The 57,671-nt window shown below is 32.4% G+C and carries 50 protein-coding genes and 1 other RNA gene (1 of these 51 running past the window's edge); 9 read left to right on the forward strand and 42 right to left on the reverse strand.

Translation table 11 applies throughout. From position 1 onward, the window contains the following. Window positions 1-111 precede the first annotated feature (111 nt). Window positions 112-741: an outer membrane beta-barrel protein gene (locus F6P99_RS09070; protein ID WP_152287164.1), complete on the forward strand. Its 630-nt coding sequence runs from the start codon at window positions 112-114 to the stop codon at window positions 739-741. A gap of 59 nt (window positions 742-800) precedes the next feature. On the opposite strand, the gene F6P99_RS09075 is transcribed toward F6P99_RS09070, so the two are convergent. From F6P99_RS09075 to ppgK, 10 genes are all read right to left on the reverse strand, one after another. Then, window positions 801-1,682, reverse strand: a complete 882-nt coding sequence (locus tag F6P99_RS09075; protein WP_152287165.1) for a hypothetical protein — start codon at window positions 1,680-1,682, stop codon at window positions 801-803. A gap of 60 nt (window positions 1,683-1,742) precedes the next feature. Next, window positions 1,743-2,423, reverse strand: coding sequence for a Crp/Fnr family transcriptional regulator (locus tag F6P99_RS09080; protein ID WP_152287166.1), 681 nt, complete (start codon window positions 2,421-2,423; stop codon window positions 1,743-1,745). A gap of 88 nt (window positions 2,424-2,511) precedes the next feature. Further along, window positions 2,512-4,782: an aconitate hydratase gene (locus tag F6P99_RS09085; RefSeq protein WP_152287167.1), complete on the reverse strand. Its 2,271-nt coding sequence runs from the start codon at window positions 4,780-4,782 to the stop codon at window positions 2,512-2,514. Between the two features lie 140 nt (window positions 4,783-4,922). Beyond that, entirely contained in the window at window positions 4,923-7,700 is a 2,778-nt protein-coding gene (locus tag F6P99_RS09090) for a bifunctional aconitate hydratase 2/2-methylisocitrate dehydratase (RefSeq protein ID WP_152287168.1), read from the reverse strand. A 295-nt stretch (window positions 7,701-7,995) separates the two neighbouring features. Then, window positions 7,996-8,302, reverse strand: an RNA gene (rnpB, locus tag F6P99_RS09095) — RNase P RNA component class A. Between the two features lie 133 nt (window positions 8,303-8,435). Beyond that, on the reverse strand, window positions 8,436-9,563 hold the full coding sequence (dnaJ, locus tag F6P99_RS09100) for a molecular chaperone DnaJ (protein WP_152287169.1): 1,128 nt from the start codon (window positions 9,561-9,563) through the stop codon (window positions 8,436-8,438). A 54-nt stretch (window positions 9,564-9,617) separates the two neighbouring features. Continuing rightward, complete coding sequence (locus F6P99_RS09105) at window positions 9,618-10,178, reverse strand: nucleotide exchange factor GrpE (RefSeq protein ID WP_152287170.1); 561 nt, start codon at window positions 10,176-10,178, stop codon at window positions 9,618-9,620. 146 nt (window positions 10,179-10,324) lie between these two features. Beyond that, window positions 10,325-11,635, reverse strand: coding sequence for a UDP-N-acetylglucosamine 1-carboxyvinyltransferase (gene murA / locus F6P99_RS09110; protein ID WP_152287171.1), 1,311 nt, complete (start codon window positions 11,633-11,635; stop codon window positions 10,325-10,327). Between the two features lie 38 nt (window positions 11,636-11,673). Then, entirely contained in the window at window positions 11,674-12,342 is a 669-nt protein-coding gene (locus tag F6P99_RS09115; RefSeq protein WP_152287172.1) for a DUF4290 domain-containing protein, read from the reverse strand. 168 nt (window positions 12,343-12,510) lie between these two features. Continuing rightward, window positions 12,511-13,245, reverse strand: a complete 735-nt coding sequence (gene ppgK, locus F6P99_RS09120) for a polyphosphate--glucose phosphotransferase (protein WP_152287173.1) — start codon at window positions 13,243-13,245, stop codon at window positions 12,511-12,513. 230 nt (window positions 13,246-13,475) lie between these two features. On the opposite strand from ppgK, the gene F6P99_RS09125 reads away from it, so the two are divergent. Both F6P99_RS09125 and yidC read left to right on the forward strand, forming a co-directional pair. Then, window positions 13,476-15,104 (forward strand): CTP synthase, encoded by a 1,629-nt coding sequence (locus tag F6P99_RS09125; RefSeq protein ID WP_152287174.1) that lies wholly within the window; start codon window positions 13,476-13,478, stop codon window positions 15,102-15,104. A 29-nt stretch (window positions 15,105-15,133) separates the two neighbouring features. Beyond that, entirely contained in the window at window positions 15,134-17,023 is a 1,890-nt protein-coding gene (gene yidC, locus F6P99_RS09130) for a membrane protein insertase YidC (RefSeq protein WP_152287175.1), read from the forward strand. Window positions 17,024-17,610: 587 nt separating this feature from the next. Here the strand turns inward: yidC and F6P99_RS09135 are convergent. From F6P99_RS09135 to F6P99_RS09145, 3 genes are all read right to left on the reverse strand, one after another. Continuing rightward, the gene (locus F6P99_RS09135) at window positions 17,611-18,618 is read right to left on the reverse strand and encodes a metal-dependent hydrolase (protein ID WP_152287176.1); all 1,008 of its coding nucleotides are present in this window, start codon (window positions 18,616-18,618) and stop codon (window positions 17,611-17,613) included. 1 nt (window position 18,619) lies between these two features. Beyond that, window positions 18,620-19,804, reverse strand: coding sequence for a hypothetical protein (locus F6P99_RS09140; RefSeq protein ID WP_152287177.1), 1,185 nt, complete (start codon window positions 19,802-19,804; stop codon window positions 18,620-18,622). Between the two features lie 93 nt (window positions 19,805-19,897). Continuing rightward, on the reverse strand, window positions 19,898-20,614 hold the full coding sequence (locus F6P99_RS09145) for a metallophosphoesterase family protein (protein WP_152287178.1): 717 nt from the start codon (window positions 20,612-20,614) through the stop codon (window positions 19,898-19,900). Window positions 20,615-20,926: 312 nt separating this feature from the next. Here F6P99_RS09145 and F6P99_RS09150 point away from each other — a divergent pair, with 312 nt between their 5' ends. The 4 genes from F6P99_RS09150 (at window position 20,927) to nudK (ending at window position 24,258) form a co-directional block, all read left to right on the forward strand. After that, entirely contained in the window at window positions 20,927-22,129 is a 1,203-nt protein-coding gene (locus tag F6P99_RS09150; RefSeq protein WP_152287179.1) for a hypothetical protein, read from the forward strand. 65 nt (window positions 22,130-22,194) lie between these two features. Beyond that, the gene (locus F6P99_RS09155; protein ID WP_152287180.1) at window positions 22,195-23,367 is read left to right on the forward strand and encodes a hypothetical protein; all 1,173 of its coding nucleotides are present in this window, start codon (window positions 22,195-22,197) and stop codon (window positions 23,365-23,367) included. A 152-nt stretch (window positions 23,368-23,519) separates the two neighbouring features. Then, window positions 23,520-23,681: a hypothetical protein gene (locus F6P99_RS13410; protein WP_193316044.1), complete on the forward strand. Its 162-nt coding sequence runs from the start codon at window positions 23,520-23,522 to the stop codon at window positions 23,679-23,681. Then, on the forward strand, window positions 23,674-24,258 hold the full coding sequence (gene nudK, locus F6P99_RS09160; RefSeq protein WP_152287181.1) for a GDP-mannose pyrophosphatase NudK: 585 nt from the start codon (window positions 23,674-23,676) through the stop codon (window positions 24,256-24,258). Before F6P99_RS13410 ends, nudK begins: the two co-directional genes overlap by 8 nt. Before the next feature lie 41 nt (window positions 24,259-24,299). Here the strand turns inward: nudK and F6P99_RS09165 are convergent, their stop codons facing one another. From F6P99_RS09165 to F6P99_RS09175, 3 genes are all read right to left on the reverse strand, one after another. Beyond that, on the reverse strand, window positions 24,300-24,929 hold the full coding sequence (locus F6P99_RS09165) for a thioredoxin family protein (protein ID WP_152287182.1): 630 nt from the start codon (window positions 24,927-24,929) through the stop codon (window positions 24,300-24,302). 63 nt (window positions 24,930-24,992) lie between these two features. Continuing rightward, window positions 24,993-25,955: a D-2-hydroxyacid dehydrogenase gene (locus tag F6P99_RS09170; RefSeq protein WP_152287183.1), complete on the reverse strand. Its 963-nt coding sequence runs from the start codon at window positions 25,953-25,955 to the stop codon at window positions 24,993-24,995. A 45-nt stretch (window positions 25,956-26,000) separates the two neighbouring features. After that, window positions 26,001-26,642: a protein-L-isoaspartate(D-aspartate) O-methyltransferase gene (locus F6P99_RS09175; protein ID WP_152287184.1), complete on the reverse strand. Its 642-nt coding sequence runs from the start codon at window positions 26,640-26,642 to the stop codon at window positions 26,001-26,003. 171 nt (window positions 26,643-26,813) lie between these two features. Here F6P99_RS09175 and F6P99_RS09180 point away from each other — a divergent pair, with 171 nt between their 5' ends. Both F6P99_RS09180 and F6P99_RS09185 read left to right on the forward strand, forming a co-directional pair. Continuing rightward, on the forward strand, window positions 26,814-27,773 hold the full coding sequence (locus F6P99_RS09180) for a Gfo/Idh/MocA family protein (RefSeq protein ID WP_152287185.1): 960 nt from the start codon (window positions 26,814-26,816) through the stop codon (window positions 27,771-27,773). A gap of 4 nt (window positions 27,774-27,777) precedes the next feature. Further along, window positions 27,778-28,209, forward strand: a complete 432-nt coding sequence (locus F6P99_RS09185; RefSeq protein ID WP_226913053.1) for a thiol-disulfide oxidoreductase DCC family protein — start codon at window positions 27,778-27,780, stop codon at window positions 28,207-28,209. Here the strand turns inward: F6P99_RS09185 and F6P99_RS09190 are convergent. The 26 genes from F6P99_RS09190 to F6P99_RS09315 form a co-directional block, all read right to left on the reverse strand. Further along, window positions 28,199-29,536 carry a dicarboxylate/amino acid:cation symporter gene (locus F6P99_RS09190; protein ID WP_152287186.1) on the reverse strand — a complete coding sequence of 446 codons (1,338 nt, stop codon included), beginning with the start codon at window positions 29,534-29,536 and terminating at the stop codon, window positions 28,199-28,201. The two genes, F6P99_RS09185 and F6P99_RS09190, sit on opposite strands and share 11 nt — an antisense overlap. 94 nt (window positions 29,537-29,630) lie before the next feature. Then, window positions 29,631-30,170 (reverse strand): 1-acyl-sn-glycerol-3-phosphate acyltransferase, encoded by a 540-nt coding sequence (locus F6P99_RS09195; RefSeq protein ID WP_152287187.1) that lies wholly within the window; start codon window positions 30,168-30,170, stop codon window positions 29,631-29,633. Window positions 30,171-30,248: 78 nt separating this feature from the next. Continuing rightward, entirely contained in the window at window positions 30,249-31,640 is a 1,392-nt protein-coding gene (locus F6P99_RS09200; RefSeq protein ID WP_152287188.1) for an exopolysaccharide biosynthesis polyprenyl glycosylphosphotransferase, read from the reverse strand. An 88-nt stretch (window positions 31,641-31,728) separates the two neighbouring features. Continuing rightward, window positions 31,729-32,946, reverse strand: a complete 1,218-nt coding sequence (locus F6P99_RS09205; RefSeq protein ID WP_152287189.1) for a glycosyltransferase family 4 protein — start codon at window positions 32,944-32,946, stop codon at window positions 31,729-31,731. Then, the gene (locus F6P99_RS09210) at window positions 32,933-34,252 is read right to left on the reverse strand and encodes a phenylacetate--CoA ligase family protein (RefSeq protein WP_152287190.1); all 1,320 of its coding nucleotides are present in this window, start codon (window positions 34,250-34,252) and stop codon (window positions 32,933-32,935) included. Before F6P99_RS09210 ends, F6P99_RS09205 begins: the two co-directional genes overlap by 14 nt. 1 nt (window position 34,253) lies before the next feature. Then, entirely contained in the window at window positions 34,254-35,267 is a 1,014-nt protein-coding gene (locus F6P99_RS09215; protein WP_152287191.1) for a glycosyltransferase family 4 protein, read from the reverse strand. Continuing rightward, window positions 35,257-36,585 carry an O-antigen ligase family protein gene (locus F6P99_RS09220; protein WP_152287192.1) on the reverse strand — a complete coding sequence of 443 codons (1,329 nt, stop codon included), beginning with the start codon at window positions 36,583-36,585 and terminating at the stop codon, window positions 35,257-35,259. Before F6P99_RS09220 ends, F6P99_RS09215 begins: the two co-directional genes overlap by 11 nt. 1 nt (window position 36,586) lies before the next feature. Next, a complete protein-coding gene (locus F6P99_RS09225) occupies window positions 36,587-37,720 on the reverse strand; it encodes a glycosyltransferase (RefSeq protein WP_152287193.1) in 1,134 nt (377 codons plus the stop codon). Next, window positions 37,717-38,817: a glycosyltransferase family 4 protein gene (locus tag F6P99_RS09230; RefSeq protein ID WP_152287194.1), complete on the reverse strand. Its 1,101-nt coding sequence runs from the start codon at window positions 38,815-38,817 to the stop codon at window positions 37,717-37,719. The genes F6P99_RS09225 and F6P99_RS09230 overlap by 4 nt, the downstream gene beginning before the upstream one ends. A gap of 10 nt (window positions 38,818-38,827) precedes the next feature. Beyond that, on the reverse strand, window positions 38,828-39,622 hold the full coding sequence (locus F6P99_RS09235; protein ID WP_152287195.1) for a hypothetical protein: 795 nt from the start codon (window positions 39,620-39,622) through the stop codon (window positions 38,828-38,830). A gap of 5 nt (window positions 39,623-39,627) precedes the next feature. Next, window positions 39,628-40,383 carry a 3-deoxy-manno-octulosonate cytidylyltransferase gene (locus tag F6P99_RS09240; RefSeq protein WP_152287196.1) on the reverse strand — a complete coding sequence of 252 codons (756 nt, stop codon included), beginning with the start codon at window positions 40,381-40,383 and terminating at the stop codon, window positions 39,628-39,630. Next, window positions 40,380-41,963: a glycosyltransferase family 2 protein gene (locus F6P99_RS09245; protein ID WP_152287197.1), complete on the reverse strand. Its 1,584-nt coding sequence runs from the start codon at window positions 41,961-41,963 to the stop codon at window positions 40,380-40,382. The genes F6P99_RS09240 and F6P99_RS09245 overlap by 4 nt, the downstream gene beginning before the upstream one ends. Before the next feature lie 11 nt (window positions 41,964-41,974). Continuing rightward, on the reverse strand, window positions 41,975-42,877 hold the full coding sequence (locus F6P99_RS09250; RefSeq protein ID WP_152287198.1) for a hypothetical protein: 903 nt from the start codon (window positions 42,875-42,877) through the stop codon (window positions 41,975-41,977). Next, window positions 42,878-44,296: an MBOAT family O-acyltransferase gene (locus tag F6P99_RS09255; protein WP_152287199.1), complete on the reverse strand. Its 1,419-nt coding sequence runs from the start codon at window positions 44,294-44,296 to the stop codon at window positions 42,878-42,880. Then, entirely contained in the window at window positions 44,286-45,704 is a 1,419-nt protein-coding gene (locus F6P99_RS09260) for a hypothetical protein (RefSeq protein ID WP_152287200.1), read from the reverse strand. The genes F6P99_RS09255 and F6P99_RS09260 overlap by 11 nt, the downstream gene beginning before the upstream one ends. Then, window positions 45,697-47,400, reverse strand: coding sequence for an asparagine synthase (glutamine-hydrolyzing) (asnB, locus tag F6P99_RS09265; protein ID WP_152287201.1), 1,704 nt, complete (start codon window positions 47,398-47,400; stop codon window positions 45,697-45,699). The genes F6P99_RS09260 and asnB overlap by 8 nt, the downstream gene beginning before the upstream one ends. A gap of 2 nt (window positions 47,401-47,402) precedes the next feature. Then, window positions 47,403-48,341, reverse strand: coding sequence for an NAD(P)-dependent oxidoreductase (locus tag F6P99_RS09270; RefSeq protein WP_152287202.1), 939 nt, complete (start codon window positions 48,339-48,341; stop codon window positions 47,403-47,405). Continuing rightward, window positions 48,338-49,030, reverse strand: a complete 693-nt coding sequence (locus F6P99_RS09275; protein ID WP_152287203.1) for an acylneuraminate cytidylyltransferase family protein — start codon at window positions 49,028-49,030, stop codon at window positions 48,338-48,340. Before F6P99_RS09275 ends, F6P99_RS09270 begins: the two co-directional genes overlap by 4 nt. Continuing rightward, on the reverse strand, window positions 49,030-50,187 hold the full coding sequence (gene neuC, locus F6P99_RS09280) for a UDP-N-acetylglucosamine 2-epimerase (protein ID WP_152287204.1): 1,158 nt from the start codon (window positions 50,185-50,187) through the stop codon (window positions 49,030-49,032). The genes F6P99_RS09275 and neuC overlap by 1 nt, the downstream gene beginning before the upstream one ends. After that, on the reverse strand, window positions 50,184-51,182 hold the full coding sequence (locus tag F6P99_RS09285) for an N-acetylneuraminate synthase family protein (protein ID WP_152287205.1): 999 nt from the start codon (window positions 51,180-51,182) through the stop codon (window positions 50,184-50,186). Before F6P99_RS09285 ends, neuC begins: the two co-directional genes overlap by 4 nt. Further along, entirely contained in the window at window positions 51,179-52,375 is a 1,197-nt protein-coding gene (locus tag F6P99_RS09290) for a glycosyltransferase (protein ID WP_152287206.1), read from the reverse strand. Before F6P99_RS09290 ends, F6P99_RS09285 begins: the two co-directional genes overlap by 4 nt. Further along, window positions 52,372-53,526 (reverse strand): glycosyltransferase, encoded by a 1,155-nt coding sequence (locus F6P99_RS09295; RefSeq protein ID WP_152287207.1) that lies wholly within the window; start codon window positions 53,524-53,526, stop codon window positions 52,372-52,374. Before F6P99_RS09295 ends, F6P99_RS09290 begins: the two co-directional genes overlap by 4 nt. 15 nt (window positions 53,527-53,541) lie before the next feature. After that, window positions 53,542-54,270: a glycosyltransferase gene (locus F6P99_RS09300; RefSeq protein WP_152287208.1), complete on the reverse strand. Its 729-nt coding sequence runs from the start codon at window positions 54,268-54,270 to the stop codon at window positions 53,542-53,544. Further along, window positions 54,271-55,815 (reverse strand): glycosyltransferase family 39 protein, encoded by a 1,545-nt coding sequence (locus F6P99_RS09305; protein WP_152287209.1) that lies wholly within the window; start codon window positions 55,813-55,815, stop codon window positions 54,271-54,273. 10 nt (window positions 55,816-55,825) lie between these two features. Then, window positions 55,826-56,845: a hypothetical protein gene (locus F6P99_RS09310; protein ID WP_152287210.1), complete on the reverse strand. Its 1,020-nt coding sequence runs from the start codon at window positions 56,843-56,845 to the stop codon at window positions 55,826-55,828. Further along, a protein-coding gene (locus F6P99_RS09315) for a glycosyltransferase family 4 protein (protein WP_152287211.1) crosses the window boundary here: on the reverse strand, window positions 56,842-57,671 show its 3' portion. 337 nt of this gene lie beyond the right edge of the window; only the last 830 of its 1,167 coding nucleotides appear in the window; the start codon falls outside the window, past its right edge; the stop codon is at window positions 56,842-56,844. The genes F6P99_RS09310 and F6P99_RS09315 overlap by 4 nt, the downstream gene beginning before the upstream one ends.

The following is a 57,671-nucleotide window of genomic DNA, read 5'->3' on the forward strand; positions in this document are numbered from 1 at the left end:
CACAATTGATGGAGAAATACGGATTGAACGACAAAGCAATCGTTGAAGCTGTTCAAAAGGTTATCAAAAGAAAATAACTATATTTACATTGTAACCTAAAAAAAACCTAATATGAAAAGAGTACTTTTAGCAATTGCTTTCGTTATAGGAGCAATACAATTTTCTAACGCACAAATTAGTTATGGTCTGAAAGCAGGATTAAATTTTGCTTCTCCAAGTGATGCTGTAACTATTGATGGTTCTGGAGACCCACAACCAAACACAAGTTTAGATGCAAATACAAGCTGGCATGCCGGTGGGTGGCTTCGAGTAAAAGTCCCTGTACTAGGATTGTATGTTAGACCTGAAGTTATTTATACGTCAATATCTGCAACATTACCTGAGTCAGTAAATATGATTGGTGGTGATTATAAATTAGATAGAATTGATGTACCTGTTCTGGTTGGATTAAAAATGTTTGGAGTTGGAAATGTTTTCGCTGGACCGGTTTTCGAGTACGTACTTACATCTGATTTTAATGTATCTAACGAAACTATTACTTCTGTTAAGACAGATGATTTTTTTGTAGGAGCTCAAATTGGTGTAGGATTAGAGTTTTGGAAACTAGGACTGGATGTTCGATATGAAACCGCTTTCTCTTCGAACACAACTACTTTTGGTGATCCAAACTTCCCACAAGCTTCAATTGAAATGGACAACAGTCCGGATCAATTTATTGTTGGATTGTCTTATAAATTCTAAGAATATAAAACGTAAAAAAAGGGAACCAATTGGTTCCCTTTTTTTTGCTAAACTACTCACTATCGCCATACACTACCTGTTGGTGTCGATGCATTGACGTTATCATTCATGGTGTTTAAAACAGGTGCTGTTTCTTGACCAACCATACCTACTAGTGGTTTTAATTTAAAAGGTGCAGGACTATTATCTGGATAAGGCTCGATCGATATCACCGCAGTTTTTCCACGAACATCTAAAGGAAAAGTAACTCCACTAGGTGCATTTGTTAAAAAATCTTCTCCGGGATATCCAGGTGTACCTTCCATTCCACTATATGGTGCTGAATCATCCGCAGCATTTACATTTGAAAAAGTTCCTGTAGTAATTGGAGTACCATCAACTACAACCCAACCTTCATATTTCCATCCAGTTGGTAAATCTGGTAAAGTCAAACCTGCCGTTGCCGGATCTCCTGGTTTCAACCACCAAATTCCATTTTCATTATTCATTGCATTTGTTGCATTATCAGAAGGAGTTGCTAATACAAACTGACCAGCTACAGAAGAGAAATCTGCGATGATACCCGTTCCTAAAGTTGCAGAACTCCCAGAAAAATCACCAACTAAATACTTAGTATCTGATGGTTTTGGATCAGGATCGTTTGTTGGTTCGATACTCAAAACAAATTTTGAAGCATTTTCCAATTGAACTTTATCAACATCAAATTTTGTCTCTGAAAGATCACCATTTGCATCCACACTGAAAACTCCTGTTGTCACAGGTTCTCCATCAACAATAATCCAACCTTCGTATTTGTAGTCATTTCCTAAATCTTCTAACCCTTCAATATCTAATGTTAATTGAGAGGTTGTCATTTCTTGTGTTTCTTCTTCGTTATCCTTACACGAAACGAAGGCTGTACTGAATGCTATCAAAGCAATAGCAATGTTTTTTTGAATCATTTTCTTAAGTTTTTAAATTATATTTCAAATTTAGAAACCAAAAACATTATAAAATGTTAGCTAGCTAACACTACTCATTTTTTCTAAAAAAATAATTTGATTTCTATCCGTTGAAATATAACCCAACTCCTTTAATTGGTTGACTATGATGTTTAATGTTGGTCTTGAAGTACCTATCAAACTCGCAATGTCTTTTTGTGTATATGGATGTTTTACAACTGTATTTCCAGTATCAGGACAACAATACCCATACTCTGCTTTCAAGTCCTCCAGAAAAGCAATAACTCGTTCTTTACAGTCTTTATACAACAATAACTCTAATCTACGTTCCAATTTTTTAAATCTAAAGTTCAAAAATTTATAGATACTTGTTGTTAAATTTTGATTATCACGCATTAAATCATGCAATACTGGAATTCCTATCGGACAAATTGAGGTAGCATTATCAATAGATTGTGCAAATTCATTTCTTTTTTCTTGTCCTAAAATTGCTTTTTCACCAAACATCTCTCCTTTCGTTAAAATGGCTTTCACCACTTCATCACCTTCTTCAGTATAATAGCCTATTTTTACTTTTCCTTTTTCTATCAAATAAACTTTATTTGCAGAATCTTCAGAAAAATACACATAATCGCTTTTTCTATACGAATCAAATTCATGACAATTTTTATATTCTTTAAACTTATGCGGACACAGCTTTTTGAATAAATTAACGTTCTCAAGAAACCAAATATTCGACATATTTTTATTTTTTAAGACGTAAAACGAAGCAAACCTTACAAAAAAACTCCTTCAAATATGAAGGAGTTTTGCTATGCTATTTGCCAATCTAGAAGGCATTTTGTTTTTTAATCAAATTCAAAGCTGATCCCTCTTTAAACCATTCAATCTGACTAGAATTATAAGTATGATTCAATTGAATTGTATCGACAGAACCATCTGCATGTTTGATTTCTAAAGTCAACGATTTCTTTGGGGAAAACTCATTTAAATCAATAAAATCAAAAGTATCGTCTTCTTGAATCAAATCATAATCTAATTCATTAGCAAACGTTAAACCTAGCATTCCTTGCTTCTTTAGATTCGTTTCATGAATACGCGCAAATGATTTTACAATTACTGCTGCAACACCAAGATGTCTTGGTTCCATGGCTGCATGTTCTCTCGATGAACCTTCTCCATAATTATGATCACCAATTACAACAGAAGGAATTCCTGCTGCTTTATACGCCCTTGCTGTAGCAGGAACGGGTCCATATTCTCCTGTTAATTGATTTTTTACATGATCTGTTTTCTTATTGAAAGCATTTACCGCTCCAATCAGACAATTGTTTGAAATATTATCTAAATGCCCTCTATACCTTAGCCAAGGGCCTGCCATTGAAATATGATCTGTAGTACATTTTCCAAAAGCTTTGATCAATAGTTTTGCTCCTTTTACATTTGTTCCGAGAGGTTCGAAAGGAGTTAATAACTGTAATCTCTCTGATGTAGGAGAAACTACAACTTGCACATGCGAGCCGTCTTTCATTGCAGCTATAAAACCGGCATCCTCTACGGCAAAACCTTTGCTTGGTAATTCTTCGCCAGTTGGCTCGTCAAACATCACATCTTCTCCATTATTATTTTTTAAACTATCATTTGCTGGATCAAAATCCAAACGACCAGAAATTGCGATTGCTGCCACTAATTCTGGTGAAGTTACAAATGCATGTGTATTCGGATTCCCATCAGCTCTCTTAGCGAAATTTCTGTTAAATGAATGAACGATAGAGTTTTTTGGAGCATTCTTTGGGTCCGAATATCGAGCCCATTGACCGATACAAGGACCGCAAGCATTGGTGAAAATTCTAGCACCTAAAGCCTCAAAAGTTTGTAACAATCCATCACGTTCTGCTGTATAGCGTACCTGTTCTGAACCCGGGTTGATTCCGAACTCTGCCTTTACTTCAATTCCTTTATCAACTGCTTGTTTGGCAATAGATGCAGCTCTAGATAAATCTTCATATGAAGAGTTGGTACACGAACCTATCAATCCCCACTCAACATCTAGCGGCCAATCATTCGCTTCAGCTTTTTCTTTGATATCTTTCCCTGCAAAAGAAGCCAAATCTGGAGAAAACGGACCATTGATATGTGGTTTCAATTCATTTAAATTAATTTCAATTACTTGATCGAAGTAAGCTACAGGGTTCTCATAAACTTCAGAATCACCCGTCAAATACGATGCTACTTCGTTTGCAGCATCAGCAACATCAGCTCTATCCGTTGCTCTTAAATAGCGATCCATTGAAGCATCATAACCAAAAGTAGAAGTTGTTGCTCCAATTTCAGCCCCCATATTACAAATAGTTCCTTTACCTGTACAAGACATCGATTTTGCTCCCTCTCCAAAATACTCTACAATTGCTCCTGTTCCTCCTTTTACAGTTAAAATACCTGCTACTTTTAAAATGACATCTTTAGGTGAAGACCAACCAGATAGTTTTCCGGTTAATTTTACACCGATTAACTTTGGAAATTTTAACTCCCAAGGCATACCAGCCATGACATCAACAGCATCTGCTCCCCCAACACCAATCGCAACCATTCCTAATCCACCGGCATTTACCGTATGCGAGTCTGTACCAATCATCATACCTCCTGGAAATGCATAGTTTTCTAACACTACTTGATGAATTATTCCAGCACCTGGTTTCCAAAATCCTATTCCATACTTATTCGAAACTGACGATAGAAAATCAAATACTTCTTTACTTGTTTTGTTGGCAAATTTTAAATCTGCAGTTGCACCTTCCTTCGCCTGAATCAAATGATCACAGTGAACTGTTGTAGGAACTGCTACTTTTTTCTTACCCGCTTGCATGAATTGCAGTAATGCCATTTGAGCTGTAGCATCTTGACATGCAATCCTATCGGGTGCAAAATCTACATAATCTTCGCCTCTTTTATAAGATTGTGTCGCATTACCATCCCATAAATGGTTGTATAATATTTTCTCAGATAACGTCAAAGGTCTACCAACAACCTCTCTTGCTGTATCAACACGTAATTTCATACGTGCATATACCTCTTTAATCATTTTGATATCAAATGCCATATTCTCAAAGTTTTATAGATTTTTTCGTAACCTACAAGATACAAAATATCTTAAGTTATTTAAAAAACACAGCTAGTAAAAAAACAGCAAAAAAAAACCCAAGTTTAAAACTTGGGCCTTGATAACTATTTTGTTTCGTATTATAAAACTAACAACTTAGACGAAGGTTTGAATTTTGTTAAATTAATTCCTTCAACTGCTGCTTGGTATTCTTCTAAATTAGGTGTTCTTCCTAAAATTGTAGACAACACAACAACTGGTGTAGAAGACAATAAAGACTCCCCTTTTTTCTCACCAGAATCTTTTACAACTCTACCTTGGAACAAACGAGTTGATGTTGCCATTACCGTATCACCTGGTTCTGCTTTTTCTTGGTTCCCCATACATAAGTTACACCCTGGACGCTCTAAATACAACATGTTTTCATATTTTGTACGTGCAGCTGCTTTAGGGTCATTGTCGTCAAACTCAAAACCTGAATATTTTTTCAATACTTCCCAGTCACCTTCTGCCTTCAACTCATCAACGATATTATATGTAGGAGGTGCCACAACTAAAGGAGCTTTGAACTCTACTTTTCCTTGTTGAGACTCAATGTTTTTCAACATTTGAGCTAATATTTTCATATCTCCTTTGTGCACCATACAAGAGCCTACAAACCCTAAATCTACAGATTTAGTACCTCCATAAAAAGATAACGGTCTAATTGTATCGTGTGTATAACGCTTAGAAACATCATCGTTGTTTACATCCGGATCAGCAATCATTGGTTCTAGAACTTGATCTAAATCAACAACAACTTCTGCATGGTATTTAGCATTCGCATCAGGTCTCAACGCTGGTTTAGCACCAGATTTGATTTCTGCGATTCTCTTTTCTGCCTTTTCCACCAATCCTTTAAGAACTTGTTTATCGTTATCCATACCCTTTTCAATCATGATTTGGATACGACCTTTCGCTATTTCTAATGATTCAATTAAAGTATCATCTTCAGAAATACAAATTGAAGCTTTGGCTTTCATTTCCGCTGTCCAATCTGTAAATGTAAATGCTTGATCCGCAGTTAATGTACCAATATGAACTTCTATAATTCTACCTTGGAATACATTTTCACCACCAAATTGCTTTAACATTTGTTGTTGTGTTGCATGTACGACATCACGGAAATCCATATATCCTTTCATTTCACCTTTAAAGGTTACTTTTACAGATTGAGGAATTGGCATTGTAGCTTCTCCTGTCGCTAAAGCCAATGCTACGGTACCTGAATCTGCACCAAACGCAACACCTTTAGACATACGTGTATGTGAATCTCCACCAATAATAATGTCCCAATCACCAACTGTGATATCATTCAATACTTTGTGAATTACATCGGTCATAGCATGATATTTCCCTTTAGGGTCACGCGCTGTAATCAAACCAAAATCATTCATGAATTGCATCAATCTTGGAATATTTGCTTTTGATTTGTTATCCCAAACAGAAGCTGTATGACAACCTGATTGGTAAGCACCATCTACAATTGGAGAAATTGTAGTTGCTGCCATCATTTCTAACTCTTGTGATGTCATCAATCCTGTAGTATCTTGCGACCCAACAATATTTACTTCAACACGAACATCAGAACCTGCATGTAAAACTTTACCTGGAGTAGTACCTACAGCATTTTTGTTGAATATTTTCTCAACTGCTGTCAATCCTTGTCCTTCTACTGATACTTCTTTAGAAGCAGCATATACTGGAATGATATCTGTACCTAAAACTTTAGAAGCAAATGTTTGTAATTTCTTACCGAATACTACAGCATAAGAACCTCCTGCTTTGATAAACTCAACTTTTTGAGGTGTCAACGCTGCTGAAATATCTTTTACTTCAACTCCGTCTTTGTATAATTTTTTATCTTTTGTGTTAATCGTTAAAACAGTACCTGTTTCTACAGAATAAACTTCTTCTAATACAGGCTCTCCTGCTTCATCTAAAACAACATTGCCATCTGCATCTGTTTTCTTTACCCAGTTCTGTAAATCAACTCCGATACCTCCTGTAACTCCAACTGTAGTTAAGAAAATAGGTGAAATACCATTTGTACCCGCAATAACTGGAGCAATATTGATAAAAGGAACATAAGGACTTGCAGCAACTCCTGTCCATAAAGCCACATTATTTACACCTGACATTCTAGAAGATCCAACTCCCATTGTACCTTTTTCTGCCACCAACATCACTCGTTTGTCTGGGTGTTGTTCTTTTAAAGCAGCTAACTCTTGTTGCATTTCTTTATTATGCTCAAAGATACATTGACCATGCAATTCACGATCTGATCTTGAGTGTGCATCTGCACCAGGAGATAATAAATCTGTTGATATATCACCTATTCCAGCGATAAATGTCACTATTTCTATTTCTTCTTCTACTTCTGGTAACTGTGTAAAAAACTCAGCTTTAGCATAGCTTTCTATCAACTCAACAGCAATAGCATTTCCTTCTTTATATGCTTTTTCCAAACGAGCAGTATCTGCATCGTATAAAAATACTTGTGTTTTTAAAACTTTTGCCGCTTCTTTTGCTATATCTGCATCAGCACCTAAAGCCAAATCAAGTAACACTTTTATAGAAGGACCACCTTTCATATGAGACAATTGCTCAAAAGCAAAAGCTGGAGAAATTTCTTCTAAAACAGATTCACCTAAAATTATTTCTTTCAAAAACTCTGCTTTTACTGTAGCTGCACTTGTTGTACCAGGTAAAACATTATAAATAAAGAAATTAAGAGAATCTTCACGGTATTCATGATTTGCGTCTTTAATTTGCAAAATAATTTCGCTTAACAATTCTGCTCCATCAATTGGTTTTGGGTGAAGCCCATTGCTCTTACGCTCTTCGATCTCTTTAAGGTAATCGTTATAAGTGTTCATAAAACTTTTCGTATTTTACTTAGTAGCAATTATTTTAAAAATAATACACTACTATCTCGTTAATAATTTTGTGTGGCAAAAATACAAAATATACCTTGTATTTAAAAGCTGTAACACTGATGTTTACTAGATTTGACACAAGATAAATGAGATTGAAATTTTTAGAATATATAATTTACATTAAACTCAAAATAACTTCAATATTTTAAGAATTACATAATCAAAAACTACTATAAAACACATTGTTTAGTGGTTTTTAACAGAAACCTATAAAATATTCAAATATTCGCAATCAAAAAAAAGTAGGCCTATAAGCCGAATTCTGTCTCCGTAAAAACGGACTCTTATCATTTATCTCGCTCCAAAATTACTTATGGAGTCTATCTGCCTACCCCTTGGAATCGGGCGAGTAACCCTCAAGCTCCAATGTACATGGCATTGCATCGCATAGAGTTTACCTGGTTTCACTACAGCCGAACTGTACTTGCTTTCTGTTGCACTTGTCCTCAGCTCACACTGGACGGATGTTATCCGCTATGCTACTCTGTGATGTCCGGACTTTCCTTTCCTGAAAAATTCAAGACGATAAGACGGCCTACTTATGTAATAAAAAACCCACTCTATCTCTAGAGTGGGAAAATTGCTATGAAAAAGATGTTACTAAAGATTTAGTAACTATGCAAAGATAGTCTATTAAATTTAATTAACGTAACTTTTTTTTGCGCATCCTTTTCGTTATGAGAACATATCTTTTACTTTTTCAAAAAATGATTTGTCTGATGTGGTTGGGTTTGGAATAAAATTCTCGTCCTCTAACATACTTTCAAAAAATTTCTTTTGTTTTTTATCTAAGGTTGTCGGAGTCCATACATTTACATGTACCATCAAATCACCAGTTCCATATCTTTCGATACTTGGCAACCCTTTTCCTTTCAAACGTAAAATTTTACCTGATTGCGTACCAGCTTCAATTTTAATTTTCACTTTTCCAGTTACAGTCTCTATTTCTTTTGATGCTCCTAAAACAGCTTCAGAAAAACTTACGTACAAATCGTAATGTAAATTCGTACCCTCACGTTTCAATTTCTCGTGTGGTATTTCTTCAATTACAACTAATAAGTCTCCTGGGATAGAATTGTTTCCTGCAGCTTCGTTTCCTTTTCCTGCAACTTTTAGCTGTACTCCTTCTGTAACTCCTTCTGGTATATTGATCGTTACAGTTTCTTCAGAAACTATTAATCCTTGTGAGTCAGCCTCACTTGGTTTGCTCTTTATAGATTGCCCAGCTCCATTACATGTAGGACATGTTGCTGCTGTTTGCATTCTACCTAACATAGTGTTCGTTACACGCATCACTTGACCTTGACCGTTACAAGTACCACATGTTTCGTATTTTACACCTTTCGCCTGAATTTTTCTACGAACTTTGACTTTCTTATCTACACCTTTCGCAATTTCTTCAAGTGTCAATTTCACGCGAATCCTCAAATTACTTCCTTTCGCTCTCATCGGTCCTCTTGACTGTCTGCGTCCGCCACCAAAACCACCTCCGAAAATATCTCCGAATTGGCTAAAAATATCGTCCATATCCATTCCGCCACCGCCGAAACCTCCAAAGCCTCCACCGCCTTGACCACCTTCAAAAGCTGCGTGACCATATTGATCGTATCTAGCTTTTTTGTTGTCATCACTTAAAACCTCGTAGGCTTCAGCAGCTTCTTTAAATTTCTCTTCAGCACTTTTATCACCTGGATTTTTATCAGGATGATATTTGACCGCCATTTTACGGTATGCTTTTTTTATTTCCCCAGTACTAGCAGATTTAGCAATACCTAATACTTCGTAATAATCTCTTTTTGCCATAATTCTTTCTATTAGCAATTAACTTTTATAAAAGTTAATTGAAAGCTTTTTCCTTTACGCTTGACCAATTACAACTTTTGGATAACGAATAATTTTATCCCCCAATTTGTAACCTTTTTCTATTACATCAATAATTTTACCTTTCAAATCATCTGAAGGAGCAGGAATCTGAGTAATTGCCTCATGTAAATCCGCATCAAAAACATCTCCAGCTTTCGCTTCAACTACCTCCAATCCTTTTTGTGTAAGTGTCGACAAAAGTTTATCATTGATAAGGTTCATTCCTTTCAATAATTCTTTGTCTTTTACTTTTTTAATTTCTGCCAATCCTCTGTCAAAATCATCTAAAATTGGCAGTAATGACACCATGATGTCTTGTCCGGCTGTTCTGTACAACTCTATTCTCTCTTTAGTTGTACGCTTTTTATAATTTTCAAACTCTGCAAAAAGGCGTAAATATTTATCTTTTTCTGCTTGAATCAACTCTTCAGCTGTAGGTTCTTTTTTCTCTTCAACCTTTGATTCTTCTTGCTTTTCTTCTTTAATATCATCATTAGAAACTATTGGCTCTTGCTCGTTAATTTCTTCATTTTTTGTTTTTTCTTCAGTACTCATTTGTAATGTTTGTTAAAAAATACACTCGTACGTATGCAACAATATTGCCATTATATACTTTGTGTCAAAATGTCATTATTATTTACGTAAAAAATCCCTTTCAAAATGAAAAGGGACTTATTTAATTCTAAGAATAAAAATATTTTTTATTCCTCTATTCTTTCAATCTTAGCTCCTAAGGCTTTTAATCTTTCTTCAATATCTTCATAACCTCTATCAATTTGATCAATATTATGAATAACACTTGTTCCTTTTGCTGATAGTGCTGCAATCAACAATGAAATACCTGCCCTAATATCTGGAGATGTCATCGTAGTCGCTTTTAAAGACGATTCATGATTCATACCAATCACCGTAGCTCTATGCGGATCACACAAAATAACCTTCGCTCCCATATCAATCAATTTATCGACAAAGAACAACCTACTTTCAAACATTTTTTGATGTATCAAAACAGAACCTTTTGCTTGGGTTGCAACCACCAAAATAATGCTCAATAAATCAGGTGTAAAACCTGGCCAAGGAGCATCAGAAACTGTTAAAAAAGAACCATCTATATAATTTTGTATTTCGTAAGAATCTTGCGCTGGAATATAAATATCATCATTACGTTTTTCTAGGTTGATTCCTAACTTCTGAAACACTCTAGGAATTTGCCCTAAATCTTTCCAGCTAACATTTTTTATAGTGACTTCTGATTTTGTCATCACTGCCATTCCGATCCAACTTCCAATTTCAATCATATCAGGCAATACTCTATGTGTACAACCTTTCAATTCTTTTACTCCTTCTATCTCTAAAAGATTAGAACCAACTCCCGTGATTTTTGCTCCCATACTGTTCAACATTTTTGACAATTGTTGGATGTAAGGTTCACAAGCAGCGTTGTAAATCGTTGTTTTACCTGTTGCAAGTACAGCAGCCATTAAAATATTTGCCGTACCGGTTACAGAAGCCTCGTCTAAAAGCATGTCTGTACCAAACAATTCTTCAGCATCAACACCGTAAAAGTGCTCTTCTCTATTGTATCTGAATTTCGCACCTAACTTAATAAATCCCTCAAAATGAGTATCTAATCTTCTTCTACCGATTTTATCACCTCCTGGACGTGGAATATATCCTTTACCAAAACGTGCTAACAAAGGTCCTACAATCATAATAGACCCTCTTAAAGAACTACCATCTCTTTTAAAATCTGCAGATTCTAAATACTTTAAATTTATCTCATCTGCTTGAAAAGTATACGTATTTACATCATGCTTTTCGATTTTCACTCCTAATTCACCTAAAATGAAAATTAATTTATTGACATCAATAATATTGGGAATATTTTCAATTCTTACTTTTTCAGGAGTTAATAAAACTGCACAAATAATTTGTAGCGCCTCATTTTTTGCGCCTTGAGGAGTTATCGAACCCGATAATTTATGTCCTCCTTCAATTTTAAATATAGCCATTAGGGATATTGTTTTGTCTGAGTTGATTTAAATAAAAACTAGTTTTTATGACGATTTTGATGTCCTTTATTTCTGTTCTTATTTTTATTGTTTCTATTGTTCTTGTGTTGGTGATTTGAATTTCTAGCGTTTGCAGTTTTCTTAATCAAACTAGAGCTAGAAGAAAGAACTTCTTCACTTTCTGTCAAATCAATTTCACCAGCAGACAAATCTTTCAAATGCTTAAAAATCACGCTGTCTTCTACTGTATCCTTATTCCAATTCAAATAACACTTTTTCATGTGATTGGCAATATTGAAAATCAAAGCTGTTCTCAACTCACCTTCTTCCCATGACAAAGCAACTTTGATCATCGTTTGAATATTATGTCCATAAAAACGATATTTCGATGCTGATTTCGGGTAAGCTAATGGTTCTGGTTTTGCTTCTAACACAACCTTGTCTGGTTTTCCAAAAGGAGCTTCTACATCCAATTCGAATTTAGACATGATAAACAATTGATCCCATAATTTGTGCTTGAAATCAGGTACATCACGTAAATGAGGTTGTAAATTCCCCATTACATCTACAATCGCATTTGCCATTTTTATGCGTTCGTCTGCATCTTCTAAAGCAACACAGTGATCTACCAATTTTTGAATATGCCTACCATATTCAGGAATAATCATCAAAGGACGATCTGAATTGTATTCTAAATTAAATTCCATGAATTTATCAAAAGTATAAGTACAGAAATTTCTGCTGTTTTAATTTGTATGGTAATAAGAATTCATTTTTTGCCAAGTATTGCTACAAATTCTTTTTAAATCTATTACTCTCGCAAAGTAACAAATAATTTTGGTTATACAACATCAATATTTTTGTAAAATATGATTTTATTGAACAACTGTTAGTGCGGCACCAATTATACCTGCATTGTTTTCAAATTTGGCAGGAATCACAGGTACATCAATCTCTAAAGCTTCTTTAAATTTTTCTGTTTTTTTACTGGCACCTCCTCCTAATATAATAAGATCTGGTGAAAAGGTTTGTTGTGTAAACAATAAAAACTTTTTAAAGCGTTTGCCCCATTTTTTATACGAAAGTTCTTCACGTTTTCTGGCCGAATCTGAAGCATAAAATTCAAAACGTTCGTACTCTTTGTAAGGAACAGTTCCTAATTCAACATTAGGCACTAGTTTTCCATCTACAAATACACCTGAACCTAAGCCTGTACCTATTGTTATCAAAATAACCACTCCATTTACATCTTTTCCTGCACCTAATTTAATTTCAGCCAAACCAGCAACATCAGCATCATTTGCCACATGAAACTCAAGTCCTGTTTTTCCGGAGAAAAGTTCATCAATCTGCACCCCTACCCAACTTTTATCTATATTTCCAAAAGATCTTGCCTTGCCGGCAGAAACAATTGTTGGAAATCCACATCCGACTTTACCTTTCCAGTCAAAATGTTGCACCATTTCAGCAACTTCATTTGCTACATCATCTGGTTTTGCTCCAACAGGTGTTGGAATTCTATGTCTCTCAGAAGTCAACTCCCCCGTTTCAACATTCACAATAGCTCCTTTGATACCAGTACCTCCAATATCAATACCTAATACTTCCATAAATATAAATTTTACGTCTAAATATCGTTATTGTTCTGCGATTATACAACAAAAGATTATTTGAAGTACAAAACATTGGTTAGTTATATGCTATTTATAATGATAAACAGTATTGATTTTCAGTTATAAAAACTTCGGCAACGATGGATATATAATCCTTCAAAAAAAATTACAATCTTTTGGTTTGTCAACTAAAATAGAGTTAGTATTTTTGCCAAAACATAAGGACAATGAAAAACACCAAATACGTCTTTGTTACAGGAGGCGTTACTTCATCACTAGGAAAAGGAATTATTGCCGCTTCACTAGCTAAATTATTGCAAGAAAGAGGATACTCAGTTACGATTCAAAAACTTGACCCTTACATCAATATTGACCCGGGAACCTTAAACCCATACGAGCATGGTGAATGTTATGTTACGGATGATGGTGCCGAAACTGATTTAGATTTAGGTCATTACGAGCGTTTTTTAAACATCCCTACTTCTCAGGCGAATAATGTCACTACGGGTAGAATTTATCAATCTGTAATTGACAAGGAGCGTAAAGGAGAATTTCTGGGAAAAACTGTACAAGTAATTCCACATATCACCAATGAAATAAAAGAAAGAATACAAATTCTTGGTAAAACAGGTGATTATGATGTTGTAATTACAGAAATCGGTGGTACAGTTGGTGATATTGAGTCTTTACCTTACGTAGAATCTGTTCGTCAGTTGCTATGGGAATTAGGTGACAACAATGCTATTGTTGTACACTTGACTTTAGTACCATATTTGGCTGCAGCTGGAGAATTGAAAACCAAACCAACACAACATTCTGTAAAAATGCTCATGCAAAGTGGTGTGAGCCCAGATGTATTGGTTTGTCGATCTGAGCACAAAATATCTGACGATATCAAACGTAAATTAGCATTGTTCTGTAACGTAAAAAAAGAAGATGTAATTTCTTCTTTAGATGCTGAAACTATTTACGACGTACCAAACCTTATGTTTTATGAAGGATTGGACAAAGTTGTGTTGAAAAAATTAGATTTATGTGACAACGATCAGCCTAAACTGGTTGAATGGAATAAGTTCTTAGGAAAACATAAAAGTCCGAAAAACAAAGTAAAAATTGGATTGATCGGGAAATATGTTGAATTACACGATGCCTACAAATCTATTTCCGAGGCATTTATTCATGCTGGTGCTGCCAATGAGGTAAAAGTTAAGATTCAATGGATTCATTCAGAAGACCTGACTTTAGAAAACATCCCTAGAAAGCTAAAAGACTTAGATGGTATTTTGGTTGCTCCAGGTTTTGGAAACAGAGGAACTGAAGGAAAAATTGACGCCGTACGTTATGCACGAGAAAATAAAATTCCGTTTTTAGGGATTTGTTTAGGTATGCAAATGGCGGTTATTGAATATGCAAGAAATGTACTAGGAATAAAAGATGCAGGTTCTTTAGAAATGGACCAAAACTGTCCGGACCCTGTAATCAACCTAATGGCAGATCAAAAAGACGTTACTGAAAAAGGTGGTACAATGCGTTTAGGTGCTTGGGATTGTAAATTAACTGAAGACTCAAATGTATTTGCTGCATACCGTTCTGAATTGATTAGTGAGCGCCACAGACATCGTTATGAATTCAACAATGATTATCTAGAAAGGTTAACAGCTGCAGGATTAAAAGTTACTGGAGTTAATCCAAAAACTGGATTGGTAGAAATTGTAGAAGTTGAAGATCATCCATGGTTCGTAGCAGTACAATATCACCCAGAATATAAAAGTACTGTATTAAACCCACATCCTTTATTTGTTGAGTTTGTTGATGCAGCTTTACAATTCACACTAAAAAAAACTAATATTATTTAATAACTGATTATTCAGTTCACACACTAAAAATGGAAGAAAAAAAATTTGACGCCAATTCAATTATTGGATTTTTACTGTTAGGGGCGATCATGCTTTGGTTTATGTACACGAATAAACCAGAAGAACAAGTACAAGAAACTCAAAATACTGAAACGGTAACTGAAGCTCAACAATTTGGAGCACCGGTTGCAGGAAATCTAGAAACATCTCCTCTTTCTGATTCGATTGCCAACCTAGAGGCTCAAAAGAGATTAGGAGATTTTGCATATTCAGCTTCTTTAGGAAGTAAAGAAAATGGCACTACAGTAATTGAAAATGAGTTACTTAAAATAACTGTTTCTAATAAAGGAGGACAAATCACAGAGGCTTTGGTTAAAAACTACAAGACCTATGATTCACTTCCTTTGTACATTATTAAAGATGCCAATGCAGCTTTTAATATAAATTTTGGAACTACAAGCAATAGAATCTTTAATACGAAAGACCTAGTTTTTCAACCAGAATTATCCAAAAGTGGGGAAAACACAATTCTTTCAATGAAATTAAAAGTTTCTGAGAGTAAATTTTTAGAATATCGATATGAGTTAAAACCAGATAATTATATGCTTGGTTTTAGTGTACGTTCAGTTGGATTAAGTGCAGTTATCAACAGTTCAAATGCCATCAACTTAAACTTTGACTTGAAATCGTACAGACATGAAAAAAGTATCAAGTACGAAAATCAAATGACGGCTTTGGTTTATGAGAAAGAAGGTGGTAAAATTGATGATTTATCAATTTCTGGAGATGATGAAGAAGAAGAATCAGAAGTTAGTTGGTTTGGTTTCAAACAACACTTCTTCTCTACTATTTTAATTTCTGAAACACCACTAAAAACTGCTAAACTTAGCTCAAACACTTTGTTCAAAGATGTAGCAAAAGATTCAGTTTTCACAAAAGCATTTCAAGTAGCTGCACCATTAGCATTGTCTGGAGGTGAATTAAACTACAATTTCGAATTATTTGTAGGTCCAAACGATTATGAATTATTAGCTAGTTACGATAAAAACATTGAAAATATTGTTGATCTTGGTTGGGGTATTTTTGGATGGATTAACAAACATGCTTTTATTCCGTTGTTTTCTTTACTAGGTGGATTTATTAGCAGTTATGGGTTGGTTATTATATTGATGACAATAGTTGTTAGAATTTTCATGTCTCCTTTGGTGTACAAGTCATACTTATCAAGTGCAAGAATGAAAGTTTTGAAACCTGAGATGACTGAAATAAATGAGAAATATCCAGGAAAAGAAAACGCTATGAAGCGTCAACAAGAAACCATGGCATTACAGAGAAAAGCTGGTGTAAGCATGATGGCAGGTTGTATACCAGCATTGTTACAAATGCCTGTATTCTTTGCTTTGTTTAGATTTTTCCCTGCAGCAATAGATTTGCGTCAACAAGGTTTCTTATGGGCAGATGATTTATCATCTTACGATTCTATTTATAAGCTTCCATTTACAATTCCAATGTATGGAGATCATATTAGTTTGTTCCCAATATTGGCTTCTGTGGCAATATTCTTTTATATGAGAATGAGTCAAAGTCAACAAATGAACATGCAGCAGCCTGCTCAAGAAGGAATGCCTGATATGCAAAAAATGATGAAGATGATGATGTACTTCTCTCCTATCATGATGTTGGTATTCTTTAATTCTTATGGAGCTGGATTGAGTTTGTATTACTTTATATCTAACTTGTTAACGATTACAATAATGTTAGTAATCAAAAACTTTATCATTGATGAAGATAAGATTCACGCACAAATTCAAGAGAACAAAAAACGTCCTGAAAAGAAGAAAAGTAAATTCAGACAACGTATGGATGATGCTATGAAGCAAGCACAAGAGCAACAAGCACAACAAAAGAAAAGAAAATAATTTTCTTTCATCATTATAAAAAAAGCCAACTAAATTTTAGTTGGCTTTTTAAATTTTAAATGTTTCATATTATAGCCTTAGAATAACTCACCCATTATGTACCCTTCGACAAGCTCAGGGTACGAAAGTGTAAGCTGAGTTAATATAAATTTTGTTTTTGAACTTTTCCTTATATCTTCAATACTCTCTTTAAAAGTGATTCGAGAGCCTCAGGGTACGAGAGCGTAATCTGAATTAACAGAGGCTTAGTCCTTTAATTGCTTTTCCTTATATCCTTCTTACCCTCATTAAAAGTGATTTAGAGAGCCTCAAGGTACGAGAGCGTAAACTCAGTAAATAGAAGCACAGTCTTTGAATTGTTTTTCCTTATAACTCTCTTACCCTCATTAAAAGTGATTTAGAGAGCCTCAAGGTACGAGAGCGTAAGCTCTGGAAATAGAAGCATAATCTTTTGAATTGTTTTTCCTTATAACTCTTTTACCCAAATTAAAAGTGATTCGAGACCGTAAGCTGAGCTTGTCGAAGCTCAATCTTTTTTATTACATTAACAGAAATCTTAATCCTCGATAGCAATCGAGTTATATAACTCACTTATCTCCAAGTATTCTCTTAAACAATGCCGTTAATAATGGTTTTGCATCAGAAGTGTTTTTTTCAGTTTCTACGGCTTGCAATTTCCCTTCTTGTTCAAACAATTCATAAGAAAACACAAATCGTTGTTCATCTTTAGAAATTCCCATCAAGCCAAATCGTAAATCATTAAAGAGAAATTTGTCTCCTGACTTTTCAATTGTATACCAATTGTGTGATAATTTTGCCAAACGCGCTATTAACGGATCGTTTTGATATTTCCCTAATAATTGGTGATTTTTTTCAAATCTTCGCCATACAATATCTTGATCAGCATCAAAAAAAGAATAGTATCCAATTAAAAAAGCATCTTTTGTTTCAACATTTGCTGTCCAAAGAATACTATTTAGCGGAGTAGGTTTTGTTTCCATGTCTAGATATACGATTTTTTGATCGTCTAGACTATCTTTAAACACCTTGTAAGTAATCCCTTTAAAAACAATAGTTAATACCATATATGCAGAACTCACATAAAATCCTAGTTTGTTTAAACGTTCTCTTTTCACTGTTCCTCTTTTTTGAATCATAGCGAAAATCAAAAAAAACAAAAACGGTAACGTGTATAAAGGGTCAACTACAAAAATATTATTGTACGAAAATTTATACGGCAATGGCCATAAGAGCTGCGTACCCCAACTGGTATGCATATCTAATAATGGATGCGTAAAAAGCCCCCAAAACATCAATTTTGACCACCCCAACCATGTAGCTTTTTTCTCTTTATATAGTTTAAAAATCAACCATCCGAATATAGGGGCAAAAATCAAACTAAAGACTATCGAATGAGAAAAGCCTCGATGCATTTCATTTGAGGTAACCGAATCGAAAAACAACTTTGTAAACACATCTAAATCTGGAATTGTACCTGCTACAGCCCCCCATAACATGGCTTTATTTCCAACTTTTTTTCCTAAAACAGCTTCTCCTACCGCAGCTCCAAGTACAATCTGAGTTAATGAATCCATATTACTTTTTAAAAGGTTGTCTTAATTCAAATACATCTGGTTTGATTGATTTGACCAAAGGTTTTAATAATTTTGAAGGTAGGTTGTTACGATGTTTTGCAAACAAGGTCATACCAACTGGTTTTGCTCCTATCCCACTTTTACTTGTCTCAGCTGTTCGACCTAATCTTAATTCACTTTTTTGAGATACAATTGCCAATTCAACATAGTCATATAATATTCTCTGGTATAACTTGTATTCATTTACATAGCGATAATTGATTCCAATATAATTCGCATCGACAATTTTTCCAAAAATAAAGGCACTAGCAAAACCAATTAGTTTGTCTTCAATAAAATATCCCGTAAAATTAAAACTATCTTTTAGTTCACGTTTTAATTCAACAAATGTTTTTGCTTCTAATACACCTAAATTATATGCTGCCTTTGATAAAATTTGTTTGTACAAACTATCAATATCTTCTAAATTCTGCATAATATCTTCTACAGAAAAAGCTTTCGTTTTAATCTGTTTGGATTTTTTTAGCACTGATTTTGCACGAGTACGATATTTAGTATTCATTGCGCCCAAGTAATCATCAAACACCTTCCAACTCTTATCAATTTGTAAAATCATATTTACATCAATATCAAAGTTCAAAAAAGAATTGTTTTTTCTAAGAGTTTCTGATGAAACTGAATTCGGCCAAAACTCCTTTAACAAACAAAAAGAAATTTTAGAATCTTCAAGTTTGGTATTTTGAATTTCGGCAATAGATTCAGAAAGAATCGAAAAAAAATCTTTGTTGGAAATAGAGTTATTATGTATAAATCCAACTTCTCCGCACGCGAACAAACTACCACATATTAATAATTTGACATCTGTTTCTTCTAAAAAAAATGTTTTAATTTTATTAGAAATACTGCATGGAATTCTATCTTGTAATAATTGTGAAGGCCTAAATGTAACTATTTGAAAGACTGCACATCCAACAGGCTCATTTTCTTTATTTTTAAAAATTAGATAACGAAAGTGAATGGTGTCATTCATTCCTTTCTCGAATGCAGTTAAGTACTCGGTAGATAGATAAATATTTTCTTTTACATTTAAACCATTCCACACATCAATGTCAATGCTCTTCATTGAATTATAGACTTCAAAAGTATAATTCGAATTGTATTTGCATTGAAAAAGTGTAGAAAGCATAAATATTTTAGTTATTAGGTATGTGAAAATAACTAAATTTTAGACGACAATATCTGCAAAACTTTACAGTACAAGTTTTTTATGAAAACATTATTATTTAGCTACACGCAATGCCACAGCAAATTCATTCGGTAAGGTTGAGTTTTCAACGGCTTGCGCTGCTTTTTCAACATCATATGATACACGAACAAATCTTACAGAAATACCTGTTTCTGAAATAAAATTACTTTTGGCATCTATTTCAAGCATTGCATAACACCCTCGTGAATCACCATCTTTCGGTTTTCCTAACGAACCAATATTTATTACGTGCTTAAACTTATTATTCGTAAAAATCGCTCTATGAAATGGCTTGTGGGTATGTGCACAACACATAATCGAAGCATTTGCTTCGTTTAATAACTCCAAAAGATATACATCTTCGGTTTCTTCAAGAATGTATTCGTTGTTTTTTCTATTGCTCCCATGTACTAATAAAACATCTTCTTTTTTGCCTTGAATTTTATGTTCTAGTCTAATATGCTCTGGTAACGATAATAAAAATTCCTTTACATCATCATCCAAAACACTATTTGTATAAGCTCCAGAAGCTTTTTCCGTAGGGATACCAACTACAGCATCGTGATTCCCAGACAACGTTGAGAATTTACTATTTCTAATTTTATTAACGACTTCGTTTGGCCATACATTATACCCCACAAGATCTCCCAAACAATAAACAGCATCAGGCTTCTCAACCTCTAAACTTTTATAAAAGGCTTCCAAGGCAGGTAAATTAGCATGTATATCGGAAAACAAAGCAATTTTCATAGTAATAGTGATTTTTATTCCGCTGCAAATATAAAAGTCTTTTTTTGTGAATCAGTAATTATTTATGCTCAATTTCTCTACAGTTAAACTCAAATAACAGCATTTATGACATTCACAAAATGTCAAGACATACATTTTATGAAATTTGCATTAACATAAGTTTAGGACTCTAATATGCATACCTAATTGATATACAATTCAATTTTTGAGAGAACTAAATTTTCAAAGAAGTGTAGCTGCCTTTTTTGAAAAGCGGATTCTGAAAAGCTTTATAAAAGAGTAAGAAAGCAATTTATGAACTATTAAAAGATTATGAAAACAATTAACAAACTCGTATTAACTTTATTTTCTGTCAGTTTACTCTTCACTTCATGTGCAGAGCAAAATGTATCAGACGAACTTCAAGAAGTACAAATGGGGACTGTAGATTTCAGTATTCAAGAAAGTACTTTAAACACTCAGGCTTCAAAAAAAGGATCTAAATTAGCTGCAAAAACAAACGAATTAGCTGATGTTACCAAAGCAATTATAACAATTCTTACTGAAGATGGTTCTCCAACAGATTTTGATAACACTGAACTAACTGTCAACCGATTGAATGGAGAATTATTGGTTCAAAAAATTGCGTTACCTATTGGAAATTATCAACTAACACAGTTTAGTTTTATGGATGTAAACAATGACATCATTTTTACTACTCCTCTTGCAGGATCTGAATTGGCCGATTTGGTTACAAATCCATTGGCAATTGGTTTTACGATAGGTAATAACGCTGCAACTCCAGTAGAAGTAGAAGTCGTATCTACTGAGACATATACACCTCAAGATTTCGGTTTGGTAAGTTTCCCTATTACTGAAATAGAAAAATTAGATTTCCTACTTGCAGTTTCTGAATTGGGAAGTAATGAAATTTTAGCAGGTGAATATACAGTAACTGCTACTGGATTTACAACGACAAAAGCCTTTGCTGCTATAGAAGAAAATGTTATCACTGTCAGAGATATTGAAAATGCTGTATACACATTAACTATTACTAAAGATGGATATGAGAATGTTTCTATTGACTTGACTAGAGATGAGATTGTAAATACTTATCATACTGCACCTTTGGTGGTTGAGTTGTTAAAAATTGTTTCAATCGATGGGTTTACAGAAGCGTTTAGCGGAATAAACTGGACTACATCGGGTGTAATTGCACGTTCTTTTTCAGACAGTACTTTTTCTTTCGACTGTGGTGGCGGAGGTGGTGGTGTCGTAGCACAAATTACCATTCCAAGCGATGGAACCATCAGTTTTGATTGGAATATCGTAATCAGATCAGCTGGTCAATATGGAGACTCTATAAACTATATTATCAATGGAGTTTCAACAAACTTATCAGCTAGCGGAAGTGCTTCTGGTTCTGTAATCGATATTCCGGTATCTGCAGGAGATGTTTTTGAATTCACTACTTGGGGATCTACACAATCATCAAGCTACTACGGAAGCATTACAAACTTTATTTTTACTTACTAAATTACTTTTTATAAACCACTGGATCTCATTCAGTGGTTTATTTATTTTTAAATAACCATATCAAAATGAAAATATTACTTAATAAAATAGCACTTACCATACTGACACTAACATTAGTTATGACCTCATGTGCTGAACAAAACGTGTCAGACGAACTTCAAGACGTACAAATGGGGACTGTGGATTTCAGTATTCAAGAAAGTACTATAAACTCTCAGGCTTCAAAAAAAGGATCTAAATTAGCTGCAAAAACAAACGAATTAGCTGATGTTACTAAAGCAATTATAACAATTCTTACTGAAGATGGTTCTCCAACAGATTTTGATAACACAGAATTAACTGTCAACCGATTGAATGGAGAATTATTGGTTCAAAAAATTGCGTTACCTATTGGAAATTATCAACTAACACAGTTTAGTTTTATGGATGTAAACAATGACATCATTTTTACTACTCCCCTTGCAGGATCTGAATTGGCTGATTTGGTGACAAATCCATTGGCGATCGATTTTATAGTAGATAATAACGCCGCTACTCCAGTAGATGTAGAAGTAGTATCTACTGAAACATATACACCACAAGACTTTGGATTGGTAAGCTTCCCTATCACTGAAGTAGAAAAATTAGATTTCTTACTTGCCGTTTCCGAATTGGGAGGTAATGAAATTTTAGCAGGTGAATATTTTATATTCACAGATGGATTTACAACAGCTAAGAATTTCACAACTATTGAAGAAAATGTTGTTACTGTAAGAGATATTCCAGACGCAGTGTACGAGTTACATATTTCGGTTGAAAATTATGACGAGTACCAAATAGATTTAACTAGAGATGATATTGCAAACAATTATCATGAAACGCCATTAATCGTGGAATTGATAAAAGCAGAATCTTGTTATCTATTTACCGATACGGCACTTGGAGCTTCTCCTTTATATATGGGAACAGCTGGACAAATTATAACTTTAGATGAAACTTTGATGGTAAATTCTGGTTTTGCATCCATAAGAGCAAATACTTCAGCAATATCAAATGCATATATTTACTTAGTTGACGAAAATGGCGTACAAGTTGGTTTTATCAATGGGGTTCCTAATAATTATGGAACGGCAGCTGACATCGCAATCACATTGCATGAAGGTTTCGAATTCCCAATTGAAGTAGCATCATACCAAGTATATTCATGGTGGAATTCTGCATCAATGCTTGAATTGTCACTATGTGGCTATAAAAAATAATATTTTTATTCCTTTTCTTAAAAGCATACATTTATTTGTATGCTTTTTTTTATGATTGAAATAATCTACAAATAATTATAATATAATGTAGTTCTAAAATATTTCCTTTGATTTTTTGTAAATTTGAAAGTAAAAATAAAAGTTTTATAACAATGAAATTTTTAACTCCAGACATAGAAAAACTTGCAAAAAACATGTCACAAAAATCTCTTGCGAAACCTGGGGTGTCTTGTGGTATTTTTCAAGATTTACATGATACTGAAATAAATTACACACAAAAAATGATTGACTTCAATAAAAAGAAAAATGGATAATAAACGAGTAAAGATTAAGAATGTTGAAGTTTTATCTGACAATTGGTATACTTTAAACAAAGTAACTTTTGATTATCTAAGGAACGATGGTATATGGCAAACTCAAATTAGAGAATCTTACGACCGCGGAAATGGTGCTACTGTTTTTATGTATAACAAAGAAACCCAAAATATTGTTTTAATAAAACAGTTTCGATTTCCGAGTTTTGCCAATGGTAACGAGGATGGATTACTGATTGAAACCTGTGCGGGTCTTTTAGATGAAGATGACCCTGAAACCTGTATAAAAAAGGAAATCTTTGAAGAAACCGGGTACAAAATACAAACTGTAAAAAAAGTATTTGAAGCCTATATGACACCTGGAGCCGTTACCGAACAAATGCATTATTTTATTGCTGAATATTCTGATGACATGAAGGCAAACAATGGAGGTGGCTTAGATTCAGAACAAGAAGATATCGAAGTGTTAGAAATGGCATTTAGTGTAGCGATTGAACTAATGAATAACGGAACCATCAAAGACGCCAAAACTATTCTATTATTGCAATACGCGATCATACATAAACTATTAGAATAAAAATCGTAATAAAATCCGTTCAATAATTGAACGGATTTTTTTTAGCTTGCTTTTTTCACTGTATTCACTTCACTTGTATTTTTTATCAGTGCAAGTATATCGTCTAATGTATCTTTTCCTTTGTCTCTATTATACCACTTTTGCAACTCTTCTTTAAAGGCGGCATCTAGTGCTCCATGAAGCTTTTTATAATCGTTAACTATTTTCGTTGCCGTTTTGGGTCTCGGTCCCCAATCTCCTACTACTTTTTCTGTATCATTGTCAATTACCACCAATTTCGGAATTGCTTTATTACCATTCGTTAAAAACTCATTCATTAAAGCCTCATTTTCATCACGTAGTACAACTTTCAAGTCAATCTTTTTTGATAGATCTGCAACCTTATGAATCATTGGCATCGTTTGCGCTGCATCACCACACCAACTTTCTGTAATCAATAACCACGTTTGAGATTTGCTATGCTTTTCTATTTCAGCCTTAGAATTGTCGTCTATCTTTAATGTTTTTAACAAACGTGTCATTCTTCTATCATTCAATTTCGAATAATTCGATAATGCTTCCGATTGTGTTTCTCCTGATGATTTACCAGAAGCGACCAACTTACTCACTAATTCTTTGTATTCAAAAAATGATATTGCTTTATCTAAACTATCTTTAATTATCGTATCCATATTAAACTATTTCTAGTCTTGGACGAATAAAAATCAAATCCTAACAAACGTGTTCTTTAGATTTTAATTGACCTTATTAATTGGGCTTCCATTTAAGTACGCCTTAAGGTTTTCCGAAGCAGTATTCATCAATCTCGTTCTGGCTTCTTTTGTTGCCCAAGCAATATGTGGGGTAATTATACAATTTTTTGCAGTTAAAAGAGGGTTGTTTTGTTTGATTGGTTCTGTAGAAACCACATCAACCGCAGCTGCCATTATTTTATTTAAATTTAAAGCATCTGCTACATCTTGTTCAATCAATAGCCCTCCTCTCGCTGTATTGATCAATATCACACCATCTTTCATCAATTCAATATTCTTTTTATTGATAATTCCTTCAGTCTCCTTAAACAAGGGACAATGCAAACTAATGACATCAGAATTTTCAAACAACTCAGATAACGAAACGAATTTTAAGAACTCGTTTTCGAATCCTTTTTTTATAGTTCTAGAATACACCAAAACTCTCATTCCAAAAGCTTGGGCAAGTTTTGCAGTTGCTTGTCCAATTTTACCAAAGCCAATGAGTCCAATTGTTTTACCTTCCAATTCAATCAATGGTGTATTCCAATAGCAAAAGTCCTTTGATTTTTTCCAATCACCATCAAAAACAGATTTACTATGTGTACCAATATGATGACATATTTCTAATAAAAGTCCCATTACAAATTGAGCAACTGCTTTTGTTCCATATGCCGGAATATTCGTTACTACAATATTCATTTTTTTTGCAGCTAAAACATCTACGACATTGTAGCCAGTTGCAAGAACTCCGATATATTTTAGGTCCGGTAATTTTTCTAACAATTTAGAAGACAAAGGAGTTTTATTCGTGAAAATAATCTCAGCATCACCAATAGCATTTAATATAGAAGTCTCATCAAAAGGTGTTCTATCAAAAACTACCAAATCACCGAATTTTTTCAAACCTTCCCAATCAATATCTCCAGGGTTCAAGGTAAATCCGTCTAAAACAACAATCTTCATATAAGTTAACGGTTTAAATTAATGAACATGTTACATCCTGTAAACTTAATTCTTCTTTTCTAACATCGGTACAAACTTGCATTCACCTAGTTCTTGTTTTTCAAAAGACTTCACTCCTGTTCTCTTGTAAATATGCATAATCTGCGTAGTATCTCCTACGGGTATCACCAACACACCACCAATATTCAACTGTGCTAGCAAAGCTTTAGGTACATAAGGTGCTCCTGCTGTTACAATAATCTTATCAAACGGAGCGTACTCTGGTAATCCTTTATAACCATCACCAAATGACATGTATTTAGGACGATATCCTAATTTTGGTAAAAACAATTTTGTTTTTTTAAACAATTCATTTTGGCGTTCAATCGTATAAACCTCTGCTTTTAATTCAAGCAACATGGCTGTTTGATATCCCGAACCTGTACCAATTTCTAACACCTTCTGTCCTGCTTGAATTTCCAATAACTGAGATTGAAAAGCAACTGTATATGGCTGAGAGATTGTTTGGTCAGCTAAAATTGGGAATGCTTTGTCTTGATAAGCAAAATCTTCAAAACTAGAATCCAAAAATAAATGACGTGGAATTTTAGCAATTGCTGCTAATACATTTTTATCAGTTATTCCTTTTTCGGCAACTACTTTAGCTAATTGATTTCTAAGACCTTGATGTTTGAGGGTATCCTTCACGAATTCTTTATATTTAGGAGTTTAAAATTAGCAATTAATCCCCAAAGATTTTTATTTTTGTTTAAAACTTACCAACTTATTTATGTAGGTTTTTAGAATAACAAAACTACCATTGCTATTTGTTTGAAACACAACAAAAAGCAATACTTAACTAGAAAATAATTCAAAAATATGTTAAAAGCAGGAGTATTAGGAGCTGGTCATTTAGGAAAAATACATTTACGATTGTTACAGCAATCAGAACAATATGAATTGATTGGTTTTTATGATCCAAGTAAAGAAAATGCTAAAGCGGTTTCTGAAGAATTTGGCTATAAAGCTTTTGATAGCATTGAAGCCCTGATTTCTGAAGTTGATGTTGTTGATATTGTAACGCCAACGCTTTCTCATTTCGATTGTGCAAAAACCGCCTTAGAAGCTGGAAAACATATTTTTATAGAAAAACCTATAACAAAAACCTATGAAGAGGCATTAGAATTAAGAGCATTAGCTAAAGCTAAAGGTGTACGAGGTCAAGTAGGTCATGTTGAACGATTTAACCCTGCATTTACTGCTGTAAAAGATGCAATTAACAATCCTATGTTTATCGAAACTCATCGACTTGCAGAATTCAACCCTCGTGGTACCGATGTACCTGTAGTTTTAGATTTGATGATTCATGATATTGACATCATTTTAAGCGTTGTAAATTCTAAGGTAAAAAACATCAATGCCAGTGGAATCTCTGTGATATCTCAAACTCCAGATATTGCAAATGCTAGAATTGAATTTGAAAATGGTTGTGTCGCAAATCTAACAGCAAGTAGAATATCTTTAAAGAACATGCGTAAATCAAGATTTTTTCAAAAAGATGCTTACATCTCAGTTGACTTTTTAGACAAAAAAAGTGAATTGGTTCGCATGAACGATGCACCAGAAAACCCTGATGAATTTGCTATGATTTTACAAAATGCAGAGGGAGTAAAAAAGCAAATCTATTTTGAAAACCCAAAAGTAGAAGCGAATAACGCAATATTAGATGAACTAGAATCATTTGCGAATGCAATTCATACAAATACCACTCCTGTTGTTTCTTTAGGACAAGGAGCTGAAGCATTACAAGTTGCTTTACAGATTATCGATAATTTTTAATGTTTTGAAAACAGTTTCTGACATAAACAATATACGTAAAACAAAGTCTGTCATATTATTTGATGGACTTTGTAGTTTGTGTGATAGTTCTGTTCAATTCGTACTAAAAAGAGACACTAAAAATAAATTTGTATTTGCTTCATTACAATCTGAAGTAGGTGTTGCTTTTTTAAAAACTCAACCAGAAACAATCCGTGCAACTGATAGTATTATCCTTGTTACTGAAAACAATGTTTATTCGAAATCTACTGCTGCTTTGCACATCGCAAAAAGCCTAAATGGATTTTGGCCTATAAGCATCCTATTTATACTTATACCTAATTTCTTTAGAGATTGGGTTTATGATGGAATCGCAAAAAAGCGTTACAAATGGTTTGGCAAACTAGAAACTTGCAGAGTACCGACTCAAGAAGAAAAAAAGAAGTTTATTGATTAACGTCTTCATTTTTATAATGATCGTCCCAGTTTTTCACTTTAGGTTCTCCCAACTTGCCTTCTGATTTGGCAATTACCATAGATACACATGCATCGCCAGTAACATTTACAGTTGTACGTAACATATCCAAAGGCCTGTCCACTGCAAAAATTAACGCCAACCCAATCGGTAACATTTCTTTAGGAAAACCAATGGCATCAAGCACTATCACTAACATAACCATTCCGGCTCCTGGCACTGCTGCCGAGCCTATAGAGGCTAATAGTGCTGTAAGAATAATAATCAATTGATTCGTAAAACCTAAACCTTCTGGCCATAATACTTGCATGATAAATACGGCTGCTACTGCTTGGTATAAACTCGTCCCATCCATATTAATAGTAGCTCCAACCGGCAAAACAAAACTAGAGACTTCTTTATCAACACCAATATGCTCTTCTACCCTTTCCATAGTAACTGGTAAAGTTGCTGCACTTGAACTGGTAGAAAACGCTAATAATTGAGCTGGTGAAATTTGTTTTAAAAACCAAATTGGTGATTTTTTTGTGTAGACTGAAACGAGTATAAGATATACTACTATCATTAAAATCAAGCCTAACACTACTACTCCAGCATAACGTAACAGCGCTAATAAAATCCCGCCATCGTTTGTATTCACTATCACTGTTGTCAATAGAGATAATACAGCTATAGGAGCGAATAACATTATCAAATCTACCATTTTTAAAACAACAGAATTTAAGGAGTCGAAAAAATCTTTTAAAGGTTTTGCTTCTTTTTCAGGTATCAGCAGCATACTAAGTCCTAGACAGATAGTAAAAAAGATAACTTGTAACATCATTCTATTATTACTCATTGCCTTAAAAGCATTATCTGGAACCATATCTACAATAAATTGCAAGGGTCCACTATTTTTTTGATTTTCCGCTTCAGAAATTTTCTTTTGAATTACGGAACTTGAAGCATAAGTTTCTTTTAAGTGATAGATCGTGTCTTGCGAAACCCCTTCACCTGGTTTGAAAACATTTACAATAGCCAAACCAATTGAAATTGCTACTACTGTTGTTAGCACATAGGTAACAATGGTTTTTACCCCCATGGACTTAAATTTTGAGATATCTTTTAGATCTGAAATTCCTTTTATGAGTGAGGCAACTATAAGAGGTACCGCTATAAGCTTTAACATTCGTACAAAAACTCTTCCAATAGGCTCTATCCAGTTTTTAACAAACTGTGGTCCACTTTCAAATTGCAACAAGGTAAAACCAAGTAACACCCCTAATACCATTCCGATAACAATTTTCCAGTGAAGTGCTAGTTTTCTCATATAGTGTATAAAAGGTGTTATTTTCATGCAATGTACTACAAAATCTTTTTTTTTTGCATGAAAACTAAATGAAAAACAATTGTATAAACATACTTTAACTAAAATCTGGAACTTTCCCTTTTACTCCTTTATAATAATTTTGAATATTTTCCATATCCGCTTGTACATCTTCTGTTAAAAAATAAGGTTCGTCAATTCTAACTTCTTTATTTTGAAAATCTAAAGCTACTTTTACAATTGGAACTCCTGCTCCTTTCGCAATAAAATAATACCCTGTTTTCCATTTTTCAACTTTTTTTCTAGTTCCTTCAGGAGACATACCCAAAACAAAACTATCATTTTCGTTAAATTTACTGACTAACAAATCTACAGTGTTATTCGATTTGGTTCTATCTATTGGAAAACCTCCTAACCATCTAAAAAAAATGCCTTGTGGTAATCTAAATAGTGCTTTTTTGCCAATAAAATGAATGTCTGTTTTTGTAATCGAACGAACTAGCACCCCAAGTGGAACATCAAGCCAACTCGTATGAGGAGCGGCAATCACCAAATATTTTTTATGTTGTTCTGGAAATTTTCCTTTTAGTTTCCATCCTAAAAGAAAATGAAAGATAAACTTTGAAATAACGTGCATCTTATAAATGTACGAAATATTTTATCGAACGTGTAGGCAAACGAAAATGCTTAACATTTGTAAAATGAAACTAAAAACCTACTGTCCTTTTAATTGGATTACAGTACTAATAGTTTTTAAAATAATTTTTAAGTCCATCATGATACTTCTTGATTTTATATAATACAAATCGTAACGGAGTTTTATTTCCTGTTCTCTAGTAGTGCTTGCATATGGAAACATCACTTGTGCCCAACCGGTTAGTCCAGGTCGTACCACATGTCGTATTGCATAAAACGGAATTTCTTTTTTCAAACTTTCAACAAATTCCGGACGTTCTGGTCTAGGACCTATCAAACGCATTTCTCCAATTAAAATATTCCAAAACTGAGGAATTTCATCAATTCTTGTTTTTCGAATAAATTTACCAAAAGCCGTAATTCTACTATCATTTTTCGATGCCCAAATAGCCTTACCAGTTTCGGCGTCAATTACCATTGATCTGAATTTATAAATAGAGAATTTTTTACCATTCAAACCTACTCTAATTTGTTTGTAAAATAAGGGACCTCTACTTCCAAACAAATTTCCAATAAAAACAAAAGGAATAAAAAACAACAAACTTATCAAACCTAATATTGAAATAATTACATCAATCAGACGCATCGTTACCAAATAAATTGAGTTTTCATGATTTTTACTATACGATAAGTACTTATAAAATTCATGATTTAAGTTTTCCTTAGCAACACACTCTGTTATCTCTTCATATAAATTTTCAATACTTTTTATATTTACTCCAGATTCAAACAAATAAACGATTTGTTTGTTTATTGTGTCATTGGGATTTAATTTTAATTCATTCGTTGAGACTACAATTTCATCAACTGGCTCTTTGTCTAACTCGGTTAATAAATCGGCTTCTTTGATATCTATAAAGTTGAACTCTGGAAAATTTGGCAATTCTTTTTCAGAAATATAACTGACAACATTATTCTGGTAACTTCTCTTTTTAACAACAAATAATAACCCTTCAACCAAAGTTGATTTACCGATAATCAAAATAGTTTTAGAAAATTTTGGACTGAATATAAAGGTGCTATAAATAAATCGCCAATACATTAATGGTAACGTTACTCCTAAAAACAAATAAAGTATTTCAATACGGTTACTCGGAAGTGACGGTGTTATTATCGGTGTAAACACATAAAAAACTACGGATGAAAAACACGTAAGTATGATCGATTGAAAAATACGATACCTACTGCTGGAAACCTTTAAATTATACATTTCGAAAATATTCCCGAAAAAGATAAAATATACCAAAAATGTCAGTAGCCATTTTCTAGTCAAGGGACTATTAAATGTAATATAAGTAACATTTAACAATGAAGAAATAAGATAAATACCTATAAAAACACTTACAATATCAAAAAATCGCAATAAAACCTTGCGTTCAGAAATATTTAAATATTTATTCTTTTTCTTCATACCTACTAAAACAACAGTCTAAATTAATTTTTTCCAAATTTATACAATTCTACTAAGAAAATCAGAGTTGTTAATAGAAATCGAACTATTAAAACAATTCAATATACTTTTTCCCTAGATATTCATAGTCATGGTATTTTATCATGTAGTCATATCCTTTTTGTCCCATTGTATTTAACTGATCTTTTGACATTTGAAACAATTCCAATATGGCAGTTTCCAAAGCTACTATGTCGTTTGGCGGAACAATAACGCCGCATCCTGAAAGTTCTACTTGGTCTTTGATATATTCCGAAGATTCTAAGATAGGTTTCTTTGCAAGCATGTAGTCGAAGTATTTATTATACGAAACCCCATGCTTGTATAAAGGCGATGCAAAACGACTAATATAACAAACGTCAAAATTCGAAATCATACTTTGCACTTGAGATTTTTTAATTTTTGGAATAAACGTAATGTTGTTAGTCTTTTCAGACTTTCGAACTAGTGCTTCTTTTGACAATCCATCTCCTACTATCGCAAAATGAATATTTGTATTATCTTTCATTTGAATCGCTGTATCTACCAAAACTTCCATCGCATTTGCCATTCCAATAGTTCCTGCATAACCAATAATAAATTTGTTTTTAGGTATTAGCTCTTGTACTGATTTAGACAAAGCTTCATTCCCTATCAAATTCTTATTAATTCCGTTTGGTATGTATACAAATTTATCTTCATTTTTAGAAATTGAATTAATGTATGCATCAGCATTGGGTAATAATGAAACAATAGCATCAGATTTTTTATAAGCTAGTTTTTCAAACCAACCAAGAATTTTTACTAGAGGGTGATTTCTACTATACCCTTTTAAATAAATCGGTGTTAATGGCCATAAATCTCTAATTTCAACAATTAGTTTTTGAGCTGAAAATTTCTTCTTTAAATACAACGCGCTGATAATTGGAAAAATAGGCATTGATGAAACAATAATAACATGAGGTCTCCCCAACTGTTTTTCTTTCAAAAACAATACTTTAAGGGTATAAACTAGATTACTGTAAAACTTGGCAAAACCTGTCCCACTATATTTTGGAGTTTTTACCCAACAAAAATCAATTCCATTTTCTATGGGTTCTATCGTAAATTTTTTACTACCTACTTCCGGTTGATCTGAAAATAAATGGTTGTAAGAACCTGAAATAATTTTCACATCATAACCTTTATCGACCCAAGTTTTACTTAAAAAATAATGCCTTTCTCCCCAACCAGAATCAATTTTCCCCGCAGTTTGGTTAAGTACCCAGATGGTTTTATTTTTTTTCATTCAAATTTGATTCTATGATTTGTGGTTTTCCCGACTTTGTAGGTTCAATTTTTTGAACAATTTCAAAATTAATTGAAAAATCTTCACTTCCTATCAAAACACTAATTTTCTTTCTTGTTTCTTCAACAACTCCATCAGAGAAATCTTCTCCTTTCACAATAAGAATTTCAATACCTTCAATACTATTTTGAATAATTTTAAACTGTTTGATTTCAGGTATGTATTCAAAAATCCCGGTAAATGAATGAACAACTAAAGTTTTGCCATTATTAGTTTTTACAATATCTGTATCTCTACCGATTACTTTTTGCAACAGCGGGTACTGAAATTTTCTGTTTTTAGGATATTTTTCTTTGGGAAGTTTGATTGCCAAATCACCTATTTTGTAACGAATCAACGGCATTGCGAAACCATCTAATCTAGTTACAACAACATGACCTAATTCACCGTCAGGAACGGCATTGTTATCATCGTCTAATATTTCAACATACACTTGTGGAGATAAAATATAAGAGTAATCAAGGTCCAATTGACTACTAATTAAAAAGCCTTCGGCTGAACCATATGTATCTTGAATAGTGCAATGAAAAGTATTTGAAATATTTTTACGGTAGTGGTCAAAAAGTTTGTCACCTAAACTGATACAAGCCTTTAATCGAATTTTAAAATTATGTTTTAGAGCTACTTCAGCGAAAACATTCAATGAAGAAGCATAGCCTATAAGTATATAGTTTTTTTGTTTTATTTTGTTTAGCACAGAGATAATTTGTGCTTCATCATGTGAAAAGGCATTCACATAAATTGTTTGAAATAGGAAATCTTTGATGTTTTTTAACAAGCCTCTATTCGGAGAAATACCTGTTTGTACAACCTTACATCCCATTTTATAACCAGACCATTCCCACCAATGAACTAAACCTGCTCTTAGCGATGCAAGATCGTTTTTATCCATATATACAGATGAGCTAATACCTGATGAGCCACTACTCGATATTTTTGTCAATTCTTTTTTTGAAGTAGCCAATAATTGATCTGTTCGTTCTCTTAAATCATTCTTCGAAAGGATGGGAAAGTTTTGTAACCACTCATTTGGTGAATTTCCTTTGAATTCAATGTTTTGATAAAATTTTGTTTTATCTATTGCATGCTTAAGCAATAGTTTTAAATTATCTGCCTGAAGTATTTCTAAATCTTCTTCATCTAATAAATCTATTTGCCTCCAATACTTAAGTTTTTTCACAAAAGAACCTCCGTTAAGCCAATCACCTATAGGTAGAATTATTTTTTCTAAAAATATTGTATACATATCAGCTTAAAATTGCATTCCATTGTTTCATCACATTCTCTGCTGAAAAAGACTCCGCTTTTTTACGGGCATTATTGCATAAATCCATGGGTTTATTTTCTATTATAGATACTATAGCATCTGCCATGCTTCGTGCATCATTTTTTTCCACTAGCACACCCTCTTGTCCATTATCAATCAAAAAAGGCATCCCTCCTGCATTGGTACTAACAACAAATAAACCCAAAGCCATCGCTTCCATAACACTTACAGGCGTGTTGTCAAAATTTGTCGTATTGATAAAAATATCAAAATCTTTAGATTTCTTTACCCATTCTTTGTTGTGTAGAACCCCTGTAAACTCAACAGATTCTTTTAAATCGTATTTATGAACTAATTCTTTGACTTTATCTATTGAACTATCTTTCTCAGGTCCCACCATACAAAGTACAGTTTCTGGATATTTTATTTTCACCAAATTTAATACTTCAATAGCCATCGAAGGATTGTATAATTCTCTAAAAGCACGTACCCATAAAATTTTTGGTTCTGGATTTTTTCTTTCTATAAATTCGTAATTCTCAATTTTTAAAATATTTGGTATAAAATCTGTAAGATATCCTTGTCGCTCAAAAGCTTGTTTTAGATAATTAGATGGTGCTATATTTCGAAATGAGTTCTTAAAAATTCTTTTAGAAAATTTCTTAGACTTTTCAATTCTTGCAGGTAAATCGCCTCCATGTAAAATTGTAATGTATTTTAGTCCAAAAAAATTACAAAGCATAGAAATTACAAAAACTATATAAAAATAGGAAGTACTAAAAACATCAATTAACACATAATCGATACTATTTCGATACTTTCCAACACTACAAATCATCTTATAAAACCGCTTGAATTTAGACAACTCATCTGAAGATTTTTCAACTTGAAAGCCTTGTTTTGTCAATGCTTCACTCAATACATCCATTGCGGTAACGTATGAAGTGTGTTTTGACAAATCATTACCTATATAGAGGATATTCTTAGTCTTCATCACGTGTAATTTTTATCAAACTCAACCCATAGATAAATCCAGGAAAAGCAATTCTCATGGCTGAATGATTGATCGTTAAAAACCAAAAAACATAAAATGAGATAAGAAATGCCCGTTGGTAATTGGATGAATTGATGAAATGTACTGTAGGTACTAAAATCAATATCATTAAAATTAAAACTCCTAAAAACCCATGTTCTTCAATCAACCTTGTTGCCTCATTGTGTGATGCAGCAGTAACACCTTCATCGCTTTCCATCCGTAGATATTTTCCATTTCCAACTCCGATACCAAACCAAGGGGACTTATAAAAATTTTCAAATTGAGTTGACATAATATCCAATCTACCCGAGGTAATATCTTCTTTTTGTTCTCCTCTAGCATTTTTTCCGGTATACCTATTATCTAACATCCCGCCAGTAACATCTGAAGTATACAACCAAATTGCAACTAAAGCTACAAAGCCTATTAGTACATATTTAAATATTATTTTAATCAAATCTTTTTTGTAAAAAAACATAAACAATACGAAAATAAAAAATGCTATTGCTCCCGTGAAAATACCTCCTCTAGAGAATGTTAACAATCCTCGATAAGTAAAATATATGAGAAATATGACATCTAAAAAAACATACCCTGATAACTTTTTATTTAAAAAAACCAGCACTGCTAAAATAAACATACCCAAACCTATTACGGTGGCGACTTGGTTTGGGCCAAATCCACCTGAAGTTTCGAAATTAGCACTACCCCTAAAAACTATTTCCTTTAAATCAGGTGTTCTAAAATACATGTAGCTTATCATTGAAAATATTGGAAAGACCATAAATACCAAACCTTCAAGAAGTGTATTCCTTGATACTTTTCGTCCATAAAAATAAAGAGCACTAATAAAAAGTACAACTGGCCCCGTTAAATTAAACGTAATTGCTCTTCTTATAGATTCACCATCTGGAACATCTGTAAAAACGATACCTATTAGCAATAAAAATAAATATATAAAATAACTAATCGAAATTTTTTGTTGACCACTCCTAACCAACATACCCATTACAAGTGCACCAATAACTGAATACTTTCCAAACTCATATGATATGGTACTTTTTGTCATTCTAAAAAACACTTCCGCACCTACAAAATAACACGCCCATAAAAGTGCCTCATCGCTCCTGTTTTTTGTCCTGTAAATATCAGCAAGACTATAAAAAAACACACCTAAATACAGTACTTTCATCAATAGTCCGATACTCCCAAAATAACCAAAAGTTATATGAAGTAAAATTAATATTAATGGATTATATTTTATTTTTTTAAACAATCTATTGGTTTAATATTTCAGATAAAATTCGATTATTGTAATATTTGTAAGTAAATTTTTCAGCCAACAAGTAATTCTTCATGAGCATTTCTTGATATATTTCTGATTGAGATTCTAAGGCTTTTTCAATCGCTTTCACCAATTCTTCAATAGTATTAGGTTTTATCAAAAAACCATTTTTGTTATTCTCAATATACTGCTCAAGACAAGACACATTAGATACAATGGGTAAACAGCCATAATTCATAGCTTCCCCAATTACTTTTGGAAAACCTTCACTTTTTGAAGGCAAAATAATAAAATTTGATTTTTGATATGTTGTAATGATTTGATCTTTTGATAAAAAACCATGAAACTTCATTTGCACACCTGACTTTTCTGACCTAGAAATATATTCTTGTCTTTCTTTTCCATCCCCTACAAAGTGTACAACTTCAACCTTATATTTTTGTGAAGCGGATAATTTAGAAAAAGCATCAATAATTTTAGAGACACCCTTATGTTCATTTAAAGCACCCACAAAACAAAAAACTAATTTTGATCTTAATTCTTTCGATTCTATAATTTTTTCTCCTTTTTTTCTGTCAATATCATCTAAACAAGGGTTTTCAAACGGAATAATATTTTCTCTTTCTCCAGCCCATGTACCGTTTACTGTAATTTTTGTAGTAGTAGCTGTACATTTTTGCAACCATTTCTTCTGAAGCTTGTTTCCTAAAGGCATAAATTTATCCTTCCAATTACCTGCATATTTTACCCAATATTTATTTGAAGGATATAATTTAAGTAATGGCAAGACATAAATTCCCATTCCTGTAGGTGCTCTAAATTGGATCTTGTCAACTTTATGTAGAGTAGATACTATTTTAAAAATATTATATGGAGCTGTAAATAGTATTGATAATTTTTTCCATCCACTACCTCCAGAAGGTTTTAAAGGTATGTAAATAATCTTTTTCGATGCATAAGGTAGAGAACTAGATGGGGGTTTTTCATTATGCAATGGAGCAATATGATATACTGTATCTACGGTATCTAACAAATAATTAATTTCTTTAATAGTGGGTCCCCAGCCAACTATTGCATTATTAGCATCTACGTAGTGCTGGGTATGTGAAATGATCGCTAATTTCATGCCTCAATAATTTTTCCGTATGTATCAATTACAGTATCCCAATAAAAATTATGCGACCAGTTTACTGCATTTTCAGAAAATTGTTGCTTGCTTTCAAGTATTTTATTCACAGCCCTAAAAATTTCTACTTCATCCATTGGGTCCACTAAAACCCCTGTTTTATTATGTGCTATTGCATCTTCAATTCCACAATTTTTAGAACCAATTGCCGGTACCCCTAAATTATTGGCTTCTAATATCGCAATTCCAAAACCTTCTACATCACCAGTAGAAGTATTGTTACTCAACATAACGAAAAGATCACTATTTTTTAGTAATTGGTGTTTTTTATCATCTGAAACAATACCATAAAATGTCAAATAATTACCCACACCTAGACCCTGCGCTTCTTTATAAAAATGCCCTTTTTCAGCTGGACTACCTACAAGATGATAATGCAAATCAGGGTATTTTTCAAGTAATTTAGGTATGGCTTTGATAAAATTTAACTGTCCTTTTCTTTCTGTAACACTACCAACAGTAATAAAATTAGGGTAATAATTACTTATTTCTTCATTGGTATTTGCAGATGGAACTATTTTTTCAAAACCATTTTGTATTACATGTATGGTGGACAAGTTCAAATTTTCAATCAACGATTTTGTAAAATTAGAGACTGCGATGATGCTATTGAATCTTTTAAGAGATAAGTTGGTAACTTTTTTTAAAAAAATATTTTTTAAATTCACTTCTGATCCATGAATTACAGCAATATACTTCCTTTTAAAAAAAAGAGAACTAGAAGCAACTGTCCACAAAGAAAACTTACCAGAAGCTATTATTATATCGTTTTTTCTGATATGATGAAAAAGCAACGTGAACCTTTTTATGTACATTAGAGCTCGAATTTTAAAAAGTCTTACCCGATACACAATAAATGGTAACGTAGCATCAAACAACAATTCTGATGAAGCGTTATTTCGTCTTTGATCACAAATTAATTCCACCACATAACCTTTTTGAACCAAATATGTTGCTAAATTTTTTGCATGATTTCCGATTCCACCAGGTTCTGGAGGAAACTCAGAAGTAACAATTAGTAATTTTGATTTATTCATTTATTTTCTTTCAAAGGACATTAGATGCAAAATGCGAATAGTTCTTTACCTGAAAATTTGAGTTTTGATATATTTTACTCAAAAGATTATTAACCGATTCTTTGTTAATATCACTAAAAGCGCAATGGTTGTCAATTCTACTACCATCAAAATACTCGCTTTTTCCTAAACCCAAATCTAAACCATAAATCTTTATTGGTAAACCTGATATTTTAGAAAAATATGCAATCAACATCAATAAAGAATATCCTGAATTCAAACTTCTAAATTCAATATCAAATTCCGATTTTAAAAACTGATTAAACTCTAAAAAAAGTGCGTTATAACTAGATGATTTATCAAAAATATCGCTCAATAAATATTCTCCTTGTGATCTTTTATATTTAGACAAATACTTGTGAACAGCAAAAAAAACCTTTTCATTTGATCGATACCCATTATCGTTTACAACACAAAAAGTACCCTTCCATTTATCAGTATCAAAAAACATTTTCAGATAACGTAATGAAAAAAAATAATCTTGTATATAATAAATAAAACTGTACTCATTGACTAGATTTACCGAGTTATTAGTACAAAAATACAAGTCCGTTTCAGATAACACAACATTTTTAGAACTTGGACCACTTGCTATTAAAACGAGATTTTTTGAATTTTTAGGTATCATTTTAGAGACAATCTCTTTTAATGATAAATTCTCAAAGTCAGTTTTATCTTTTTTTCTGAAGGATTTATTATATGTAGGTTTTATCTTATAATAAATAAATTCATATACCTTTTTTTTTGTGAATGTTTTAAAATTCATAAGACTTATGATTCATTTGATTTTGAACTACTATTTTTCTTTAAAAAATTTTCAACTTTAATTACATCCTTAGGAGTATCAACAGCTAACGAAACACTTTCCATAGCTACCATTTTTACTTTATATCCCATTTCTAAAAAACGAATAATCTCTATATCTTCAAAAGATTCGATTCTAGTTTTTTCTTGTCTCTCTCCATAAGCATTTAATTCATCTACATTAAACGCATAAATACATACTTGTTTGTAATATTTTGCTCTTTGATTCGCTTGTTTGATTCCAGGAATAGGCAAACGAGACATGTAAATTAAATCATTATTTTCTGCAAACACCACTTTCGGAACAGTATCAGATGTTGCCTCTTCTAGGTCAATCAGCTCTGTATATCCATTGGTTACATGATTAGGAAACCTCTCTTTATAATCGGCGATTTTAATGATATCATTAGGATTAATAACAGGTTCATCCCCTTGTATATTTATATATATATCTGCTTTTATTTTTTGGGCGACTTCGCAAATTCTATCCGTACCTGTTTTATGTTTGTCTGATGTTATAATTACCTTATATCCATGTTTTTCAACTACATCTGCTATCAATTGGTCATCTGTTGCAATAATAGTATTTTCTTTCCCCAAAGCACTTTCCACTTTTTCTGCAACATGAATAATCATGGGTTTACCGAAAATCCTTGCCAAAGGTTTTCCCGGAAATCTTGTAGACTCGTATCGCGCTGGAATTATTCCTAAAATTTTCTTCACTTTTTTTCTATTAGTTTATTAGCTAAAATATACTTCTTTTTTAGAACAACTATGGTATTTGGCAAGTAAAGTAAAGCAAACCCAAATTTTAAAAGTTTTTTTAAGATTCCTCCACGAATAATAAATGTACCTCTTATATTTAATATAATCAGTTTTTTTACTTGTTCCTGTGAAAAATGTTTCAAATTGAGATATATCTCTGAATGATGTAACAAACGTCTTTCTCTAACATTTTTTCTTGAAGAAGAAAACGTAATTTTTCGAACATTATGATTTCTTAAACCTCCTCTAGCTGCTCTTAAATGAATGATACGTAATTGATTATTTTTAACACTTAAAGCACCTGATTTTATGCACCTCAATCCAATTTCTTGGTCTTCACTCTGCATTTGATCCATTTTTTCGTCAAATCCACCTACTGTCAGCAACAGTTTTCTCTTCACCAAAACATCATTTGTAGGAAACCCTTCAGAAAGTTCTACTTTTGGTATAGATCTATCGATGTATTCCGTTCCTATTTCGTCTGGAATTCCGCAAGAAACATCTGCATTAAGAGCATATATCGTTTTCAAATGTTTTTCTAAATAATTTGAGGGTATGTCTTGCATGTCATCATCTAAAAACCAAACAAAGGTACTTGTAGCATTTTTTATACCCATATTTCTAGCAGAACATTGACCAATTTTATCTGTCTGAAGATACTTAATTGGCAATTCCTTAAAATCATTCAAAAAAGATTGATCTCTATTCTCTTTGGGTGTTTGATCGACAATAATAATTTCTTTTGCAGGAAGATTCAATCCTTTTAGTTCTTTCAATTCATCACGCAAACACTCGTACCTTTCTAAGGTTGCAATTACAATAGAAACCGAGCAGTCATTTTCAGATAGTTGTATTTCATCAATTGATTGTTCATATACACTTTCAAGTTTATCTATTTTTCTTATGAATTCTTTAAAAAAACGTAGTGCAGAAATTCTCGAAAAATTTGTTAAATAACTCCATATAAAAGCTTTTTTATCAAAATTATTTCTGATAAAAACAATTTCATCTTTTGCTTTTATTTTTGTTCTAATGCATGGTTCTATTTCTTGTGCCAATAATGAAGAATATCTTGTTAGCACCCCAGATTGCATTGCTTTATATCCGAAATTTAATGCCAAAACATCTAAAGATTTTGATTGTTCTTGTAACGGAATCGAATTAAGGACACTTTTTTTCATCAGACAACCATCAAACGAAATTTTCCAAGAAGTGTGGTCGATATTATAATCTACTTTAACATGTAACATGTTTGCAGGTTGAATACTATCTAAAAGAGGTAAAGATTCTGCAAAACCAATTTTTGAACCTATATGCCATAAATCACCCTTTGAACTAATGACATCATGCAATATTTTTTCCGTAGGGATAGGATGTTCAGCATTCCAAAACAAAACATATTTCGAATCATTACTTAAAATCGAATCTTTAACCTTATGTATTGTTGATTGTTTTATGGAATACTTTTCTCCAAAAACCCATTTTATAGATGTTGTTTCGTTAAATAAAACCAATGTGATCGAGAATCTAACTTTCATATGCTTTTGTTTTATTTAATATGATTGTTTATGTCCTTAGCAAGTTGTTTTGTAAACTCAGTTCCAGATTCTTTAAACAAATGATTACCGTCGGTATATACATATTTATCAACTAGGTTTTTATAATTCAAGTACAATTCACCATTAAAACTTCTTTCAATTAAATTGTCAAAATCCGGAAACATTGAATTCTCAATCTTCAAAATTTTATGTCCAGTAGGAATTCGAACTAATATTACTCTACCATGTTTCTTTAACAAAGAAATTGTTTTTTTTAACCAAAATAGTCGTTTTTCAGAAAATCCATAAATCTCCTTATTAGTGATATACTGTTTTTCTTTAAACATTGTTCTTTTTATTACTTCAGCTGCTTTCATCGAAACATTTATTTCTAACCATCCATCATTGTGCACAAACATATTAGTATCCTTTTTTTTAAACAACAAACTAAACATTGATTTTGGATACGCATACATGAAATAATCGTAATTTGGATAACAGTTATAGAACGAAATTTTACCTAATTCTTTATTCGTTTCAATTTCATAGTCAAAATCTGATCGTGAAGAAATACTCCAAGGGTCAACAGAAACAATAAACAAACCATTGGAAATTTTCTTATTTAATTTTGCATCAATAGCGTTGTAATATGTCTCTCCATAGGGACTATGTAGCAAAGTAAAAGCATAATTATATAGAGGTTTGTCCACCGAATCAAGAAGTAAAGAATTTAATATTTCAGGCTGAATACCTTGAGCTGCTCGAGATGTACCAAGAACTAAAGAATTTTGTTTTTTTGTTGTAAACCTCAAATAAAAAGGGTCAGTATAACCATCCCCTAAGAAGCCTAACAATAAGTAAGTTGTTATTATGACTACGAGATATGCCACAACTTTAAGTATAAATTTTTTCATCTAAAATTGGAAGTAAATAAATGTTGTTTTCTCTTCTACTGATGCATAATACAATATTAAAAAAGCAAAACTCAAATAGAACACAATTCGATATTTTTTATCCAAAACTATAGCATATTCTTGTTTACGAGAAATCCATTCGAAAAAGACAAAAATGAGTAAAAACGGAATTATTTTTTTATGACGAATTGTATTTGGTATAAAAGTATTGAAATCTATAATTCTTTCAATGTATCGAACAGCGTCTTTAATTGATTCTGATCTAAAAAAAATCCATGAAAAAGTAACCAACATATATGTTTTCATTATTCCAAGAAATTCCGATAAACTGGGTAAGTTACCTTCGATAGCATTTGTATGTTTTCTGTTTTTCTTTAACAAAAATATTGGTAAAAAAAACAATGCGTTTATCCCTCCCCAAGCAACATAAGTCCAATTCGCTCCATGCCATATCCCACTTACTAAAAAAATAATAAACACATTTCTTAATTGATTGCCTAAGCTACCCTTTGAACCACCTAGAGGGAAATAGAGGTAATCTCGAAACCAAGTACTTAACGAAATGTGCCAACGCCTCCAAAACTCAGCTATATCCCTAGAAAAATATGGGTAATCAAAATTTCTCATTAGGTTAAAACCAAACAATCTTGAGGTTCCAATGGCAATATCAGAATATCCAGAAAAATCGCCATATATCTGAAATGAAAAATAGACAATCCCCATACAAAGCGTTAAACCTGATTCATTTTGGTAATTTTGAAAAATATCATTTACCAAAACGGCACAAGAATCGGCTATGACTACTTTCTTTAGTAAACCCCACAAAATCAGCTTCATTCCTGAAACCGCAAACTCGTAGTTGAAAATTCTTTTTTTGTAAAACTGAGGTAATAAGTTGCTTGCTCTTTCGATAGGACCTGCAACTAACTGTGGAAAAAATGCGACATAACTCGCAAAAGCCATAAAATTTGTAACAGGTTCTATTTTTCGTTGATAAACGTCAATAGTGTAACTCAAGGTTTGAAATGTATAAAAAGAAATTCCAACAGGTAGTATTATATTTAATGTGGTTTGATGCATTTGAATGCCTAAGTCTGCCCATGCTTCTATCCAACTCTCAATGAAAAAATTAAAGTATTTGAAAAAAACTAAAAGTCCTAGATTTACAAACAAACTTGTATACAATAAAAATTTTCTCTTGTTGCGATGAGTAGAAAGATTTAAACGATATCCAATAAAAAAATCAATGAGTGTACTGAACAATATCAACGACAAAAATCGCCAATCCCACCAACCATAAAAAATGTAGCTCGAAACAAATAATAAAATATTTTGATGTTTCAGTTGTCTAAAAACGAACCAATACAACAAAAATATTGTTGGTAAAAACAATAAAAATTCAAGTGAATTAAACAGCATTTTTTAGCGTAACTTGTTTTGTTATTTTTTCAAAAAGATTAGTAAATAGTAACTTTTTGTCTTCTTTCAACTTATCTCCAAAAAATGTAGTTACCAAAGTCTTTCGTTCAGCAGCTAAAAAAGTTGAATCTTTTAATAGTTTTTTAATAAACCTCTCCATTTCTTCTGGTGTTTTAGCCAATGCTATTGCTCCTGTTTCTACGATAGGTTTATAATGATCGAAATTGTAAATTTTCAAATAATCATTTGGATATACATTCTCTCCAGGAGGATTGTAAGCAATATTGATCACTGGCTTGTCTAAAACTGCCAAATCTAAACTCACAGTTGACGCAACGTTTATACCAACCAAACAATGATTTAACAAACTATTAAACAAGGTAATATCTTTAATGGTGGGAGTCAGATGATTTAGCTCCCAATAGTGATCGGGAATGATAACTTCTTTATTGTTTTCTCTTAATTTATAATATTCGGTATTGTCGTCTTTTGCATAGATACGAACCACCAAAATTAAATCTTCATCTATATTTTGCAACCTCTGCTGAATATCTTTTACTATGACATACTCTTTTGGTGTGTAATAAGACATTCCTGTTGAATACAATACAATTTTTTTATGCATCGGAATATCTAAAAACTCGTACAGCTCTTCTTTTTGCATGATGTAATCTTTATTGAAATGAAAATCAAATTGTGGAGTACCTGTTACAAAAATATTTTTAGTGTCTAAATTTGGATAATATTTCAGTAGGTCATGTTTAATTTTGTCATTCCAAGTAAAATAATAATCATAATCTGGTAAAATTCTTCCTTGAGATGTTAAGTTATCCCAAGAAAAAAGAAATGTAGCCGTTGTTAGTTTCTTTTTTTTTGCAGCATACATCAAATCTAATGACAACAAATTATGGATGTGCGATGTATTAAAAACAATGTCTGGATTGATATCAGTTATTATTTTCTCGAATTCTAAAACTTTAGGATTTCTATAATTTGCTTTGATAAACCTATTGGTAAGCTTAATAATACTCTTGTCAGAAGTAAACAATTTTGCCAACTGTCTTCTAAATACTCTAACAATTCTATGTTTAAAACTTTTTTTACTAGAAATATCATCTTTCAATATCTTGAGATTCCCGGTAACACAATCCAATCGATACAGATGTGCTAATTGTAAAACTTTCTTTAATTCTTCGGCGTATTTATTACTTGATACTATTTCAGGTAATTCATAAAACTCATCACACTTAGAAACCAAATATTCTTTTATTTCTTGATTCGGAATGATTGAGAAAAACACCAAACGATACTTTTTTCTTAATGCATCAGTTATTCCAGAATACACAAAATTTTTAATCGATTCTCCCCTAGGAAGCACAATTACCATTTTCTTCATAAACTTATTCATCAATTAAAAATGTACTCATACTCAGCCATTGCCAAATATGAAAACTAGATTCATTATTACCTTTCTTATATATTTCCCATTCTTTTTCTAAGGCTTCAATTTTAAACCAAGATGCATAAGAACTCTCTTTTAAATTTGAAATCGCTTGTTCTATTGTCTCTCTTAAATCTTCAGCCAACCACTCTCTTTGTGGTGTTTGTAAAGGTCTCTTAGGTGCATAGGAAATAGTATCACTTAAAAACTCAGACACAATTTCTCTAAGCATGTATTTTTGAACTGAACCTTTAATTTTATATTCTAATGGTTGCGCAAAAGCAAACTCTACCAATCTATAATCTAAAAAAGGCTCTCTTAGCTCTGTACTAGCAGCCATAGAAACACGATCGTTAAAACGTAAGGCTCTAGGTATTTTCGTATAAAACAAATCTCTATATTGCTTATTAAGCAACTCATCTTTAAAAGGTTTCGGGTACATTGGCTTATTTGCCATCTGTAAAACTTCTTCAGATAAAACATTTGATTTAAATGGAGATATCGTTGTGGCTTGAATGATATTATCATTCGATCGAGATAGATAATAATCATACCCTGCCCACTGCTCATCCATACCTTGACCATCTAACAACACCAATACACCATTTCTTTTTGCTTCTTCAAAAATCTTCGCATAAGCCAGTGTTGGTAATCCCCCGTAAGGTTCATCTTGATACACACTTATTTTTTCATTTAGTTGTGCTACCTTTTCTGCATTTAAAAGCACTTTTTTCAATGGATTCTTTGTTAAAGAAATCATCTCTTCAACCCAAGGTAATTCATCATATCTTTCATCATTTGTATAAAAAGTATATGCTTGTATTTTATCGCCTTTTTCTTGTTGATTCACAAAGGCTAATAAAGCAGAACTATCTAAACCACCACTAACATTAAAACCAACCGGAACATCTGCTCTAAAACGTAGTTTCAAACTATCTTTTAAAAGTGTTGTATATATTTCTTTAACTTCTTGGTATGATTTTTTTTGTTCGTGTTTTTTTATTTCATTCTCAAAATGGTACCATTTAGAAACTGAAATTTTATTTTTGGAATACTCTAAAGTATGCCCACCTGGTAATTCTGCAATTCCTTCCCAAAAAGTTTCATTCAAAACTCCATAACTTCCATAACAAAGGAAATTTGCCCAAGTTTCTTTATTTGGTGTTTTAGGAATACCTGCTGCATGAATTCCTTTAATTTCAGAAGCAAAAATTAACTGCTCTTTATCATGAGCATAATAAAAAGGTTTTACCCCAAAACGATCACGCGCAGCGAACAATGTTTGCTCTTGTTTATCCCAAATAGCAAATGAGAACATTCCATTGAATTTATGTAAACAATCTTTACCCCATTTTATGTATGAAGCTAATAAGACTTCAGTATCTGAGTGCGTTTTGAAATCGTATGAAAGTTCTTTTTTAAGTTCTACATAATTATAAATTTCACCATTAAAAACGAGTACATACCTACCTGAAAGATTATGAAAAGGTTGATTCGCTTCTACAGACAAATCAATAATTGACAATCGATTATGACCCAAAGCACAATTTGCATCATTCCAATAACCTGTATGATCTGGTCCACGATGTGTTTGAACTTCTGTTATTTTTTTTAAGCTTTTTAAATGAGCTTCTTTACCTACAACTCCTGCTATTCCACACATAATTATTTACTAACTTTTTCAATGAGTTTATGTAAAACAAAAGCTTCAGTTTTTTCTATGGATTCAAATGTATTTCCTGCAATATGAGGTGTAATAATTACATTTTCATTTTCACTTGCGTAAGTTACCAAAGGATGATTTTCTATTGCTGGTTCTCCAAATAACACATCGGTTGCATATCCGCTAATTTCTTTATTTAAAAGGCAGTTTAATAAATCTTTTTCATCTACCACTCCTCCTCTAGCCGTATTCACAATTACAACTGAAGATTTTAGTTCTTTAAAAACTGCTGCATTCACTATTCCATCTGTTTCTGAGTTATATGGCAAATGAATAGACAATATGTCTATATTCTTACATAATTCTAACATGGTGCTCTTTTTTATAAATTGACTCGAAACTTCTTGCTCTTCAATATCAAAATAAGAAACATTCATACCAAATACAGCATAATAATCTGCAACAATTTTACCTAAACGTCCCATGCCAAGAATACCCACATTTTTTTTATACAATTCAGTTCCTTGAAACAAATATCGATTCCATTCACCATTTTCTACATGTTGAAAAGCACGTTTTGACTTTCTAATCAACGCCAAAACCAGCCCCAAAGTATGTTCGGCAGTAGCTCTTACTTCTTTTAGAAGTTCTTTTTCTCCTTTTACACTAATAATTTGTATTCCTCTAGCTTCACATGCTTCAACATCTATATGATCTAAGCCGGTGGCTGCGCATAAAATATATTTACAACGAGCATCCTTAAGAATATCTGCAGAAATTTTATGATTCAATCGAAACCAAAAAACATCGCAGTTTAAAAATGCTTCTTTTAATTTTTCTTTCGATCTAATCTCTTCATAGCTTAAAGTAGATACCGAACTTAATTTATGCTCGGTCTGATGTGCTAATTTTTCTATACCAGAAATAATTGTGTGCATCATAAATTTCCTTTTTTCCACTCTTTGATGAGTGCTTCAGTAATTAACAGATCTCTTTCTGTATCAACATTAGACCATTTAGACTCAGGCATCACATAACCTTTTTTATTGTCTGCAATAAATTTTTCTGATTTTAAAAATGTTGAAACTCTTGTAGCATATATTGCCCCATTTCTTAAATATACCGGCTTTAAATCTTGTCTTCGTTTTCTTTCCAAATCAGGCTGTAAAGGCAACATTTTTTGTGCTTCACTCAGTTGATACATTCTTGCAGGATGAATGTCTTCTAATTCTACCAAAGAAACAACAGAATCAAGTTTCTCATCATCGACAAGCATTTTTATTACATTATCAATATCTTCAACTTCACGTATTGGAGATGTTGGCTGTAACAAAACGATCAAATCGTAGTTGGTTTCTAATGTTTCCAGAACTTCCAAAATTGCTGTTTCTATTTTAGATTCGTCTTGTGCATTTTTAGAACTTCTTTTTAAAAAAGAACAATCCAAGCTTTTTACAACATCAATGATTTCATCTGAATCTGTAGAAACCACTACATCGGTCAATAATTTACTTTTTTTTGCTATTTCAATGGAATAGCCGATCAACGGCAAACCATCTACCAAGCGAATATTTTTTTGGGGAACACCTTTTGAGCCTCCTCTTGCCGGAATTAAACCTAATACCTTCATTAATATTGAATTGTTTTATGAAATATCAAAGGTATTTCAGCCAATACTGCTGCAATTTTTTCTCCTGAATCACCATCACCATAAATTGTTTCTGCTACAATTTTTGAATTCGAAATCTGAGTCATTATTCCATTTTTAATAGCAATTTTATCATAGGTAACATCCAAAACATTACTTCCACGTAGACGTTTGTTTTGTCTTGTACCAATGTTCACTACAGGTACTCCTAAATAAGAACATTCACGAATTCCTACACTAGAATTACCTATCAAACATTGACTATTTTTCAGTAGCGTTAAAAAATCATGTGGCTCCATATTTTTAAAGAAATGTATATTTTTAGGTTTTTGAAGTTCTCTAAACGTTCGTATTCCATTCGAAGTACCATCAGAACCAGCATCTACATTAGGCCAAAACCAAAAAGTAGGAATATCTAATTCATCAACTGCCTCTAAAGTTTTTATTACATCTTCTTTCGCTTTCTCGTACTCAGTTGTTACAGGGTGTTGCATAACAACTATATAACCTGACTGCCAATTTAAATTTTCTCCTACACCGCCATACTTTTCTATTGGATTGAAATTAATTGTAGGATTTTCTTTAATTGTTTTTGCCAAATCGATAGACGGACATCCTGTATTGATTACAAAATTTTCATCCTCACCCATTTTCATCACACGCTGTTTGGCATCTTCAGAAGCAACCAAATGAATGTCGGCTAATTTTGTATTGGCATGTCTCACTTTCTCATCAATATTTCCCGTTACTTCTCCTCCCTGGATGTGAATTAACGGAATGTTTTGATACGACGCAGCGATAGAAGTCGCAATTGTCTCGAATCGATCTGCTATCGTGATCACAGCATCGGGTTGCAAATTGTAAAAAACAGTTGAAAGCTCCATCACTCCTAAACCTGTAGTTTTAGCCATGGAAGTTGGATTTTCACCTTCTAAAACCATAAAGACTTTTTCGTTAACCTTAAAACCATCATTTTCAATAAAGTCAACAGCATTTCCATAACGACCTAAAAGCGCAGAACCAGCAACGACCAATTGCAACTCTAATTTAGGGTGATTATCAATAGCTTTTAATGCCGTTTTTATTCGGCTGTAAGAAGGTCTTGCCGTTATTACGACACATATTTTGCGTTTACTCATATCAGGTCAGCTTCATTTAAAAAATCCCATTTGCTCAATGATTTTTGCAACTTCTTCCCAATAACTTTTTCGTAATCAGAAGCTAACAAACCATATCCTTTTGGTTTTTTAGCTTCTAGATCGTCAAACGTGAGTATGTGGTTTTGGGGTAAGTCTTTATTCACGGCTAAAGATTTCTCAAAAATACCTTTTAAATCTGTAAATTCTAAATTATTTTCTTTGTTTATTGGATTATTTAGAGCATTCTTCACATTATTGACAGCCATTATCAATTTCTTCGTTTCATCAATCGTTAAAGATGATTTAGCATCTGGACCAAAAATATCCTTATCAAAAACTACGTGAAATTCCAAAATCTCAGCACCTAGCGCTACAGCAGCTATACCCGCTACTATCGAAGAAGAATGGTCGGAAAAACCGATAGGTACATTATACCTACTTTTCAAAACCTCCAAGACATTCAGCCCATATTGTTCTGGTTTAGTAGGATACGCCGTAGTACATTGTAAAATTGAATATTCCACATTCCTGTCTTTCAAAAAAGCAACAGTAGCATCTAATTCTTCTAAAGAGCTCATCCCTGAAGAAAGAATAACAGGTTTACCAGTTTTTGCTATTTTTTCTAAAAGTAAAAAGTTATTTACTTCACCTGATCCGATTTTATAGCGTTTTACTCCTACTTCCTCTAACAAATCAACAGCAGCATTGCTAAAGGGAGAACTCATAAATTCTAACCCTACTTCATCACAATGGTTTTTTATTTCTTTCCATTCCTCTAAAGAAAACTCCATACGTTTCCAATAATCAAAACGCGTTTTGTCTTCGTAAGAAAAATTAACACGAAACGGTTCAAACTTGCTACTTTCTGCTTCGGCAATATGTGTTTGAAATTTAATGGCATTTGCTCCAGTTGTAGCAACCGCATCTATGTATGAATGTAAAATTCCTAGGCTTCCTTCATGTGCCTGACCTATTTCAGCGATGGTAAATATCATTGTGCGGTATTTTCTATAAATTCTTTTAATTGTTTTACTCTACTTTCAACAGTAAAATTCTTTCTAAAAACTTCTTTTCCTTGATTACTCAAACGAACACGTTCTGATTCATTCGTTAACAATCTATTCATAGCAATTGTCATTTGGTCTAAATCATCACAAAGTACTGAATTTTCTTGATTTCTCACCTCTGGAAATGCTGCAACAGAGGCCTTGGTTGCAACTAATACTTGTTGGTAGTTCAATATCACTGGTAATCGTGTCCGTGTACCCGTATCATACTCCCATGGAATAATGTGAATATCTTGAGGGTGTAAAACAGTACTTAGATCAGCTACAAAGCCTTTACACACAATTTGTCGATCGTTAGTTAACTTTATTTTAAGTGAGTCATTTGCTTGTTTTATGGAACCAATGACCCATAGTTTTGTTTGAGGGTTCGCTTTTTTTATTTCCTTCCAACAAATATCTAAAAAACGCTCTAAACCTACCCTATTGGCTGTTGTTCCCATTCCTCCTAGGTGGACAATGTTTGGAACATTATTTTTAGTTAGTTTATTTTCAATACTTGCATAAGTTGTAGGCAAATACATAGCTTTTTTTCTTGATACTTGTTCAATTTCATTAGCTTCGGTATTAGACCCAGAAACACAAGCAGTAACTTTTTTCACCAATTTGTATTCTGCTCTTTTCTTTTGAAAAATATGAAACAGCTCTAAGAAATTTCTCTTTTTACGTAATTTTGCTACTTTAAATTGCCAATCGTGGTGCGCATAAAAAACAGGAATGCTAAGTTTAGAAAATCCTGCCCAAAACCCAGCCCAACGCCATTCAGCCCAAACCATATCAATTTTATTTTTTTGTATAAAATCAGTTAAAAAATAATGATTAGACTTATTTAAAAAAAGGTATTCAAATTTCTCTGGCTTAAAAATTGCGTGGTATAAATGGCTTCTCTTGCTTACAGCTCCTTCATGTTTTATTCTAAATGAATTAACAGAGGTTATTAAATGTGTTACTTCATTATAATCTTCTTCAATAAACAAATTATCTTTTCCCCATTGAACAGCTAATAAATGGATTTTATACCCAAGACTATGCAACAACTCTAAGTGAGAAAAATACACCGCTGCTCCTCCGTTTTCGTTTGGAGAAATCTTTCCGTTATTTACAATGAAGAGAATCTTTTTCATAATTCTGCAGCTATTTTAGAATAAGCCTTTTGAACATTAGTCTTGACCAAATTGTAATCTAACTTTTTGGCTATCTCATTATTTTTTTCTGTAGCACTTTCAAGGAGTTCTCCAGATTCAAGAGCTCTTTTTATCAAACGGGCGATTTCATTGACGTCTTCCGGGTTATCAATCAACAAACCATTGACACCGTTCTCTATAAAATCTTCACTAGCACCACCAGGATTAGACTGAATTGGAAATGCCCCTAGAATAATTGCTTCTAAAAGCGTATTCGGTACACCGTCTGAAATATTATTTCCTATAGCAATTCTAGCTGCTCCAAATTTTTCTAAAAGCTCTTCATGAGAAATTTGATTGTATCTTGAAGAGTAACCTATGGTTAATCCATACTTTTCATTCAATTCTTTGATTCTAGCTATTACGACTTCATGCGCAGAATATACATAAATATCCATATCAGCAATTAGATCTATATGTTGCTCAAGAGCATCTAAAACCCTTAATGCTCTTCCAAATTTATGATGATAGCCTTTGATTATTATTAAATTTCTATCATTTAAAGGGTGTTTGTAAGAATTATACTTTTTCAAATCATAGCCTCCTCCCCCAGGAAAATTTACTCCAAGAATTTCAGCATGTGAATTTATTGCTGTAATTAGTTTTTTATCTCGTTCACATTCTAAAAAATGGTACTGTATCTTACCCAAAGCTTTGATGATTTTTTTTGTGTGAAATTTTTTATCTTGGTAATAAAACACATCATTTCCCCAACATGAATACGCCCAATTAAATTCAATATTTTTTCTAGCTTTCAGCACTGGGTAACTTTCAGATTGCATTTCTAGTGAATGCACCAAATCTGGTTTAATTTCTGAAATAATTTCAATCAATTTTTCGGCAGGGGTAACCTCTAAAAATGGTTGGATTTTTTCATAAATAGCAGGCATTTTTTTTCTTAAAAAATATTCGCCTTTGACATATGACTTTTTTCGTTTAGACCAGTTTGTTATGGTATTAGTCCATAACAATTCTTCATGAATCGGTTTGTCTAAACAATCGAACACATAAATTTCGTGTTCGCTGTCTTTGAGCTGGTTGATCCAACGAGCACTGTGTATGTATTGCATGCAAACAAAAAGTATTTTCATGAATTCTATTTGTGATTAATTTGTACGATTCAGACGGATTAAATCAAAAGGGACTTTCAATAAATCGCTAAATCGTATTTTAGATTCACCTTTTTCTATCCATGTTTTCAAGGGGAGTTCTAAAACTGTTTTATAAATATCTAATTCAAGATTATTCTTCATTCTCAATAGAATTTCAACATCGAAAATCCATCTCGTAATAAATGGTTTTTCAAAAACCGAAACAGAAATTTTCGTTGAAAATAATTTAGCTCCACATTGTGTGTCATAAACAGGAAATTTCAACACAAAATAACTAACAATGGTTGCAAATATTCGACCAAATAAAAATCTTTTGAACTTTCTATCTATGGTTGCTCCCAATCTTTTGAATCTACTTCCCATTACCAACAATAATTCAGGATTATTTACCAGCTCTTTTTTAAACCTTTCTATTTCTGATAATGGAGTTGCCAAATCTGCATCAAAAAAGCCTATACTATCATATTTTTTTTCTTTCAATAGATGTTGCATGGCTTTTCGAATAGTTTCAGCTTTTCCTTCATTCCTTTCAAAATCTATAATCTTCACATATTCGGGATATTTATCCCTTATTTTATGCAATACCTTAATTGTTTCATCACTACTACCATCATTTGCAAAACAAAAATAATTGCTTTTGTTACTAGCTAAAAATTCAAGAAATTCATCGACCGGTAATCGCTTTGCTTCGTTAAATGCAGGAATTATTATACAGGTCTTCATCTATTTTATTTTATATATAGTAATAACAGGGCTATTATATCTTCTAATTTCAAAGAGTAAATTATCTTGCTTCATTATTTTGTTGTAATAGTAACCGTGAGAGATGAAATAATCAGCATTTATTAAATTTTCAGGGTTCTCAATATTGTTAACATAATGCAATCTTTTTTTATTCTTTAAAGGTAAGATTTTTAAATTAGCAACACCTACATCTTCAGGCACGGCAATACAAATAGAGTCTGATTTGTCAAACCTCAATAGCTTTTCAAAAGCTTCTTTATACGAAACTCCCCAATAATCAAATTCGAAATTCTTTGCTAAATAATCTTTTTCTTTCGATACAAGTTCGTTAAAATAAACTGCTTGATATGGGTGTAGTTTTACTTGATTATAAATAACAGTACCCAAATACAAAACAAATACAATTAATAGTGGCAAATGTATCTTGGTCTTCTTAAAATAATGAAACGTATAAATCATCATAATTATAAAACTCGGGTAGATAAAAAACAATTGTCTCCAACCATTATACAGTACCGATTTTTTTAGAATGATAATTGATAATGGAACTAATAAAAACACGAATAATAGTCCTATAACTCTGTTTTTAGGAACTGATAAATAGTTGAATTTTGTTTTAAGCACTTTATAGAAAAACAATAACAGACCCATTATCCCAAAAATCAGATATCCCAAAGGAACCGTTGTAAAAAACCATTTAAAAAAATAGGTTTGATCATGAGCTGCTTTTATGTATTCTCCAAAAACCAATTCTTGAGTATTATGTCTAAAATGAGACATATTTATAAAAATCTCAATAAACTTCTCAATAGGATTACTCCATAAAACAGGCCAAAAAGCATAGGTAAATATTAGTGTACTCAACACTATGACTGCATATTTGTTTGCTTCTTTTTTTAGCTGTAACAGGCCATTGTCAATACAGTCAAACAGAACTAAAAACGATATTCCAATAACAGGAAAAACAATGCCCAAGATTCTAATATTTATCAATACTGCCGAGCTTAAACCTAATAATATAGCATAGGTAAACGTTCTTTTAGTATAATATTTAAACAGTGTATAATAACAAAAAATAAACCCTACCATTAACGGAATGTCTTTTGTATTCACAAACGAATGTCCATAAATTCTAGGTTGAAGCATATATAAAAAAAGCGAAAGTACACCATATAGTTTTGATTGAAACAATTGAGAAACTAATAAATACAGAACCAGACCACCGAATAAGTAAAATATATGTGTAAATAAATGTCTGTATAAAAAAACATACAGCTCACCATTTTCACTATCCTCCCATTGAAAAACTTTTTCGATAATGTAAAGTGGCAATTCAAATGCCACCCCATAATCTTGATCAATCCATGATTTCAATTCTTGGTCTCCTCTAAATACGTAATTGAAATTTATTCTAGCGGTACTTCGTTGCATGCCTTCATCCCAACTTATTCCATAATCTTTATAAATAGAAAAAGTTATAACTAATGAAAAGAACAGGTAAATGGAAATTATTAGTTTATTCATTCTTACATGTTTATTTTAATACTTCAATTAATGAATTTAAAACTAAATTTTCTGGTCTTAAGTAATTGTTATAATACTTGTAATTATACTCCATCATAGTTTTGACTTTTTTAGGAGAAGATAAAAGTGATTCGACTTGACTTAGCAACATTTCTTTATCTGTAAAGGTTAGGTAATTTTTATTTTCTAAAAAATCTCCTGTAGCTTGATAAACAAGAGGCTCAGTTACAATTGCTCGACTTGCAGCCACTGATTCTGCAAACCTACCTCCGTTAGAGTTATGAAGTCCTAAATTAACTATACTAATTGCTGTACTTTTCAATGTAGTTAAATAATTTTTTCTATTTGTGATGTTGCCATCTAAAACAAGACTTTTTGCTTTTTTTTGAGCATAAGGAGTATTTGACAACCCACCTACAAATCGATCTTTGAATTCTTTTTTACAAGCTAATATTGATTCTATACGATTGATATTTATCAACTCTCTCTCTTCTTTTAAGTGCTGTGCTTCAACATCGGACGGATCCCATAATCTAGTATACAGCATAGAGTTTAAATCTGAAAGAATGGGTGGCGCACAAAATTGATTTTTCTCAACAGTAAATAAGTTAAAGCCCCTCATTATTTCTTTTGCTCTTACTTTGTATTTATTTTTTAAAAAATCTGGTTTTTCGATCCTGTAAAATAAACCTAATGCCAAAATCTTAGTTGTTTTAGCTTTATAATCTAGTAATTTATTATTGAAACTACGCTTAAAATAATAATCGACATTTTTGTATTCTTCTTGAAAAAATTTAAGGTTTTCTTCTATCGTACCTGAAATCCAATTAAAACCATCTAACAAATCATAAACTACAGTGATTGAATTGTTTATTTTTACATGAAGAATAGGTTTGTAAACATTACCATCATTACCAGGGGTTTTTAGTTTTAGCTCGATAATCCCCATTGTTTCTAATGTCAAAAAACCAGAATACAAATGGTATAAATGAGGACTATCAATCATTTCTACTTCACAAACTATTTTCATGACGGATTGCTTTGGCTGATTATTTCTTCAAGTCTCTTAAAATAATTCTCTTTAGAATACTTCTGTATCAAGTTGGCATTTTTCACTCCTATTTTCTTTCTTAATTCAGTATCTTCAATTAACAGATCTAACTTATTTGTTAATTCATCAACGGTATTATTTATTAAAAAATCTTCAGAATTCAATAATTGTTTACAACCAATATGATTAGTAGCTACAACAGGTAATTTATACAACATATACTCCATAACAACATTGGGAGTTCCTTCCATTGTTGAAACCAACACTCCAATATCTAGTATGCTTAGTATTTCAGAAACCGGACGACTAGAAAGAACCGAAATGTTTTCTGAACAACTACTAGCAGAGGCTTGGTTACATAATTCTCTATATTTTTTTTCGGTTTCAGGAGAATTATCAGCATCCCCTAATAACACTAGGTGTGTTTTTCTTGTGGAGCAAAGTTGCAAAAAAGTATCGAACAACAGATCGAACAATTTCTCTTCTCGATAATGAGAAATCATACCTATTACTATTGCATCATTATCAATTTGTAACTTTTCACGAATCGAATTTGAATCGTGTTCTTGGTAAGATAACGTAGTATACTGAGGTAAACAAAATATTTTTTCGGTAGGCACTGCATACGAATCACAAATTTCATCTATTCCATTCTGTGCATTTGCAACAAATATGGGCGTTTTTTTTATTGCATAGGCTTCTAATGCATCTTTCCTAAAAAAGTCCAATCCCAACTGATGCCAAAATGTATATTTAGCCCCGGTATATTTATATATTAATACTGCTAACTTAGATGGTGGATTTA

The sequence above is a fragment of the Flavicella marina genome (genome assembly GCF_009193215.1).
GTDB classification, from domain to species: domain Bacteria; phylum Bacteroidota; class Bacteroidia; order Flavobacteriales; family Flavobacteriaceae; genus Flavicella; species Flavicella marina.

Bases quoted from the DNA above. Each gene is read 5' to 3' on its own strand.
- F6P99_RS09180 (WP_152287185.1), top strand. From the start codon at position 26,814: ATGTTAAAAGCAGGAGTATTAGGAGCTGGTCATTTAGGAAAAATACAT.
- F6P99_RS09195 (WP_152287187.1), bottom strand. From the start codon at position 30,170: ATGCACGTTATTTCAAAGTTTATCTTTCATTTTCTTTTAGGATGGAAA.
- F6P99_RS09135 (WP_152287176.1), bottom strand. From the start codon at position 18,618: ATGGATTCATTAACTCAGATTGTACTTGGAGCTGCGGTAGGAGAAGCT.
- F6P99_RS09070 (WP_152287164.1), top strand. From the start codon at position 112: ATGAAAAGAGTACTTTTAGCAATTGCTTTCGTTATAGGAGCAATACAA.
- F6P99_RS09165 (WP_152287182.1), bottom strand. From the start codon at position 24,929: ATGGATACGATAATTAAAGATAGTTTAGATAAAGCAATATCATTTTTT.
- neuC (WP_152287204.1), bottom strand. From the start codon at position 50,187: ATGAGTAAACGCAAAATATGTGTCGTAATAACGGCAAGACCTTCTTAC.
- F6P99_RS09225 (WP_152287193.1), bottom strand. From the start codon at position 37,720: ATGAAATTAGCGATCATTTCACATACCCAGCACTACGTAGATGCTAAT.
- F6P99_RS09140 (WP_152287177.1), bottom strand. From the start codon at position 19,804: ATGCTTTCTACACTTTTTCAATGCAAATACAATTCGAATTATACTTTT.
- yidC (WP_152287175.1), top strand. From the start codon at position 15,134: ATGGAAGAAAAAAAATTTGACGCCAATTCAATTATTGGATTTTTACTG.
- F6P99_RS09285 (WP_152287205.1), bottom strand. From the start codon at position 51,182: ATGATATTTACCATCGCTGAAATAGGTCAGGCACATGAAGGAAGCCTA.
- F6P99_RS09305 (WP_152287209.1), bottom strand. From the start codon at position 55,815: ATGAATAAACTAATAATTTCCATTTACCTGTTCTTTTCATTAGTTATA.
- F6P99_RS09115 (WP_152287172.1), bottom strand. From the start codon at position 12,342: ATGGAATTTAATTTAGAATACAATTCAGATCGTCCTTTGATGATTATT.
- F6P99_RS09190 (WP_152287186.1), bottom strand. From the start codon at position 29,536: ATGAGAAAACTAGCACTTCACTGGAAAATTGTTATCGGAATGGTATTA.
- F6P99_RS09275 (WP_152287203.1), bottom strand. From the start codon at position 49,030: ATGAAGGTATTAGGTTTAATTCCGGCAAGAGGAGGCTCAAAAGGTGTT.
- F6P99_RS09210 (WP_152287190.1), bottom strand. From the start codon at position 34,252: ATGTATACAATATTTTTAGAAAAAATAATTCTACCTATAGGTGATTGG.
- F6P99_RS09080 (WP_152287166.1), bottom strand. From the start codon at position 2,423: ATGTCGAATATTTGGTTTCTTGAGAACGTTAATTTATTCAAAAAGCTG.
- F6P99_RS09085 (WP_152287167.1), bottom strand. From the start codon at position 4,782: ATGGCATTTGATATCAAAATGATTAAAGAGGTATATGCACGTATGAAA.
- F6P99_RS09150 (WP_152287179.1), top strand. From the start codon at position 20,927: ATGAAAACAATTAACAAACTCGTATTAACTTTATTTTCTGTCAGTTTA.
- F6P99_RS09290 (WP_152287206.1), bottom strand. From the start codon at position 52,375: ATGAAAAAGATTCTCTTCATTGTAAATAACGGAAAGATTTCTCCAAAC.
- dnaJ (WP_152287169.1), bottom strand. From the start codon at position 9,563: ATGGCAAAAAGAGATTATTACGAAGTATTAGGTATTGCTAAATCTGCT.
- murA (WP_152287171.1), bottom strand. From the start codon at position 11,635: ATGGCTATATTTAAAATTGAAGGAGGACATAAATTATCGGGTTCGATA.
- F6P99_RS09260 (WP_152287200.1), bottom strand. From the start codon at position 45,704: ATGAATAAGTTTATGAAGAAAATGGTAATTGTGCTTCCTAGGGGAGAA.
- F6P99_RS09255 (WP_152287199.1), bottom strand. From the start codon at position 44,296: ATGCTGTTTAATTCACTTGAATTTTTATTGTTTTTACCAACAATATTT.
- F6P99_RS09090 (WP_152287168.1), bottom strand. From the start codon at position 7,700: ATGAACACTTATAACGATTACCTTAAAGAGATCGAAGAGCGTAAGAGC.
- F6P99_RS09205 (WP_152287189.1), bottom strand. From the start codon at position 32,946: ATGAAAAAAAATAAAACCATCTGGGTACTTAACCAAACTGCGGGGAAA.
- asnB (WP_152287201.1), bottom strand. From the start codon at position 47,400: ATGTGTGGAATAGCAGGAGTTGTAGGTAAAGAAGCTCATTTAAAAAGC.
- F6P99_RS09125 (WP_152287174.1), top strand. From the start codon at position 13,476: ATGAAAAACACCAAATACGTCTTTGTTACAGGAGGCGTTACTTCATCA.
- F6P99_RS09230 (WP_152287194.1), bottom strand. From the start codon at position 38,817: ATGAATAAATCAAAATTACTAATTGTTACTTCTGAGTTTCCTCCAGAA.
- F6P99_RS09235 (WP_152287195.1), bottom strand. From the start codon at position 39,622: ATGAATTTTAAAACATTCACAAAAAAAAAGGTATATGAATTTATTTAT.
- nudK (WP_152287181.1), top strand. From the start codon at position 23,674: ATGGATAATAAACGAGTAAAGATTAAGAATGTTGAAGTTTTATCTGAC.
- F6P99_RS09245 (WP_152287197.1), bottom strand. From the start codon at position 41,963: ATGAAAGTTAGATTCTCGATCACATTGGTTTTATTTAACGAAACAACA.
- F6P99_RS09155 (WP_152287180.1), top strand. From the start codon at position 22,195: ATGAAAATATTACTTAATAAAATAGCACTTACCATACTGACACTAACA.
- F6P99_RS09075 (WP_152287165.1), bottom strand. From the start codon at position 1,682: ATGATTCAAAAAAACATTGCTATTGCTTTGATAGCATTCAGTACAGCC.
- F6P99_RS09250 (WP_152287198.1), bottom strand. From the start codon at position 42,877: ATGAAAAAATTTATACTTAAAGTTGTGGCATATCTCGTAGTCATAATA.
- F6P99_RS09215 (WP_152287191.1), bottom strand. From the start codon at position 35,267: ATGAAGACTAAGAATATCCTCTATATAGGTAATGATTTGTCAAAACAC.
- F6P99_RS09105 (WP_152287170.1), bottom strand. From the start codon at position 10,178: ATGAGTACTGAAGAAAAAACAAAAAATGAAGAAATTAACGAGCAAGAG.
- F6P99_RS09145 (WP_152287178.1), bottom strand. From the start codon at position 20,614: ATGAAAATTGCTTTGTTTTCCGATATACATGCTAATTTACCTGCCTTG.
- F6P99_RS09310 (WP_152287210.1), bottom strand. From the start codon at position 56,845: ATGAAAATAGTTTGTGAAGTAGAAATGATTGATAGTCCTCATTTATAC.
- F6P99_RS09170 (WP_152287183.1), bottom strand. From the start codon at position 25,955: ATGAAGATTGTTGTTTTAGACGGATTTACCTTGAACCCTGGAGATATT.
- ppgK (WP_152287173.1), bottom strand. From the start codon at position 13,245: ATGGAAGTATTAGGTATTGATATTGGAGGTACTGGTATCAAAGGAGCT.
- F6P99_RS09270 (WP_152287202.1), bottom strand. From the start codon at position 48,341: ATGATGCACACAATTATTTCTGGTATAGAAAAATTAGCACATCAGACC.
- F6P99_RS09300 (WP_152287208.1), bottom strand. From the start codon at position 54,270: ATGAAGACCTGTATAATAATTCCTGCATTTAACGAAGCAAAGCGATTA.
- F6P99_RS09200 (WP_152287188.1), bottom strand. From the start codon at position 31,640: ATGAAGAAAAAGAATAAATATTTAAATATTTCTGAACGCAAGGTTTTA.
- F6P99_RS13410 (WP_193316044.1), top strand. From the start codon at position 23,520: ATGAAATTTTTAACTCCAGACATAGAAAAACTTGCAAAAAACATGTCA.
- F6P99_RS09295 (WP_152287207.1), bottom strand. From the start codon at position 53,526: ATGAAAATACTTTTTGTTTGCATGCAATACATACACAGTGCTCGTTGG.